The 54,421-nt window shown below is 68.6% G+C and carries 60 protein-coding genes and 4 pseudogenes (1 of these 64 cut by a window edge); 26 read left to right on the top strand and 38 right to left on the bottom strand.

The annotated features are described in order from the left end of the window. The 19 genes from VJT49_RS35575 to VJT49_RS33820 all read right to left on the bottom strand — a co-directional run. Positions 1–20, bottom strand: partial view of a DUF6893 family small protein gene (locus tag VJT49_RS35575; protein WP_414636144.1) — the 5' portion only. The gene continues 85 nt to the left of window position 1, outside the view; 20 of the gene's 105 nt are visible here — the first part of the coding sequence; it begins with the start codon at positions 18–20; the stop codon falls past the left edge of the window. A 16-nt stretch (positions 21–36) separates the two neighbouring features. Further along, positions 37–246: a hypothetical protein gene (locus VJT49_RS33905; RefSeq protein WP_324169074.1), complete on the bottom strand. Its 210-nt coding sequence runs from the start codon at positions 244–246 to the stop codon at positions 37–39. After that, positions 239–847 (bottom strand): DUF5947 family protein, encoded by a 609-nt coding sequence (locus tag VJT49_RS33900; RefSeq protein ID WP_324169073.1) that lies wholly within the window; start codon positions 845–847, stop codon positions 239–241. The genes VJT49_RS33905 and VJT49_RS33900 overlap by 8 nt, the downstream gene beginning before the upstream one ends. Next, the gene (locus VJT49_RS33895; protein ID WP_324169072.1) at positions 844–1,371 is read right to left on the bottom strand and encodes a NifU family protein; all 528 of its coding nucleotides are present in this window, start codon (positions 1,369–1,371) and stop codon (positions 844–846) included. Before VJT49_RS33895 ends, VJT49_RS33900 begins: the two co-directional genes overlap by 4 nt. Next, positions 1,364–3,157, bottom strand: a complete 1,794-nt coding sequence (locus tag VJT49_RS33890) for a nickel-dependent hydrogenase large subunit (protein ID WP_324169071.1) — start codon at positions 3,155–3,157, stop codon at positions 1,364–1,366. Before VJT49_RS33890 ends, VJT49_RS33895 begins: the two co-directional genes overlap by 8 nt. Positions 3,158–3,180: 23 nt before the next feature. Then, entirely contained in the window at positions 3,181–4,227 is a 1,047-nt protein-coding gene (locus VJT49_RS33885) for a hydrogenase expression protein HypE (protein ID WP_324169070.1), read from the bottom strand. A gap of 5 nt (positions 4,228–4,232) precedes the next feature. Then, entirely contained in the window at positions 4,233–4,790 is a 558-nt protein-coding gene (locus VJT49_RS33880; RefSeq protein ID WP_324169069.1) for a hydrogenase maturation protease, read from the bottom strand. Continuing rightward, positions 4,787–6,106, bottom strand: coding sequence for a hypothetical protein (locus VJT49_RS33875; protein ID WP_324169068.1), 1,320 nt, complete (start codon positions 6,104–6,106; stop codon positions 4,787–4,789). Before VJT49_RS33875 ends, VJT49_RS33880 begins: the two co-directional genes overlap by 4 nt. Further along, entirely contained in the window at positions 6,103–6,813 is a 711-nt protein-coding gene (gene hypB / locus VJT49_RS33870; RefSeq protein WP_324169067.1) for a hydrogenase nickel incorporation protein HypB, read from the bottom strand. Before hypB ends, VJT49_RS33875 begins: the two co-directional genes overlap by 4 nt. A 2-nt stretch (positions 6,814–6,815) precedes the next feature. Then, positions 6,816–7,145 carry a hydrogenase maturation nickel metallochaperone HypA gene (locus tag VJT49_RS33865; protein WP_324169066.1) on the bottom strand — a complete coding sequence of 110 codons (330 nt, stop codon included), beginning with the start codon at positions 7,143–7,145 and terminating at the stop codon, positions 6,816–6,818. A gap of 2 nt (positions 7,146–7,147) precedes the next feature. Continuing rightward, a complete protein-coding gene (hypE, locus tag VJT49_RS33860) occupies positions 7,148–8,242 on the bottom strand; it encodes a hydrogenase expression/formation protein HypE (RefSeq protein ID WP_324169065.1) in 1,095 nt (364 codons plus the stop codon). Between the two features lie 50 nt (positions 8,243–8,292). After that, positions 8,293–9,420, bottom strand: coding sequence for a hydrogenase formation protein HypD (gene hypD, locus VJT49_RS33855; protein ID WP_324169064.1), 1,128 nt, complete (start codon positions 9,418–9,420; stop codon positions 8,293–8,295). A 5-nt stretch (positions 9,421–9,425) separates the two neighbouring features. After that, positions 9,426–9,695, bottom strand: a complete 270-nt coding sequence (locus VJT49_RS33850; protein WP_324169122.1) for a HypC/HybG/HupF family hydrogenase formation chaperone — start codon at positions 9,693–9,695, stop codon at positions 9,426–9,428. A 66-nt stretch (positions 9,696–9,761) separates the two neighbouring features. Beyond that, on the bottom strand, positions 9,762–10,427 hold the full coding sequence (locus VJT49_RS33845; RefSeq protein ID WP_324169063.1) for an SIS domain-containing protein: 666 nt from the start codon (positions 10,425–10,427) through the stop codon (positions 9,762–9,764). Between the two features lie 5 nt (positions 10,428–10,432). Further along, positions 10,433–10,618 carry a HypC/HybG/HupF family hydrogenase formation chaperone gene (locus VJT49_RS33840; protein ID WP_324169121.1) on the bottom strand — a complete coding sequence of 62 codons (186 nt, stop codon included), beginning with the start codon at positions 10,616–10,618 and terminating at the stop codon, positions 10,433–10,435. A gap of 47 nt (positions 10,619–10,665) precedes the next feature. Then, positions 10,666–11,301 (bottom strand): SIS domain-containing protein, encoded by a 636-nt coding sequence (locus tag VJT49_RS33835; protein ID WP_324169062.1) that lies wholly within the window; start codon positions 11,299–11,301, stop codon positions 10,666–10,668. A 201-nt stretch (positions 11,302–11,502) separates the two neighbouring features. Further along, the gene (locus tag VJT49_RS33830) at positions 11,503–11,787 is read right to left on the bottom strand and encodes a hypothetical protein (protein WP_324169061.1); all 285 of its coding nucleotides are present in this window, start codon (positions 11,785–11,787) and stop codon (positions 11,503–11,505) included. A gap of 213 nt (positions 11,788–12,000) precedes the next feature. After that, entirely contained in the window at positions 12,001–12,387 is a 387-nt protein-coding gene (locus VJT49_RS33825; RefSeq protein WP_324169060.1) for a hypothetical protein, read from the bottom strand. A gap of 916 nt (positions 12,388–13,303) precedes the next feature. Further along, entirely contained in the window at positions 13,304–14,869 is a 1,566-nt protein-coding gene (locus VJT49_RS33820; protein WP_324169059.1) for a PucR family transcriptional regulator, read from the bottom strand. A gap of 376 nt (positions 14,870–15,245) precedes the next feature. Between VJT49_RS33820 and VJT49_RS33815 the strand changes: the two genes are divergently transcribed. Continuing rightward, complete coding sequence (locus VJT49_RS33815; protein WP_324169058.1) at positions 15,246–15,683, top strand: Hsp20/alpha crystallin family protein; 438 nt, start codon at positions 15,246–15,248, stop codon at positions 15,681–15,683. Between the two features lie 175 nt (positions 15,684–15,858). Here VJT49_RS33815 and VJT49_RS33810 read toward each other — a convergent pair whose 3' ends face one another. From VJT49_RS33810 to VJT49_RS33790, 5 genes are all read right to left on the bottom strand, one after another. Further along, the gene (locus VJT49_RS33810; RefSeq protein ID WP_324169057.1) at positions 15,859–16,818 is read right to left on the bottom strand and encodes a hypothetical protein; all 960 of its coding nucleotides are present in this window, start codon (positions 16,816–16,818) and stop codon (positions 15,859–15,861) included. Positions 16,819–16,891: 73 nt separating this feature from the next. Continuing rightward, entirely contained in the window at positions 16,892–17,830 is a 939-nt protein-coding gene (locus VJT49_RS33805; RefSeq protein ID WP_324169056.1) for a helix-turn-helix transcriptional regulator, read from the bottom strand. 56 nt (positions 17,831–17,886) lie between these two features. Then, complete coding sequence (locus tag VJT49_RS33800; protein ID WP_324169055.1) at positions 17,887–18,228, bottom strand: helix-turn-helix transcriptional regulator; 342 nt, start codon at positions 18,226–18,228, stop codon at positions 17,887–17,889. Between the two features lie 389 nt (positions 18,229–18,617). After that, positions 18,618–19,100: a hypothetical protein gene (locus VJT49_RS33795; protein ID WP_324169054.1), complete on the bottom strand. Its 483-nt coding sequence runs from the start codon at positions 19,098–19,100 to the stop codon at positions 18,618–18,620. A gap of 296 nt (positions 19,101–19,396) precedes the next feature. Continuing rightward, positions 19,397–19,570: a hypothetical protein gene (locus tag VJT49_RS33790; RefSeq protein WP_324169053.1), complete on the bottom strand. Its 174-nt coding sequence runs from the start codon at positions 19,568–19,570 to the stop codon at positions 19,397–19,399. Positions 19,571–19,685: 115 nt separating this feature from the next. On the opposite strand from VJT49_RS33790, the pseudogene VJT49_RS33785 reads away from it, so the two are divergent. The 3 genes and pseudogenes from VJT49_RS33785 to VJT49_RS33775 all read left to right on the top strand — a co-directional run. Further along, positions 19,686–19,877: pseudogene (locus tag VJT49_RS33785) on the top strand (helix-turn-helix domain-containing protein); the annotation flags it as partial. Positions 19,878–19,980: 103 nt separating this feature from the next. Next, positions 19,981–20,594, top strand: a pseudogene (locus VJT49_RS33780) (cation transporter). 431 nt (positions 20,595–21,025) lie between these two features. Beyond that, the gene (locus VJT49_RS33775; protein WP_324169052.1) at positions 21,026–21,655 is read left to right on the top strand and encodes a class I SAM-dependent methyltransferase; all 630 of its coding nucleotides are present in this window, start codon (positions 21,026–21,028) and stop codon (positions 21,653–21,655) included. A gap of 605 nt (positions 21,656–22,260) precedes the next feature. On the opposite strand, the pseudogene VJT49_RS33770 reads toward VJT49_RS33775, so the two are convergent. Continuing rightward, positions 22,261–22,988, bottom strand: a pseudogene (locus VJT49_RS33770) (transposase family protein); the annotation flags it as partial. Between the two features lie 482 nt (positions 22,989–23,470). Here VJT49_RS33770 and VJT49_RS33765 point away from each other — a divergent pair. Next, a complete protein-coding gene (locus tag VJT49_RS33765) occupies positions 23,471–23,755 on the top strand; it encodes a hypothetical protein (protein ID WP_324169051.1) in 285 nt (94 codons plus the stop codon). 100 nt (positions 23,756–23,855) lie between these two features. Here the strand turns inward: VJT49_RS33765 and VJT49_RS33760 are convergent, their stop codons facing one another. Beyond that, a complete protein-coding gene (locus tag VJT49_RS33760; protein ID WP_324169050.1) occupies positions 23,856–24,284 on the bottom strand; it encodes a cupin domain-containing protein in 429 nt (142 codons plus the stop codon). Positions 24,285–24,893: 609 nt separating this feature from the next. On the opposite strand from VJT49_RS33760, the gene VJT49_RS33755 reads away from it, so the two are divergent. From VJT49_RS33755 to VJT49_RS33740, 4 genes are all read left to right on the top strand, one after another. After that, a complete protein-coding gene (locus tag VJT49_RS33755) occupies positions 24,894–26,573 on the top strand; it encodes a hypothetical protein (protein ID WP_324169049.1) in 1,680 nt (559 codons plus the stop codon). Between the two features lie 294 nt (positions 26,574–26,867). Further along, the gene (locus VJT49_RS33750) at positions 26,868–27,005 is read left to right on the top strand and encodes a hypothetical protein (RefSeq protein ID WP_324169048.1); all 138 of its coding nucleotides are present in this window, start codon (positions 26,868–26,870) and stop codon (positions 27,003–27,005) included. 17 nt (positions 27,006–27,022) lie between these two features. Further along, positions 27,023–27,187 (top strand): NUDIX domain-containing protein, encoded by a 165-nt coding sequence (locus tag VJT49_RS33745; protein WP_324169047.1) that lies wholly within the window; start codon positions 27,023–27,025, stop codon positions 27,185–27,187. Positions 27,188–27,650: 463 nt separating this feature from the next. Continuing rightward, positions 27,651–28,100 carry a manganese efflux pump MntP family protein gene (locus tag VJT49_RS33740; RefSeq protein ID WP_324169046.1) on the top strand — a complete coding sequence of 150 codons (450 nt, stop codon included), beginning with the start codon at positions 27,651–27,653 and terminating at the stop codon, positions 28,098–28,100. Between the two features lie 7 nt (positions 28,101–28,107). Here the strand turns inward: VJT49_RS33740 and pqqE are convergent, their stop codons facing one another. From pqqE to VJT49_RS33705, 7 genes are all read right to left on the bottom strand, one after another. Further along, positions 28,108–29,181 (bottom strand): pyrroloquinoline quinone biosynthesis protein PqqE, encoded by a 1,074-nt coding sequence (pqqE, locus tag VJT49_RS33735; protein WP_324169045.1) that lies wholly within the window; start codon positions 29,179–29,181, stop codon positions 28,108–28,110. Continuing rightward, positions 29,174–29,485: a pyrroloquinoline quinone biosynthesis peptide chaperone PqqD gene (gene pqqD, locus VJT49_RS33730; protein WP_324169044.1), complete on the bottom strand. Its 312-nt coding sequence runs from the start codon at positions 29,483–29,485 to the stop codon at positions 29,174–29,176. The genes pqqE and pqqD overlap by 8 nt, the downstream gene beginning before the upstream one ends. Then, entirely contained in the window at positions 29,457–30,143 is a 687-nt protein-coding gene (pqqC, locus tag VJT49_RS33725; RefSeq protein WP_324169043.1) for a pyrroloquinoline-quinone synthase PqqC, read from the bottom strand. Before pqqC ends, pqqD begins: the two co-directional genes overlap by 29 nt. 6 nt (positions 30,144–30,149) lie before the next feature. Further along, complete coding sequence (gene pqqB / locus VJT49_RS33720) at positions 30,150–31,043, bottom strand: pyrroloquinoline quinone biosynthesis protein PqqB (RefSeq protein ID WP_324169042.1); 894 nt, start codon at positions 31,041–31,043, stop codon at positions 30,150–30,152. A gap of 204 nt (positions 31,044–31,247) precedes the next feature. Further along, positions 31,248–31,328: a pyrroloquinoline quinone precursor peptide PqqA gene (gene pqqA, locus VJT49_RS33715; RefSeq protein ID WP_324169120.1), complete on the bottom strand. Its 81-nt coding sequence runs from the start codon at positions 31,326–31,328 to the stop codon at positions 31,248–31,250. Positions 31,329–31,344: 16 nt separating this feature from the next. Continuing rightward, positions 31,345–33,027: a PQQ-dependent dehydrogenase, methanol/ethanol family gene (locus VJT49_RS33710; protein WP_324169041.1), complete on the bottom strand. Its 1,683-nt coding sequence runs from the start codon at positions 33,025–33,027 to the stop codon at positions 31,345–31,347. Between the two features lie 13 nt (positions 33,028–33,040). Beyond that, positions 33,041–33,505 carry an MSMEG_3727 family PQQ-associated protein gene (locus VJT49_RS33705; protein WP_324169040.1) on the bottom strand — a complete coding sequence of 155 codons (465 nt, stop codon included), beginning with the start codon at positions 33,503–33,505 and terminating at the stop codon, positions 33,041–33,043. 541 nt (positions 33,506–34,046) lie between these two features. Between VJT49_RS33705 and VJT49_RS33700 the strand changes: the two genes are divergently transcribed. Further along, positions 34,047–36,203 (top strand): alpha-galactosidase, encoded by a 2,157-nt coding sequence (locus VJT49_RS33700; RefSeq protein ID WP_324169039.1) that lies wholly within the window; start codon positions 34,047–34,049, stop codon positions 36,201–36,203. Between the two features lies 1 nt (position 36,204). On the opposite strand, the gene VJT49_RS33695 is transcribed toward VJT49_RS33700, so the two are convergent. Both VJT49_RS33695 and VJT49_RS33690 read right to left on the bottom strand, forming a co-directional pair. Further along, positions 36,205–36,582, bottom strand: coding sequence for an MmcQ/YjbR family DNA-binding protein (locus VJT49_RS33695; protein WP_324169038.1), 378 nt, complete (start codon positions 36,580–36,582; stop codon positions 36,205–36,207). A 28-nt stretch (positions 36,583–36,610) separates the two neighbouring features. Beyond that, positions 36,611–37,711, bottom strand: a complete 1,101-nt coding sequence (locus VJT49_RS33690; RefSeq protein ID WP_414636143.1) for a hypothetical protein — start codon at positions 37,709–37,711, stop codon at positions 36,611–36,613. Positions 37,712–38,166: 455 nt separating this feature from the next. On the opposite strand from VJT49_RS33690, the gene VJT49_RS33685 reads away from it, so the two are divergent. The 13 genes from VJT49_RS33685 (at position 38,167) to VJT49_RS33625 (ending at position 50,963) form a co-directional block, all read left to right on the top strand. Then, positions 38,167–38,844, top strand: coding sequence for a TcmI family type II polyketide cyclase (locus VJT49_RS33685; protein ID WP_324169037.1), 678 nt, complete (start codon positions 38,167–38,169; stop codon positions 38,842–38,844). Next, on the top strand, positions 38,844–40,553 hold the full coding sequence (locus VJT49_RS33680) for an acetyl-CoA carboxylase carboxyltransferase subunit alpha (protein WP_324169036.1): 1,710 nt from the start codon (positions 38,844–38,846) through the stop codon (positions 40,551–40,553). Before VJT49_RS33685 ends, VJT49_RS33680 begins: the two co-directional genes overlap by 1 nt. After that, the gene (gene accB / locus VJT49_RS33675) at positions 40,550–41,026 is read left to right on the top strand and encodes an acetyl-CoA carboxylase biotin carboxyl carrier protein (protein WP_324169035.1); all 477 of its coding nucleotides are present in this window, start codon (positions 40,550–40,552) and stop codon (positions 41,024–41,026) included. Before VJT49_RS33680 ends, accB begins: the two co-directional genes overlap by 4 nt. Beyond that, entirely contained in the window at positions 41,026–42,480 is a 1,455-nt protein-coding gene (locus VJT49_RS33670; RefSeq protein WP_324169034.1) for an acetyl-CoA carboxylase biotin carboxylase subunit, read from the top strand. Before accB ends, VJT49_RS33670 begins: the two co-directional genes overlap by 1 nt. 47 nt (positions 42,481–42,527) lie before the next feature. After that, entirely contained in the window at positions 42,528–42,788 is a 261-nt protein-coding gene (locus VJT49_RS33665) for an acyl carrier protein (RefSeq protein ID WP_324169033.1), read from the top strand. After that, positions 42,785–43,279: an SRPBCC family protein gene (locus VJT49_RS33660; protein ID WP_324169032.1), complete on the top strand. Its 495-nt coding sequence runs from the start codon at positions 42,785–42,787 to the stop codon at positions 43,277–43,279. The genes VJT49_RS33665 and VJT49_RS33660 overlap by 4 nt, the downstream gene beginning before the upstream one ends. Then, positions 43,276–43,695: a cupin domain-containing protein gene (locus VJT49_RS33655; protein ID WP_324169031.1), complete on the top strand. Its 420-nt coding sequence runs from the start codon at positions 43,276–43,278 to the stop codon at positions 43,693–43,695. The genes VJT49_RS33660 and VJT49_RS33655 overlap by 4 nt, the downstream gene beginning before the upstream one ends. Further along, complete coding sequence (locus tag VJT49_RS33650; RefSeq protein ID WP_324169030.1) at positions 43,692–44,966, top strand: beta-ketoacyl-[acyl-carrier-protein] synthase family protein; 1,275 nt, start codon at positions 43,692–43,694, stop codon at positions 44,964–44,966. Before VJT49_RS33655 ends, VJT49_RS33650 begins: the two co-directional genes overlap by 4 nt. Further along, a complete protein-coding gene (locus tag VJT49_RS33645) occupies positions 44,963–46,195 on the top strand; it encodes a beta-ketoacyl synthase N-terminal-like domain-containing protein (protein ID WP_324169029.1) in 1,233 nt (410 codons plus the stop codon). The genes VJT49_RS33650 and VJT49_RS33645 overlap by 4 nt, the downstream gene beginning before the upstream one ends. Further along, entirely contained in the window at positions 46,192–48,462 is a 2,271-nt protein-coding gene (locus tag VJT49_RS33640) for an FAD-dependent oxidoreductase (protein WP_324169027.1), read from the top strand. The genes VJT49_RS33645 and VJT49_RS33640 overlap by 4 nt, the downstream gene beginning before the upstream one ends. Beyond that, positions 48,459–48,773, top strand: coding sequence for an antibiotic biosynthesis monooxygenase family protein (locus tag VJT49_RS33635; RefSeq protein WP_324169026.1), 315 nt, complete (start codon positions 48,459–48,461; stop codon positions 48,771–48,773). The genes VJT49_RS33640 and VJT49_RS33635 overlap by 4 nt, the downstream gene beginning before the upstream one ends. Further along, positions 48,770–49,987 (top strand): cytochrome P450, encoded by a 1,218-nt coding sequence (locus VJT49_RS33630; protein ID WP_324169025.1) that lies wholly within the window; start codon positions 48,770–48,772, stop codon positions 49,985–49,987. The genes VJT49_RS33635 and VJT49_RS33630 overlap by 4 nt, the downstream gene beginning before the upstream one ends. Positions 49,988–50,303: 316 nt before the next feature. Beyond that, positions 50,304–50,963, top strand: a complete 660-nt coding sequence (locus tag VJT49_RS33625; protein ID WP_324169024.1) for a histone deacetylase — start codon at positions 50,304–50,306, stop codon at positions 50,961–50,963. A 347-nt stretch (positions 50,964–51,310) separates the two neighbouring features. Here the strand turns inward: VJT49_RS33625 and VJT49_RS33620 are convergent, their stop codons facing one another. After that, positions 51,311–52,135 carry a hypothetical protein gene (locus tag VJT49_RS33620; RefSeq protein ID WP_324169023.1) on the bottom strand — a complete coding sequence of 275 codons (825 nt, stop codon included), beginning with the start codon at positions 52,133–52,135 and terminating at the stop codon, positions 51,311–51,313. Positions 52,136–52,207: 72 nt separating this feature from the next. On the opposite strand from VJT49_RS33620, the gene VJT49_RS33615 reads away from it, so the two are divergent. The 3 genes from VJT49_RS33615 to VJT49_RS33605 are packed head-to-tail and all read left to right on the top strand — an operon-like array spanning position 52,208 to position 53,033. Then, entirely contained in the window at positions 52,208–52,663 is a 456-nt protein-coding gene (locus tag VJT49_RS33615) for a hypothetical protein (RefSeq protein WP_324169022.1), read from the top strand. Then, the gene (locus VJT49_RS33610) at positions 52,660–52,830 is read left to right on the top strand and encodes a hypothetical protein (protein WP_324169021.1); all 171 of its coding nucleotides are present in this window, start codon (positions 52,660–52,662) and stop codon (positions 52,828–52,830) included. Before VJT49_RS33615 ends, VJT49_RS33610 begins: the two co-directional genes overlap by 4 nt. Continuing rightward, positions 52,803–53,033 (top strand): hypothetical protein, encoded by a 231-nt coding sequence (locus VJT49_RS33605; protein ID WP_324169020.1) that lies wholly within the window; start codon positions 52,803–52,805, stop codon positions 53,031–53,033. Before VJT49_RS33610 ends, VJT49_RS33605 begins: the two co-directional genes overlap by 28 nt. A 596-nt stretch (positions 53,034–53,629) precedes the next feature. Here VJT49_RS33605 and VJT49_RS33600 read toward each other — a convergent pair. Together VJT49_RS33600 and VJT49_RS35570 are read right to left on the bottom strand one after the other, a co-directional pair. After that, positions 53,630–54,232: a TetR/AcrR family transcriptional regulator gene (locus VJT49_RS33600; protein WP_324169019.1), complete on the bottom strand. Its 603-nt coding sequence runs from the start codon at positions 54,230–54,232 to the stop codon at positions 53,630–53,632. Positions 54,233–54,332: 100 nt separating this feature from the next. After that, positions 54,333–54,421, bottom strand: a pseudogene (locus tag VJT49_RS35570) (ISAzo13-like element transposase-related protein); the annotation flags it as partial.

The following is a 54,421-nucleotide window of genomic DNA, read 5'->3' as shown; positions in this document are numbered from 1 at the left end:
AGCAGAGCGCGCGTGCGCATTTGTCGTTCTCCGATCTCAGCCGGGAGGCAGGTTGGGCATGGCCGGGAGGATGGCGTTGTGCTTCTTGGGGCTCACCCCGGTGGAGCGGCGGGCGTCGGCGGTGCCGTCCTCGTGGTGCCCGATCTGCTTTTCGTAGGCTCCGGTCTGGTTGCCTTGGCGCACACCTTTCGTGTGGGCGGTCGTGTCGGGTTTGACCTGGGGTTTACCCACGCGGATCTCAGCCATGCCGTCCTCCGTTCCTGGCTCGCCGGTTGAGGTCGGTGAAGAAGCCGTCGACGGCGGGCCAGACCCGGCTGCCGCCGGACAGGCCCCGCCACTCCCGCCGGATCAGCGCCACCAGCCGGTAGCAGTCGTCGACGGGCACGATCCAGTGCTCGTGCTTGCCCCGCGCGGTGTCGACCAGGAGCGCCTGGACCCCGGGCGCCAGGCCGGCCAGTGGTGGGCAGCGATCGAGCACCGCCCGCCACGCGGCGGGATCGACCTCCCAGCGAGTCGCACCGGCGGGACTGGGGTAGTGGGCCACGACCGACCCGTCCGGCCGCGCGACGAAGAACGCCAGGCTGACCGGAACCCCGAGGTCGGCCGGAGAGAGTTCCGGGACCCGTGACCGTTGTTCCGGCACGAGCCGGTAGTGCCCGCGGCCCGCCGCCTCACGGTGGAACAGCAGGGTGCACGCCTGGCAGGCGCACAGCAGGTCGCCGTGTTGCTCGTCGAGTACGTGCCGGTGCTGTTCCGGCAGGTCCGCACCGCACAGGTCGCAGCGCTCCGCCACGCCCGGCTCCCGGCCGGACGGCCGCCGGATGACCCGGCCCAGCGCTCCGGTCACGACCGCACCCCCGCGCTCAGCGATTCCAGCGGGACGAACGCCGTGCGGTGGCCGGCCACCATCGTGACCTCCGACAGTTCGGGTGCGACGCCGAGCACCGCCTCGCGTATCGCGTCCCGGACCCCGGCCGCGGCGCAGCCGCTGATCGACAGCCGCACCGTCGCGGCACCACCGTCGATGCCGGCCAGCTCGACCTCTCCGCCGCGGTCGGCCACGGCGGGCCGTAGTTCCTCGATCGCGCGGGCGACCCGGCGGTCGACGGGATCGGGATGGATGTCGTGCAGCACGAGCAGGTGTCCCAGCAACTCGTCGCGGACGAAATGGTCCAGCGCGGGGGTGCCCGCCACGTACCCGGTGGCGCGGGTAAGGGCCTCGCCGTAGACGTGGCTCAGCTCCGTCACCGCGGCGAGCGCCAGCTCACCCGTTGGACCGGGGGTGGCCTCCACCTGGCCGAGCAGGTCGTCGAGCCGGGCGAGCCGCTCGGCCACCTCGTCGTCGCGCAACCGGGCCGCGTGCTCAGGCATGGCCCGCTCCCCACATCGGCGAGTGCAGCTTCTCCAGCGTGCGGCCGTGGCCGAGGTACATGTGCACGCCGCACGGCAGGCACGGGTCGAAACTGCGGACGGCGCGCATGATGTCCACGCCCCGGAAGCCTTCCGGGCCGTTCTCCTCGAAGATCGGCATGTCCTGCACCGCGTCTTCGTACGGCCCCGGGGTTCCGTAGCTGTCGCGGGGGCTGCCGTTCCACGGTGTCGGCGGGTACGGGTGGTAGTTGGCGATCTTCCCGTCCTGGATGACCAGGTGGTGGGACAGCACGCCGCGCACCGCCTCGTGGAACCCGCAGCCGATCGCCTCCTCCGGGACGTCGAAGTCGGCGAACACCCGCGTGTCCCCGGCGCGGACCCGCCTCAGGCCGTCCTCGACGAAGCGCAAGGCCATCGCCGCCGAGTAGGCCACGAAGTAGACCCGGGCCCGGTTGCGCTCGATCGCGTTGGACCACGGCGGGATCGTCCACTCGAGGGTCTGTTCGGGCAGGGTGCGGCTCTTCGGCAGGAAGATCCGCACGCTGCGCCCGGTCGCGGTGACGTACGGGGTGTTGACCAGCCCGGCGAGCGCGGTGACGTAGAGCCGGGCGAACGGTCCGCCGCCGGTGTCCAGAGCCAGGTGCTCGCCGCTGTTCTTGTCGAACCACCGCGGGCTCATCACCCAGCTGTACCGGTCCTCGAAGTCACGCTTGCGTGGCTCGGGCAGGGTCGTCTGGTTCCACGGGTGGCGCATGTCGACGGGGTTGCCGAGCGGGTCCTGCGTGACGAACGGTGCCTCGCCGACCCAGTCCTGGTAGTAGGAACTGCCGAGCAGGATCCGGATCCCGAGGTTGATCTCGACGAGGTCGGTGGTGCGCAGTTCGCCGTCGACGACCACGCCGGGCGTCACGTACGCCGCCCGGCCCCAGTCGGTCATGGTCTCGTAGCGGTAGTCGATGACATCGGGGTTCTGCAGCGCACCCCAGCAGCCGAGCAGGATGCGCCGGCGCCCGACTTCCTCGTAGCCGGGCAGCGCTTCGTAGAAGAAGTCGAAGACGTCGTCGTTCAGCGCGACGGCCTTCTTCACGAAGTCGAGGATGTCCAGCAGCCGGGTGAGGTAGTCGGTGAACAGGGTGGGTTCCGGCATGGTGCCGACACCGCCGGGATACACCGTCGACGGGTGCACGTGGCGGCCCTCCATCAGGCAGAACATCTCGCGGGTGACCCGGCTGACTTTGAGCGCTTCCCGGTAGATCTCGCCTTCGAACGGGTTGAAGGCGCGCATGATGTCGGCGATCGTGCGGTAACCGTGGATGGCCGCGTGGGGTGCCGCGGTGTTCTCCGCCCTCGCCAGGACACTCGGATTGGTGTCCTTGACCATCGCCTCGCAGTAGTCGATGAAGACGAGGTTGTCCTGGAAGATCGTGTGGTCGAACAGGTACTCGGCGGCTTCGCCGAGATTGATGATCGTGTCGGCCAGCGGCGGGTTGTTGATGCCGTAGGCCATGTTCTGCGCGTACACCGAGCAGGTGGTGTGGTTGTCCCCGCAGATGCCGCAGATGCGGCTGGTGATGAACCCGGCATCGCGCGGGTCCTTGCCCTTCATGAACACCGAGTAGCCCCGGAACAGCGACGACGTGCTGTGGCACTCGGTCACCCGCTGGTTGGCGAAGTCGATTTTCGTGTAGACGCCGAGGTTGCCGATGATGCGGGTGATCGGGTCCCAGGACATTTCCCTGATCTGCGGCGGTTTTTCCGTGGTGCGCGCCTGTTCGGTCGCCGTCATGACGTCTCCTCGTTCGTTGTCGTTCAGGGCCGCCAGCGCGGGTTGTAGCCGCTGGTCAGCTTGTCGCGGTTGTGCCGCCACCGGGGTTCCCGGTTGGCAGTGCGGTTCGTGATGCCGCGCATCCGGCGGATGAACGCCCCGTACGGCTTGACCGCCACCGACGACAGGCTGGCGCCCGGCGGCATGTCCATGAAGGGCATGAACTTGTCCGGGAAGCCCGGCATCGTGCAGGCGATGCAGATGCCGCCGACGTTGGGACAGCCGCCAAGGCCGCCCATCCAGCCCCGCTTGGGGACGTTGCAGTTCACCACCGGTCCCCAGCAACCGATCTTGACCTGGCATTTGGGCGAGTTGTAGTCCTCACCGAAGTCGCCCTGCTCGTAGTAGCCGGCGCGGTCGCACCCCTCGTGCACGGTCCGGCCGAACAGCCACTGGGGGCGCAGCAACTCGTCCAGCGGAGGTGGCGGCGCGGTGCCCGCCGCGTGGTAGAGCACCCAGGTCAGGGTCTCCATGAAGTTGTCGGGCTGGACCGGGCACCCGGGCACGTTGACGATGGGCAGCTCGCCGGTGGACCGGAAGTCCCAGCCCAGGTAGTCGGCCAGGCCCATGCAGCCGGTCGGGTTGCCTGCCATCGCGTGGATGCCGCCGTAGGTGGCGCAGGTGCCGGCCGCCACGACGGCCCACGCCCGGGGGGCGAGGTTGTCGATCCACCAGTTCAGCGTGAGCGGCTCACCGGTGTCGGGGTCGTTGCCGAAGGAGGTCCAGTACCCGTCGCCGTTGATGTTCTCGTTCGGGATGGACCCTTCGATCACCAGGATGAACGGCTCCAGGTCGCCACGGGCGGCCGCGCGGAACGGCGCCAGGAACTCCTCGCCGCCCAGCGTCGGCGAGAGCACCTTGTTGTGCAGGTGGACCGTGGGCAGGCCGGGCACCAGCCCGTTGACCACGTCCTCGATGGGCGGCTGACCCGCCGCGGTCACCGCGACGGTGTCCCCGTCGCAGCTCATCCCCTCCGAGATCCAGAGGATGTGCAGCTCGTCGAACCCGGGTGCGCGTTCGGTGTCGGTCATCGTGGTCATCTCCCGTGCGTGGACGTGCTGGTGGTTCGCTTCGCGAGGTCGAGCGCCACCCGGGCCGCTTCGCCGACCGCTGCCCGCACCGGCTCGGACAGCTCCATGGTTTCGGCGACGACGGCCGGACGGCAGCCGACGACGAGAATCCGGTCGAGCCCGGCGCCCCCTCTCGAAGGGGTCCCCCAGTCCGGGGCTTCCGCGTTCTGGGGGGTTGCCCCCAGAACGCGGAAGGTCCGCAGCAGGCGGAGCACGGACGAGGGGTCCATGCCGTGCGCGTCCGGCAGGCGCGGGCCGTCGACGTCGCCGGACGGGTCGACTTCGAGCACCACGACGGTGCCGGGCGGGTCGTCGCCCGGCACGGCGTCGACCATGATCAGCGTGTCGAACCGGCCGTCGAGCAGTTCGTAGGCCAGGTGGATGCCGCGGATCCCGTAGTCCGCCACCGAGACGCCCTCCGGCACCGGGGATTCGGCCAGGCGCCGGACGACCTCGACGCCGAAGCCGTCGTCGCCGAGGAACACGTTGCCGATCCCGGCGACGAGCACCCGTCCCGGTGTCATGGCTCCGGCTCCTTGAGCGGCACCACTTCCTCCGGGGCGAAGTAGTGGTATCGGCCGTACCACTCGTGCAGGTCGGCGGCCGGGTCGTCCTCGATGGTCACGGCGACGTGCCGGCTGCCGTCGAGGTCGGTGCGGACGGCCTGGACCACGCCGACGCGGCCGGCCAGGAACATGTCGTGCGCGTCGGTGCCGTGGGCCCGCGGGCGCAGACGGACCCGGCTGCCCCTGGTGACGCGGAATCCGTCCACGACCACGGTTTCCGGGGTGGCCGGACGGCGCGGCGACCGGACGGCGCCGTGCAGCCGTGCCAGGACCTCTCGCGGGACCTGCTCGACCCGGTCGACGATCGCCGCGGCCCGCGGGTCGGTGGCTCGTGCCTCCCGCTTCTCCTCCTCGGTGAGCGTGAGGGTGCGTAAGGAGAGGATCTCGTCGATTTCGGTGGCGTCGAACAGGTCTCCGGGACTCTCGGGGCTGACGCGCGGGTGGTCGTCCATGAGGATGGGCGAGGACAGCAGCACGTCACGCCCGCCTTCGGCACCGGCCAGGACGGGGAAGGTGTGGATGTTGCGGCAATTCCGCGCGGCGGCCGCGGCCCATTCCGGCGGATCCAGCAGCGAGAGAAAACTTCCGCCGGTCACTCCCAGCAGCGAATGTGTCGCGACGAGGGAGACCCTCAGGGCTTCCGTCCTCGGCGCCCCGGCCGACGGCGAGCATGCCGTGTTCTCGATCGCCAGGCGCAGCCGCAGCAGGGGGAAGGGGCTGTCCGCGGGCCGCGCCGACAGCCGCACCCTCGCCGACACCGGCCGGCAGGTCCGGACCACCCGGCCGAGGTCGCCCAGCGGAACGATCTCCTCGCCGGCGGGCGCGATGACGTCGGCGACGTGCGGCGCTCGTCGTATGTCCGCGACGGAGGCGGTCACGTCGTACTCCCGTGGCACGGCTTCGTCGAAGGTCAGGTGGCGATCGCCGTGCACGACCAGTTCGTCGACCGGCTCGAATCCGGTACCCGGCAGGCGCGCCTGTACCGATCGGTGCTGTATTTGGAGGAACCGCAGTCGCATGTGGACGGTCGCGTCCTCGTGCGCCTCCAGCAGGCACTCCGTCCACTGGCGCCAGGCGTCGGCGGAACCGGCGACGCCGGTGTCCCGTTCGGCCGCCGGTGCCAGCCACGAACGGGGCGTGAGCACGCCGAACTGCCAGCGCACCCGGTTCTTTCCCGACGATCGGCGGTACGGGTACAGCAGATAGCCCTCGTAGAGGATCGCGTCGGCCACCGCGCGGGCCGCTTCGAACGACGGTGGCCCACCCAAGATCATCGTGCCACCCGTTCCGCGAACACCTGCTGCCGGGCGCGGAGCCAGGAGTACCACGTGGCCATCCCGTCCCCGCGGGTCGCCGAGACCGCGAGCACCTCCGCCACCGGGTTGACCTGGCTCAGCTGCCGGGAGAAGCGGCCGGGGTCGAAGTCGACGTAGGGCAGCAGGTCCACCTTGTTGAGCAGCACCACGTCCGCCGTGCGGAACATGTGCGGATATTTCAGCGGCTTGTCGGCGCCTTCGGTGACCGACATGACCACCGCGCGATGGTCCTCGCCCAGGTCGAACAGCGCCGGACAGACCAGGTTGCCCACGTTCTCCACGAAGACGACCGATCCGGGCCGCGGGTCGAGTGCCTCGAGCGCGCCGGCGAGCATGCCCGCGTCGAGGTGGCAACCGGCGCCGGTGTTGACCTGGATCGCGACGCAGCCGGTGGCGTGGATGCGGTCCGCGTCGACCGGGGTCGCCTGGTCACCTTCGATCACCGCGAGCGGCACCTCGTGCCGCAGGTCCGCGATCGCGCGTTCCAGCAACGTCGTCTTGCCCGAGCCGGGGGAGCTCATCAGGTTCACCGCGAGGATTTCCCGGCCCCGCAACCAGTTCCGGTTGTGCTCGGCCAGGTGGTCGTTCTTGGCCAGCACGCGCTGTTCCATGCTCACGGTCTCCGGATGCGCCCGCGTTTCCTCGCAGCCGCAGGTTCCACACATGATCAGGCCACCTCCACCGAGAGGATTCGCAGCTCACCGCCCGCGAGCACGTCGACGTCGGCGCTGCCGCAACGGCACAACAGGATGGGTGTGTCGAGTTCGAACTCGCCCCCGCAGTCCCGGCAGTGCGCGCGGCCGGCGGGTTCGTCGATGTCCAGCCGGGCGCCGGCCACCGTGGTGCCCTCGGTGACCAGCTCGAAGCAGAACCGGACCGCGTCCGGCACCACGCCGGAAAGCTTTCCGATCTCCATCCGGACGCCGTACACCCTGGCTCCGCCGAACCGTTCGGCGACGGCCTCGACGATGCTCTGGGTGATCGCGAGCTCGTGCATGATCAGCAGATCCTGGGCAGGGGATCGCCGACCAGGAGATCGACGATCCGCGTGCCGCCGAAGGTCGTGTTCAGCAGAACCAGGCCCGGTGGGTCGGCCTTCACCCGCCCGATCACCGCGGCCCGCTCGCCGAGCGGGTGGCGGCGCAGGGCCGCCAGCGCCGTGTCCGCCTGCGCGGGGTCGACGATCGCCACGATCCGGCCTTCGCAGGCGACGTAGAGCGGGTCGATGCCCAGCAGTTCGGAGGCACCTCGAACCTCGTCCCGGACCGGAACGGCGTCCTCGTCGATGACCACGGCCACGTCGGCGGCCCTGGCGACTTCGTTGAGCACCGTGGCCACGCCGCCCCGGGTGGCGTCGCGCAGCGCCCGCACGCCCGGGGCCGCCTCGAGTAGTCCGGCGACCAGGCCGTTGACCGGGGCGGTGTCGGAGACGAGGTCGGCGTCGATGTCCAGTTCGCCGCGTGCCAGCATGATCGTGATGCCGTGTTCGCCGATCGGGCCGGACACCAGCACGGCGTCCCCGTCCCGGGCCGTGGCGATGCCCAGCCTGCCGGGGTAGTTCTCCACGCCGATCCCGGTGGTGTTGATGTAACAGCCGTCGGCCTTGCCGCGCTGGACCACCTTCGTGTCCCCGGTGACGACCTCGACACCGGCCGCGCGTGCGGCGGCGGTCATCGACTCGACCACGCGGGTCAAATCCGCCACCGGGAAGCCTTCTTCGAGGATGAACCCGGCGGTCAGGTATTTCGGCGTGGCGCCGGACACCGCGAGGTCGTTGACGGTGCCGTTGATCGCCAGGTCGCCGATATCGCCGCCGGGGAAGAACAGTGGCGACACCACGAACGAGTCCGTGGTCAGGGCGAGCGGGGTTCCGTCGAGGCGGAACTCGGCCGCGTCTTCGAGCGGTTCCAGCAACGGGTTGCGGAACGCCTCCAAGAAGATCGCTTCCACCAGGCTGTGCGTCGCCTTGCCGCCGGACCCGTGGGCGAGGGTGATGCGTTCCTCCCGTACGCGCGCCCGCGCGCGCCGCACCCGGTCGATCCGGTCGAGCACCAACTGCTCCCGGGCATCGGTGCCTTCTGGGGGCGCAGCCACCGGACCCCGCCTGGGGGCAGGCCCCCGGACCCCCGATGTGGACACCTCGTTCACGTTCGGCTCGCCTCCCTCACCCGCTGGCGGCTGAAACGGCCGAAGTTGTAGTACGCGGCGCAGGCGCCTTCCGGCGAGACCATGCACGTGCCGATCGGCGTCTCCGGCGTGCAGGCGGTGCCGAACACCTTGCACTCCCACGGTTTCAGCACACCCTTGAGCACTTCGCCGCACTGGCAGGCCTTCGGGTCGGCCACCCGGACCCCGGGCAGGTCGAACTTCCGCTCGGCGTCGAAGGTCGCGTAGCGTTCCCGCACGCGCAGGGCGGAGTGCGAGATGAACCCGAGGCCGCGCCACTCGAAGTACGGGCGCAGCTCCATCACCTCACCGATCGCCCGCAGCGCCACCGCGTTCCCCCGCCACGGCACCACCCGCGTGTACTGGTTCTCCACCTGCGAGCGGCCTTCGTCGAGCTGGCGCATCAGGAGGTAGATCGACTGCAGGATGTCGAGGGGCTCGAACCCCGCCACCACGACCGGCTTCCCGTAGTCGCGGGCGATGAACTCGTACGGCCGGCAGCCGATCACCGTGGACACGTGTCCCGGGCCCAGGAAGCCGTCGAGCCGGAGGTCGGGGGAGTCCAGGATCGCCTTGATCGCGGGGATGATCGTGACGTGGTTGCAGAAGATCGAGAAGTTCGGCACCTCTTCGGCCGCCGCGCGCAACACGGTCATCGCGGTCGACGGCGCGGTGGTCTCGAAACCGATGGCCATGAAGACCACCTGCAGATCCGGGTTCTGCCGGGCGATCTTGAGCGAGTCCAGCGGCGAGTAGACCATGCGGATGTTGGTGCCTTCGGCGTTGGCGTCGAAGAAGTTCCCGCCGCTGCCCGGAACCCGCATCATGTCGCCGAACGAGGTCATCAGCACCCCGGGCGTGCGGGCGATGTGGATCGAGTCGTCCACCCGGCCCATCGGGATCACGCAGACCGGGCAGCCCGGGCCGTGCACCAGCGTGACCTGCTCGGGCAGGTAGTCTTCGAGACCGTGCTTGTAGATGGTGTGCGTGTGGCCCCCGCACACCTCCATGAACTTGTACGCACGGCCGGGTTCGCACAACGCCGTGATCCGGGCCGACAGTGCGCGTGCCTTGTCCGCGTCGCGGTACTCGTCGACGAAACGCATGGCTCCTACTCGATTCGCGAGTCCCTCAGCGCGGCGAGCTCGTCCTCATAGGACTTCCCGATGCCTTCCAGGAAGTCGAGGACCGCCTTGGCTTCGCCCTCGTCCACCTTGGACAGAGCGAAGCCCACATGGATCAGGACCCATTCGCCGGGCACCGGTTTTTCGCCGAGCAGCCCGATGTTGATCAACCTCTTCACGCCGCTCACCGCGACCCTGGCGATATCGGGGCGGTCGGCGCTGATCTCGACGACCTCGCCGGGAATGGCCAGGCACATCGGAGACCTCCCTTCGGTGCCTTCCTTGCCTTCCATGCCTTTCATGCCTTTCATGCCTTTTCGTGGTTACCGGGCCGGTGCTCGCAGCACCCCGACGGTCAGCTCCCACAGCGCGTGGTAAACGGTCGTCTGTGCTTCCTGGATGCGGTGGACCGACGACGACGGCACCACGAACAGGTAGTCGATGCTGTCCAGTTCGGCCATCTTGCCGCCGTCATAGCCGGCGATCCCGACGGTGAGCAGGCCACGCCGGGCCGCTTCGTCGAACGCGCGCAACAGGTTCGCCGAGTTGCCACTCGTCGACAACCCGACCGCGATGTCGTCCGGGTGGGCGAACGCGCCGATCTGGCGGGAGAACACCACCTCGAACCCGATGTCGTTGGACAGCGCGGTGACCACGGCGATGTCGTTGGTCAACCCGAACGCCGGCAGCGGCGGGCTGTCCCCGCCGGGGCTCAGGAAGAGGCTGGCCAGCTCCTGGGCGTCGGTCGAGCTGCCTCCGTTGCCGAACGACAGCAGCCGCCCGCCCGCGGCGAACCGGGCGGCCATCCTTCCCGCACACTCGGCCAGCCGCTGCCCGTCCCGCTCGAGTACAGTACGGCGCAACGCCATGATCTCGCCCGCCTTGGCCACCGTGGAGCGGCGGACCTCGGCCAGCACACTGTCCAAATCAGACTCTTCGGAATACAGGAACGGGTAGAGCGATTCGACGTCGCGATCGTGCTCGGTCATGTCCGTCACGCCCTCATCACCGCGATGGCCTCGCCGGCATGAACCAGGATGGTGTCGCCGACCCGCGCGGGCACGAGCGCGACGCTGACCTCCTCCTGGCGGCCGTGTCCCACGTCGACCAGGGCGAGCGCGTCGTCGCGTAGCTGGAGCACCGTGACCGGCACCGCGGTGTCCGAACACGTGACACACACCCCGTCGTGGCAGGTCCCCGTGGTCGGGTTCGTGGTCGGCTTCGTGTTCACCGCGCCACCATCCCGCCCTCGAGAACCCCCGGCTGCTCGAAGAACACGTGCACCAACTCCCAGAGGATGTGGTAGGTGGTGACGTGCACCTCCTTGACGACCCGCGGGTCGGGCGACGCCGCGATGAGGACATGGTCGGCCGCACCCCTGGCCGCGATCGTGCCCCCGTCGCCACCGACCAGCGCCACGGTCAGCATGCCGCGTTCGCGCGCGTACTCCAGGCCGCGGGCGACGTTGGCGCAGTTGCCGTCGGGGGACAGGCCGAGTGCGATGTCGGCCGGTTCGGCGAGAAACCGCAACTGGTGGGAGAACACCTCCACCAGCCCGCGGCGGTTCGCCACGCCGGTCAGGGTGGCGACGTCGGAAGTCAGCGACACCGCGGGAAGCGCCCGCTTGCCGACGATCACGGGGTGCACGAACTCGACGGCGACGTGCTGCGCGTCCGTGCTCGCCCCGCCGTTGCCGAACACGACGAGCTTGCCGCCGCGGTGGAACCGCACGGCCATCGCGTGGCAGGCCCTGGCGACCTCCTCGGCCCGCTCGGCCAGGTGCTCGATGGGCTCGGTTCTCCGCTCGAAGACAGCGGCCACCGCGTCCGCTTCCGGGCCGGCTGATCCGGTTCGCGACGCCATTTCCCCGTCTCCTCTCGTGCACGCTCGGGTCCCATCAGCGCGTTGACCCCGCACGCGTCATCCCTCATTAAACAACCGCGGGCGAGCAGGCGCAGTCCGAAGAAGACACTGGACGGCCCGATTTCCTTGAAGCGAAGGTGATCTTCGGGGGACGTGACCCAGCCTGCCGGTGATTGAGGAAGACCACGCCGACGCGGAGAATTATTTCCCTTTGCCCGGCAGTACCGGATCATCCAGGAATGACGTGCGCGTCCAGGGAAAAGGGCCCCAACCTGTCCGGGTGCGCCCGTCCGTCCCGCGCACGTCCACCTCGTCGGCCGGCACGGTGACCTCGGCGAGACCGGTGAGCGGGGTGATGTCGGGCTCGCCGCTGAGAGAGGCGAGCGCGACGAAGATCGCCCCGGTCGCGTCGTCGCGCACGGAACCGGACAGCTCCGGCACGAGGGCCCGGGCGCCGAACGCGGTACCCTGCGGCGCCCTGAGCACGGAGGACGACGAGAACCCGAAGAGCCCGCACAGCTGGCTGCTGAGGTCCTGGTGGCCGGGGTCTGGCGGGCGCGCCGGTCCACCCGGTCTGACGGACCCGCGCGCCGGCGGGCACGTTGACCATACGGTCCGGAGTAGGTTCGGAGGGACGCCTCGCACGGGCCGTGCCAGCCGAGTCGTTCCAGACGGCGGTCAGCTGAAGCAGGAAGACGGTCACGAACCCGGGGCCCAGCATTCGCAACGAGATCCCAACTCGCCGGCGCCGTCCATACCCGCCGTTTCCAGTACCTCGCCGGGAACATGATCGGCGCCGGAGATCCGTCCCAAGTAGACACCGAACGGATTGGGCAGCGACGGAACGAAGACCGTCCCCATGGTGTTGACCACGCCGAAGCTCGACGCGAGCAGGTAGAGCGGGAGGGTGAGGACGGCCGGCGGAACCATGACCCCGACCAGCACCAGCCCGAACAGCTTTTCCCTGTGCCGGAAATCGCACTTGTCGAAGGCATAAGCTGTGAAGAAGTGGTCACCGGAGCAGATCTCGAAGGTAATTGCCGAACTTGATCTTGCGTCGGTGTATTTTCCCTTCTCCTGTCCCACGGAAACGAATATCCTTGGTACCCGCCCGAATTGGAGCGCAACGTTGCTGCTGGCGGGTGGCCGCGCGGACCATGGTCCGGTGGTAGATGCGCCGGTGCCGCGGAAGGCAATTCTTGTGACCTCCTTGAGGTCACTGTCGTTCCCATTGGACCACAAAGCCTTCCCTCTCACTTCTCCCGTCGGGTGCCCGCGAGTCGAACGCGGTTTCTTCCGCTCCCAAGGCGGATGGGTTGCCGTCTCCCTCGCACCCGCTGTCTGTCCGGCAGCGCCCTCGCCAGGATTCGAACCCGGGACCTCCGCGCTCGTATCGCGACGCTCTGTCCAGCTGAGCTACGAAAAAAGTATTCACTCCATTATGGACCCATAACCCACCATGGTGCGAAAAGGAAAAACCGCCCGGATCGGTTTTCCCGATGGGCGGCTCCCGGCATGACGGATTTCGTCGTCACGGTGGAGAGCGCAGCGGCAAGGGTCGCCCGGCCGGCGGGCACACGAGAGCGGCACCCAACCGGTGACGCCGAGACATGTCCGTCATGGCTTCTCCTTCTAGGCCTTGTGTGGATTCATCATCACGGACGCCGCGACCGGCCGTAAATCACATTTTTCAAGCCACGTCGCGGTTCGGGGGGCCGAATTCCGGCTCCGCACCTTTGTCCCGTGAGGGCGAACTTCGCGGGGGGGGGCGCCTTGCCGCCGTCGCCGGCGCACGGTTGTTGAATGACACGTCCGCGCATACTGGTGCTGGGCACCGGTTTTCGCCGGCTTTCACTGCCTGAGTGCGCTGGAACGTTGTCTTCCCGCACACGCGGCGGAACTCGTCGCCGTCAACCCCAGCGACTACATGCTGTACGTGCCGTTGCTGCCGGAGGTCGCGGGCGGAATCCTCGATCTTGTGCCGCCTGCTCCGCTCGGATGCTCAAGGCCACTTGCGCGCCGCGGGCTGCCGGGCGTGCAGGAGTTGCCAGGCCCTGGCGGCGACCTGGAGGTTCAGGCGGGTGTCGACATCCGTCAGGTCCACCCCGGCGATGTCGCGGATGCGGGCGAGCCGGTAGCGCAGGGTGCTCCGGTGAATGACCAGCGCGGCGGCCGCGTTGTCGTAGTTGCCTCCGCATTCCAGGTATTCGAAAAGGGTCCGCACGAGCTCCGAGCGGCGCTTGGCGTCGTAGGCCAGCAGCGGGCCGAGCCATTCGCGGATGAACTGCTCCACGTCCGCGCGGCTGGCCGGGTTGCCCAGGATCCGGTACACGCCGAGGTCGGCGAAGGCGGTGGCGCCATGGGGGGAGGCCGATTCCATCCGGATGCACAAGGATTGCCGGGCCTCGGAGAAGGAGCGCGGGAAATCGCCCGGCCGTACGCACCGGCCGCCGATGCCGATCGAGCCGGTCTCGGTCCCGAGTTGCCCGGCGAGCGCCCGGTACAGTTCGTCGCCGTCGACCTGACCGTCCACCAGCACGACCACGTCGTTGCCTTGCCAGGACAGAAGCGTGTGCAGGCGCCATCCCCTCAGCACGCGCTGGGCCGCCGCGCCCACTGCTTGCGTGGTTCCCGGATGCTGCCATCGCATGACGAGCACGTAATGCGCGGCGTGCAGGTCGTGCCCGATGGCCGCCGCGCGGGCGTACGCGCCCTCGTCGTCGGTGCCGGCCACGAGGTCGTCGACGAGGTCCCGATGTACGCGGATTTCGACCTCGACGAGGCTTCGCTCGTGGGCGAATTCGAGTGAGAGCATCGTGGTGGCGTACTCGGCTACGAACATTTCGTAAGAGCCGGCCGTGTGCCCGGGGTCGATGAGGGCGAGTACGCCGAGTACATCGCTTCGGGGCCGGATGAGGCACACGACGCGCTCACGATCGCGTATCGGCCCGCCGCGTGCGATCGCCTTCTGGATGAAGGCCTGCCGTGCCTGATCGGCGGGCTTGGGACAGTGCGGTGGCCGCTCAAGACCGGCCCAGGCCCGCAGATTGCCGAACTCGTCCTCGATGACGACGCCGAGGTTCGTGAGCTGGTGAACGGCCTGCGCGATGCCTGCCTCGCCTTCGCCGGACGCGGAAACCCTCGTCAGCATCTCGTGTACGGCCGTCCGCCGCTGAAGGCGCCGCACCGTGGCGGACAGATCCTCGTTGAGCCGGCGCAGTTCCGAGTCGTGGTGCCGTTCACGGCGGCGCAGTGACGCGTTGGCCAGCGCCGCGCCGGTCTGGTGCCCGAGCACCTGGAGCAGGAATCGCACGTCGTCCGGTGGCTCGGCTTCGCCGCGGACGACGAAATAGCCGAGCACCGTGCCCCCGGCTCGCAGCGGAAACGCCCACCGCCACAACTCGTCGCCGAGCGTGATTCCGCCACCGGCGGGGCCGAGACCCGCCACGAGCTCGGTGAGTCCGGAATCGGTCTGCCCGTTCGTTGGCCTCGGCAACAGTCGGCCGTTGCTGACCAGATACACCTTTTCGAGGTGACAGGGGGCCAGCGACGGTACGCGGTCGCCCATCAGGCAGAGTATTTCGGTCTCGTCCGCCGAATCGAACATTTTTCGCGTGAGGGTGAGCAATTCGTAGCAGCGTGCGAGCCGCTCGCGGTAGAAACGGGGCGGCCGGCCAGGAGGGCCGAGTCGTATCGGAGCCTCTTCGGAGGTTGGGAACATCCGACACCTCCCGGTCGCCTGGACGCCTGTCCCACCCCGATGATTCCCGCGCGGCCCGCGTTTACACCCCGTGACGGGCCCCGATTTCGCGCTGGTAGGGCTAATTCCGCCCGGATTTCTCGCCCCACCGGGCGCAGGCGCCTGCCCGCGTCCGCTTGCAAGGCTGATCGATGAGACAACCATCCGACCAGGCCGGCAGGGAGGCGTCGTCGTCATGACCTTGATGCGTTTTGATCCTTTCCGTGAGCTGGACCGGCTCGGCGAGCAGGTGCTGGCCGGCCAGCGTCCCATGCGGACCATGCCGATCGAGGCTTACCGGCGCGGAGACGAGTTCACCGTCGCGCTCGACGTCCCCGGAGTCGACCCCGACGACGTCGAGGTGACGGTCGAACGCAACGTGGTGAACATCCGCGCGAGGCGGCGCCCGGTTCGGCAGGAGCGCGACGAGTTGATCATCGACGAACGGCCGCAAGGCGAGTTCACTCGGCAACTGCTCCTTGGCGACAACCTGGACACCGGCAGGTTGCGGGCGAGCTTCGACCGGGGCGTGCTGTTCCTCACGATTCCGGTGTCCGAGGAGAGCAAGCCGCGCCGCGTGGAGATCACCTCGACCGGGGAGCCGCAAACCGTCGAAACCACCAGAGCCCCGGAGGCGGGTTGAGTGACACCGGATGGTGACCGCGGTCGCCGATCGGGCGCCTGTGGCGTCATTCCGGACGCTTTCGACGTCATCGTCCACCTGCCGCACGTCACGGCGGCCGAACCCGACCAGACCGCCTGTTCACGCCGCTCAGCGAAGTACGGACCGTGTTTTCCGGTGGAAACTGGAGTGAAGGCTATTCGAGACTGGCGTCGCGGAATGCTGCTCCCTGGGCGGTGACCGTGTCGGTTCCGGTGACCAGCGCGAAGTTGCCGTGGTCGGTGGCGGTGTAGATCATGGCGCCGGCGAGGTTCGGGCCGAGGTTTTCCAGCCGGGTGATCGCCTTTGCCGTCCAGCCCCCGATACGCGCGGCGTGGTCGTAGAGGGGGCTGGGGTAGTTCGGGTCCACGTTCCACTCCGAAATGAAGAACGGCAGTTCGTGGCCGATCGTGGCGGTCACCCTCGACTCGACATTTGTCACATGCTTCGCCCAGTTGGCGAGATGCCCGACGCAGACGCCTTCCCAATCGTCGTGGGCCGAGCAGACGTATTCGTGCCAGGACAGGGCGTCCGGAACCGGATCGGCCCCGTCGAGAAACGTGGCGATATAAGCCGCGTGATCCCCGTCGACGCGGGACAGCACGGGTCCCACGAAACGGTAGGCGGCTGTCGGATAGCGCTTCCTCAGCTCACGGATGACCGTATTCCAGGCTGTCCGGTAGTCGGCCGGAGCGATCCCGGCGAGATCAGGCTCGTTGCCGAACTCCAGGTACGCGGTGCCGTTTCCGAACACCGAGTGCACGAGATCCATCAGGTGCTCATCCTGCGCCAGCACGGACGGCAGGGCATCGCCGGCTGGGCCGCGCAGGATCAGCATCGGAGCCGCGCCGACCTGCCGCACCGCCCTCATCGCGCCCAGCAACGTGCTGTCATCGAGGATGGCGCGCAGGGGCACTCTGATTAGCGGCACACCCCACTGCCGGAACAACCTCCGGGTGCCCGGGACCGTCAGAAGATGGTCCTGGTTGTCGTAGAGCGACATGTTGATGCCGAAGATCGGCGCCGCGCGCCGGCATGCGGCCCGCGCGGCCGGGCCGAGTGTCGTGGCCACCAGGATCAGCGCGGCAAAGAGCCCCATAGCGCGTCGCAGAGTCATGGGACCCACGGTGGTGGCGGTGCGGTGACCGGGCCAGGGCGCCGAACATCGATCAATCAACTCCGAACAGGTGTCAGCCTGTGTGGCAGTCGGTCCTGAGCGCCGACGCCGCGATCGGGTCGGTCGTCCTGCCGCGGTCGGACAGCTCGACCTCGAAATGCTCGGCGGTGAACTGGTACGCGCTCGGAATGTCCACCCATTTGCCGCGTTGGGCACGCTGGTCGACGGTGAAATCGCTGACGAGTGCCCCGTCCGGCATGGTCAGAACGCGGTAGTAGGCGGGCGACGCTCCGGCGTAGTCTCCCGTCGGTACGAAGACGCCGAACGTACAGCTGATCTCGCCCGAAAGTCCGGGAGTGAAGACCCACGCGAAGTAGTCATGGCCGGGCTTGTCGTTGCCGGTGCCCAGACTGTACCGGAAGGTCCCGTCGCATCCGCCACCCGCCCAGCCGCCCAGGGCCGCCAGCTCCCAGCCGCTCGAGCCCTGCACACCGGAGGTGCTCATGCCGATCTTGCGCGTGTCGTCCTGCTTGCAGCCTTCACCGGCGACCGCGCTGAACCGGGTAGGCGGGGTCGGCCGCAAAGCCGTGCCGAGCAGGGGCGCGACCACCCCCGCGGCAGCCACCCCGGCCGCGGCGCCGGTCAGCCAGATCCGGCGGCGGGACCATTTCCGGTCGTTCCGGCGCCCGGACTCCGGCGGGCGGGCGCCTGGTTTGTCGATCTGGGCGGCCACCGCGGACCACCGGCGTTCCCACGCGTCCCGGTCGCCCCCGCACGCCTCCGCGAACGCCTGGGTCACCGCGAGCGAGGGCAGGCTGCGCCCGCTCGCCGCGGTGGAGAGCATCGACGCGGAGTAGTGGGCGCGCTTGGCGAGCTCCCGATAGCTCGGATTGCCGGCCTGTCTGCGCAGTTCGCGAAGTTCCTGCGCGAATTCGTGCACCGGCCCCGATTCCGGGTCCAAACGGGTTTCCGGCCTCCCCACCGCGATCACCCTTCCACCGGCAAGCGACATGGTCGCGACCATCCAACGGCTTCCGCGGTGAGTAAGCAACCGCCTACCGGTCGAATTCATGCCGAAAGCGCTTTCGGCTCCTCGCGGTCCGCGGGGAGGCGGACCAGAACCGGGCGGCCGGTGCGTTCGGCTCGCAGCTGTGCGCGCAACAGCCGCCACCGGCTGCTCCATTCGGCCGGGTCACCGCCGCATGCGGACACGTAGGCCAACGTCACCGGAAGCGACGGCACCACGTTGCCACTCGCCGCCTGCGACAGTGTCGAGGGCGAGTAGTAGGCGCGCGCGGCCAGCCGCCGGTAGGTCGGGTTGCCCGCGCGTGCCCGGAGCTCGCGCAGGCCCGCGGCGAAGCGAGCCAATGCCCCGTTTGCCGGGTCGATCGGGTTCTCACGACGTCCCATCAAGATCCCCGCCTTCTGATCGAAATCTTCGAGTGCGCGGGAAACGACGTTCGCGGGGGAGGATCGGTTCGGAGCAGGTGTGTTCGGTTGTTGTCCGAAATCGCTGATCAAACGGCCTGAACACGGGTCACGGGCAGTTCGTGGGCGGCGGACCGTGGCCGAACCTGCCGTCGAACCAGGTGTTGAGGTCGCTGGTGTCTTCGGCGCGACGTCGTGCTCCGCCGGCACGTCGCCGCTCTCGGGGGAAACGATCGTGCCGCCTGGTCGAGATCAACTCCGATGGCCAATGCGTCGCGGTCCACCGCGAATTGTCCTACCAGGTTCCGGAACGGAACCGCCGGCCGCGACCGGGAGCGGCGGCCCACCGGCCGCTTGAATGCCGGTTGCCGTCAGCTCACCCTGACCTGAATATACCCGCGGTTGTCCGCGAGGCACCGATTCCGGTCGTTGATGCGCAAGTACAGGATGCCGTTCGTGGTGGCGCGGAACTTGCCGCCGGCGCCGATCGAGAATACCGGGCCGTTCACCCCGATACGCCCGAGCAGGCGCCCGTAAGGCAGGTTGAAATCGTATTTGCAGCCCCCGCGGATCCTTCTGTCGGTTGCGGCGTCGTAGCCGTTGGGGCCGATCGCCGGCCAGCGCCGGAAGTCGACCGTCCAGGTCCCGGCCCTGCCATCCGGCCCCTTCGAGGTGGTGTTCACGGTGTAGTCCTGGCCGTTGGTAAGAGTCGCGCTCGAGCGCTGCCAACCGGACCTGGAGTTGATCGATGTCAATGGCTGCGCCGCCGCCGTCCCAGGGAAGGACGCGACCGCTGCCGCCGCTATCAGGGTTACCGCCACTCCGCGATACCGGGAAATTCGACCAATGCGCATGACCAACCCTCCTCGGGTGTGCGACAAGCGAGGTGCGATTTTTGCCAAACTCTCTCCGGCCGTCATCGTCCCCCCCTCGAAGAACTCGGCGCTAGAGTCATTGGACCCGGGTTTGCCGTGAATGATTTTGTATTGGCTGCTGCGCGAGGTAACCCGTGATCTCGTCGACGAGTTGCCGGAGGCGGCGCGAGCGCGTCGAGCGGGAAGCGGGCGGCCAGCGCCGTGGGGAGGGTGCCATGGCGGCGCAGTTGACCCATCGGTGCTTCGGATCGGACAGGAAAGGTGGATGGCCACACTCAGCGTGCGCGGCCGGTCGCCCACGCGAAGATCGCCGCCCCCGTCGACACGACCACGACCCCCAGGATCAGGTACCCGTCCCGTATGCCGGCGAGGAACGCGTCACGAGCCGCCTGCGCCAACCCCTGCCCCGCCGGCCCGAGTCGCGCCGCGAGCCACGGTGCTCCCGCCACCGGATCGCCCGCGGCGAATCCGGTTCCGCCACGGCGGCGTCGGGAGAAGGGCCAGGCTCGGCAGCAGGTGGCGTCGAAGACGGCGGTAGCCGAGCGCGGAGTGCTCCAACCACCTGTCTGCCTGCGTGGCTGCGGGCTGGTGGTGGCGACCTACGAGGGTCGCCAGGTCCGCTATGCGCTGGCCGACGCGCACCTGGCCCGCGCGCTGGGCGAGCTGGTGCAGGTCGTGCTCGCCGTGGACACAGCACAACCCTGTGTCGACGATGACCAGCCGGCTGCCGCGACCGCGCTGGAGGCGGGACGATGAGCAAGGACACCGACCGCCGCCTCGACCTACCGCCATCCCAGCCGAGGAGCGAGAGGGCTGCACCGATGGGTGTTGCGCTTCCTCGGAAGCCGCGGGCGGTGCGATCTCGGCGAGTTCGGTGAACTCGGATCGCCGCGAGGTGTTGTCGCGGCGGGTGCGGCTGCTGGTCACGGCGACGATCAGCTACAACGTCATCGAGCGATCGTCGCGATCATGGCGGGGACGGTGGCGTCCTCGACGGCTCTGATCGGGTTCGGGCTGGACTCGGTGATCGAGGTCGCGTCCGCTGCGGCGGTGGCCTGGCAGTTCTCCGGCAAGGACCCCGAGGCACGCGAGCGGGCCGCGTTGAAGGTAATCGCGGTGTCGTTCTTCGCGCTCGCGGTCTACGTCACCGTCGAATCGGTGCGCTCGCTGCTGGGCGCGGAATCCGCCCAGCACTCCACGGTCGGGATCGTGCTGGCCGCCGTGTCGCTGCTCGTGATGCCGTTCCTGTCCTCCGCGCAGCGCAGCGCCGGGCGCGAGCTGGGCTCGGCCAGCGCGGTCGCGGACTCCAAACAAACCCTGCTGTGCACCTACCTCTCCGGCGTCCTGCTGGTCGGGCTCCTGCTCAACTCCCTGCTCGGCTGGTCCTGGGCCGATCCCATCGTCGCCCTCGTCATCGCCGCCGTCGCGATCAAAGAAGGCCGCGAAGCCTGGCGCGGCGAGCACTGCTGCTGATCTCTGGAAAGGATGGCGTATTCGTGGAATGGGAGTGGATGGTCGTGGCCGTGGTGATCGCGGTGCTGTCGCCACTGTTCGGCCATTTCGAGGCCAAGGCTCCGGTGTGGACCCGGATGGCGCGGTGGCTGGTGTATCTGGCGGTCCTCGGTATCGTCGCCCTGGTGGTGGGCAGGCCTTGGACGTGGGTGTGGATCGCCGGGCTTCCGCTGATCGGCGCGTCCACGTCGCCTGGTGCGTCAAGCACGGGATCAACCCGCTCACCGCCGAGCCGCGCGACCGCTATTACCGGCTTCGGGGATGGACCTGACCCGCCGATCCGAGGCGTGTGTTCCGGGCCCGGTCGGGGTTGTCCCCGATGCGACGAGCCACGTGGGCGTGTTTGGCTGGATGGTGCACGACTGAGGAGCGAGCGACGGGAAGGAGCCATGGTGAAGACCGCAGATCGGGCCACCCGCTGGCAGCACTATTGGGACCGCAAGTCGGCGACCTACGACAAGGAGATGCGATTCTGGGACCGGCGGCTCTTCGGTGACTCCCGCCAGTGGGCCTGCGCCCAGGCCGTTGGTGAGGTACTCGAAGTCGCCATCGGAACCGGGCTGAACCTGCCGTTCTATCCCAACGAGGTCACGGTGACCGGTCTTGATCTCAGCGAGCGGATGCTCGACATCGCCCGGTCCCGCGCCCAGCAACTCGGCCGCGAGGTGATGCTGCGGCAGGGCACCGCCCACACCTTGCCGTTCGCTGATGCATCCTTCGACACGATGGTATGCACGTTCGGCTTGTGCGCCATCCCGGACCTCGACGCCGCGGTCGATGAGATGGTCCGGGTGCTGCGTCCCGGCGGGCGGTTGATCCTGGTCGACCACATCGCCAGCTCGTCCCGCATCGCCCGAGGCGTGCAACGGCTGCTGGAACTGGTCACCGTCCCCCTGGGCGGTGAGCACTTCCTGCGCCGACCACTGGACCAGGTCCAAGCCCGGGGCCTGCGCATCGAGCACCAGCAACGCTTCGCGCTCGGCCTGGTGGAGCGGATCACCGCCCGCAAACCAACCAGTTAGCCCCGGCGCCGCGCGGACGACTGCCCGGCGGGACGATCTCGTCCCGCCGACGCCGCGACCGGACGCTGGGCAGAGAGCGCGGGATCCCCGAGATGGCCGGGTAGCCGTCAGCGACCGATCAACTGCCGCAGACGCACCCGGTGGCCTCAGCGTCGGCCGGAGCGCGGTCAGGGTTGACGGCGTGCTCGTCGGGGGTGCTGCCACAGCAGACATCCGGGGTGTCCCCGGATGTCTTGCCGGAGGGTGTCGGCGTCATCCTGATCGAACGCCGCGGCCCCACCGTCCACCAAAGCGGTAACCAAGGCGCTCGCCCCCCGGCGATGGGCCGATCCGGCACAGCTGGCAAAGCTCAAGCACTTGCGGCACTGAGGAGCGGCGACCGACAGCCGCAAACCCTGGACAGAAGGCCAACTTTGGCTCCGAGCATATCGGCGAAGCGGCCGCTGCCGGGCAGACCGGGCTGGAACAGCGTTGGCAGCAGCTACCAGTACTGCCGCAACGTCCTCGGCCATACCGGCCTTTCCCCTGACCCAACCTCACCCAAAGACCGTTAGAACGGCGGATCGGTGTCGGGTTGGGGGAGGGGGTTGGGGCGTGGTTCGTGGAGGGGTTGGGGTTCGCTGGTGTAGTGGTGGCCGGTGGGGGTGGTGATGGTGATCCTGCCGGTGGTTTTGTCCATGTGGTAGGTCCAGCTCGGCTTCGCCTTCGTAGCCCAGATCGCCGAGCGCGGGCCGGTTTTCGGCGATCCAGATGGCCAGCGTGGGCAGGATCTCCGGGTGGTTCCGCAGCGTGGTGGTGTCGTGTTCGCGGCCCGGGCGCACCTCGGAGGTCCACAGTGGCCAGCCGTCCGGCGCGGTGATGATCTGGATGTTGCCGCCGTGGTTGTGGTGTTTTCCCGACCATCACAGGTCCACACCTTTTGTGGGGCCCGGGGTACGGCAGCGGTCGGTCTCGATCAGCGTGCCATCGATGCTGACATGCTCGTGTCCGGCCATTTTCGCCGCCAGCAAAGCGGATTCCAGCTTCGGCGCCCGGGACGCCAGCACGTCGATGCCTTTGTGCAGGTAGTCGTACGCCGTGGACTTACCGATCCCGTTGTCGTCGGCCCACTGCGCTATCCGGATTCCGTCGAGAAACCACCGCAGCACCAGCACTGCCTGCTTCAGCGTGCTCAGCGCCCGCCGGCCAGCACGAGTCCCACGCCGTGTCCGTTCGGTGTCCAGCAGGCCGGTCAGGAACACCACAGTCCGTTCGCGCACCGCAGGGTGGCCGTGTATGTCACGCTCACCAAGCGCAGAGCCCCTATGAAGTTGATCTTTGGTCGGACCAACATCCATACCGGGGCTCTGCGTCTTTTCCTTGCTCCGCAACGTCATCGGCGTGTCACCACGAACCACTACACAACGTCACAGGCCGTTACTCGGAACGACTCACTCCCCAAGCCCAACTCGACGCCATCACCGATGAACTCAAAGACGCCCCGGCAAACCCCTCCGCTGGTGCACCAACCGAGTTCTTCAACAACCCCGCTGCTGACCCTGGCTTTTCATCGGGGTTGAGTGATGGAGCGGCGTGCCTGACGCGGAAAATGCTCCTGACCTGGGATGATGCGGGTGTCTAACGTCCGGATCTGATTCAGGTGGAGGAGCACTTTCGAGGTGAACGTTACCGGGTGGTCGCGGGGTTTGGACGTTATCGCTGATGGTGAGGGGATCGTGTCGCATGCCGGGCTGGCGTTGTTACGTGGTCTGGTCGATAAGACCGGCCTGACGGCGGGGCAGTCGAGGGCGCTGGCCGGCGCACGGCTGGTGGTGCATGACTGGCGGGGTGGCGGCGGATTTGGCGTGTGCGATCGCGGATGGGGCGCGGGCGATCAGTGATGTCCGGGTGATGGGCGACCAGTGGGAGTTGTTCGGGCCGGTGGCGTCGGTGCCGACCGTGTGGCGGGCGCTGACCGAGATCGCCGACGGTGGTGCCCGGGCAGCGAAGAAGATCACGGCGGCGGTGAACACGGCCGCCGGTATGCGTGGGGCCAGATCGTGGCACGCCACGGCACGCTTCCGGTGGTACGGATCGCGGACAAGACCTTGCACGGGGTGACCTGCATCCGGATCGAGGTCCTGGCCCGTCAAGGCTTTGCCAGAGCTGCTCCCGTCCTTTCCAGCGTCTCCCCGACCAGGCCGCTACCTGGGAATCGGGCTCAGCCCTCCGGCCTTTCCACCGGCGCCCAGAGGCTGGGCAGGTTCACCACCATGCCCTCCTGGCTGCTCCGCGCGATGATCACCACCGCGTCCTCGCCGCCGGGGTTCTCCTCGCGGTGTGGTACGTAGGGCGGCACGAAGATGTAGTCCCCGGGTTCGGTTTCGATGCGGACCTCTTTGTCGCCGTCGGCGAAAACGAAGACCGGATGTCCGGACCTGACGTAGATCGCGGTCTCCGCCTCGCCGTGGTGATGGTCGCCGGAGTTCGTCGTGGGGCCCACGTGGGTCTCGCCCATCCAGACCTTCTCGGAGCCGACGGTCTTGCCGGACACCGCTTCCAGCCGCCGCATCCCGCTCGTCTGGGTCGTGCCCGGCGACAGTTCGCCGCCTTTGACGTGCCGGAGTGGGCGGTGCCATTGGTCGGTCACGAGTGGCTCCTTTTCACCAGGGGTGGCGCGGTTTATGATCGCAGGTGCGCCGTGCTGGTCAAGCTGTCCGCGAACTCGCCGGATCCCGGAAGTTCGGTCTCGCTCGCGGCAAGGAGGCGTTCGGCCGGCGATGTCGGTCCTGCCCGCGCGGGACGAGGCAGGCGCGAATTCGCCGCCGGTCCTCGCCGTTGACGCGCCGGAAGACGAGATTGTCCGAACCAGCCGGTTCACGGGTTTGGTCAGGGTCGGCGCGAGCGGAACACGCCAGGAGAGTTCCTCACCTGTGCTACGTCCGCCCAGTTACTCTGCCCGGGACGAGCGGGTCGGCAACGGAGTTCGGGGTGCGCCGAACTACGTGTGCTCGCGACGGACCGCGCTGCACGCACGACCACGGGCGGTTACCGTTGTGTGGCGGCCATGTTTCGCGGCGCATCTCCCCGCCGAGGCCGACGTGATGGATTTCAGCGTCGTCACGCAGCTTTAACACCGCTCACGTTGACATTCGCCGCCCCGGCGACCTTTCCTAGGAAAGTAGTTCGGGTTCGGTTCCCGAAATGTTCGGCTCAACGGCGAGCACACGTGTTTTCTCCCACCTGGCGAGGTGCACCGATGTCCGAAGCAGTCGATACTCGCACGGCCGAGCCCGCCACCGGCGCCGGCCGAACCTACAACCGCTGGACCAGGAACAGCACCCTCGAGGACTACTCGCTCCGGTACGCGCCGAGGTCGTTCCGCAAGTGGACGCCGTACGTGGTGGCCACCACGGCGCTCGGCGGCATCGCCTACCTGGCCGACTTCGCGATCGGCGGGTCGATCGCGATCACCCACGGGTTCGCCAGCGCGGTGACCGCCATCCTCATCGCCGCGGTCGTCATTTTCCTGACCGGAATCCCGATCTCGTACTATTCGGCCAAGTACGCGATCGACATGGATCTGCTCACCCGCGGCGCGGGTTTCGGCTATCTCGGGTCGACGCTGACCTCGCTGATCTATGCGAGCTTCACGTTCATTTTCTTCGCGCTGGAAGGCTCGATCATGGCGCAGGCCTTCGAACTGGGCCTGCACATCCCCCTCCCGCTCGGGTATCTCATCGCCTCACTGGTGATCATCCCGCTGGTCGTCTTCGGCATGACGGCGCTGTCGAAACTGCAGGTGTGGACGCAACCGATCTGGCTGGTGCTGATGTTCGCGCCGTTCGTGTCGATCGCGTTCGTCGCACCGGAGAAGTATTCCGAATGGACCTCGTTCGCCGGGAACTCCACCACCGGCTCGTCGATCAGCCTGCTGGGCGTCGGTCTCGGCGCGGGCGTGGCGCTTTCCCTCATCGCGCAGATCGGTGAGCAGGTGGACTACCTGAGGTTCATGCCGGACAAGACGGCGGCCAACGGGAAGCGGTGGTGGGCCGCGGTGCTCACGGCCGGTCCCGGCTGGGTCGTGCTCGGCGCGTTCAAGCAACTCGGCGGGGCATTCCTGGCCTTCTACGTCGCGGACAGCGTGGGCCTGGTCAAGGCGGGGGAGCCGATCGAGCAGTATCTCGCCGGGTTCAAGACCTTCATGCCGCCCTGGCTGGCGCTGACCATCGCGACCTTCTTCGTGATCCTGTCCCAGGTGAAGATCAACGTGACCAACGCCTATTCCGGGTCGCTTTCCTGGTCGAACTTCTTCTCCCGGCTCCTGCACAAGCATCCCGGCCGGGTGGTGTGGATCTTCCTCAACGTCGGGATCTCGCTGGCGCTGATGGAGTTCGGTGTGTTCGGCTTCCTCAACACGGTGCTCGGGTTCTACTCCAATGTGGCCATCGCCTGGATCGGCGCGGTGACCGCTGACCTGGTCATCAACAAGCCGCTGAAGCTGAGCCCGTCCTTCATCGAGTTCAAGCGGGCGCATCTGTACAACTTCAACCCCGTCGGGTTCGGCTCGATGGTCGTGGCGTCGGTGGTTTCGATCCTGGCCTTCTTCGACGTCTTCGGCTCGACCGCGCAGGCTTTCTCGCCGTTCATAGCGCTGGTCCTGGCCTTCGTGCTGTCGCCGATCGTGGCCGTGGCGACCAGGGGCAAGTACTACATCGCCCGCGAGGACGAACAGGACGAACCGTTGTTCGTCGACGGCCGGCTGTCCGGCGTGACCGCGGAGTGCAGGGTGTGTGTGGACACCTTCGAGCGCCCGGACATCGTCTCCTGCCCGTTCCACAGTGGACCCGTGTGCTCGCTGTGCTGCAGCCTGGAAGCCGCGTGCCACGACGCCTGCAAGAAGGGGCCGGTGGACCTGGGCATGCCCGCCGTTTCATGACCGGGCCCGGTCCTCGCCGTCGAAAGGAGTTCCCATGCGGCGCGGCGTACCAGGTCACCGTGTTCATCCACGGCCTGACTACGGCCGATTACCGATGAGACGTCGTATAACGACCTATACGAAACGGCGTTTCACCGTCCAAACAGCCGCACCAGGGTCGGCGGCGTAGTCACGGACGCCGACACGATCGCCCGAGGACACCGACTCGGGCGATCGCCGGCGCGCGTGGCCATGCTTCCGAGGCTACGAGTTGGAGTGCGCTCCAGCGCAAGCCGGGCTTTCTAAAATGTCCCGGTGACTGAGCTGGACGACGTCGATGGGTTCCTGCGGCGCTTCACCCGGGTGCCCGTCCCTCCGGACGGCAGGCGTGCCGCGGCGGTGGCGATCGTGGTGTCCGAACGGGACGGAGAACGCGGGATCGGATCTGGCTGACCCGCCGGGTGTCCTGGATGCGGGCGCATCCGGGACAGTTCGCGTTGCCAGGGGGCCGGGTCGACGAGGGCAAGGACGCCGTGGACGCCGCGCTGCGCGAACTGCGCGAAGAACCGGGCATCGTCGCCGGGAGATTCCGGAGTCTCGGCCTTCTCGACGACTACGCGACCCGCTCGGGCTAGGTGATCACCCCGGTCGTCGTGCGGATCACCGGGACAGCGGAACCCGTGCCCAACCCGGCCGAAGTCGCCGAGGTGTATTGGATCCCGTTCCGCGAACTGGATGTGGAGCCACGCTGTCCGCGGATTCCGGAATCCGACCGGCCGGTGATCCGGTTGCCACGGGTGGGACGTCTGGTGCACGCGCCCACGGCGGCGGTCCTGTTCCAGTTCCGTGAAGTGGCGCTGCACGGCCGCCAGACTCGCGTGGGCCATCTCGAACAGCCCGTGTGGGCATGGCCGGTGGCTCTTGCCAGGCACGCCGGCGGCTTGGCCCGGATAATGGGCGGAGTAGAGGTTGCCGTCGAGTTGGACCCGGTTGCCGCGAATGATCGTCGAAATGCTGGTCCTCGGATTTGTCCTCAGCCTGGACAACTTCCGGGCGTCCATCGCGCTCGGGACACTTCCGTTCGGTATGCGCCGTGCCGTGCAGATCGCGGTGACGTTCGGGATCTGGGACGGGTTGGCTCCGCTGGTGGGCGCGTTGGTCGGGCGTTACCTTCACGTCGAAATCACCGACGGGCCGGTCGGCCAGATCACGCACTACCTGGGGCCGGCCGTGATGGGTGTCTACGGCTCGTACCTGCTTGTCCGCGTCTTCCGGACGGCGGCGCCGGAAGAGCTCGACCACCCCTGGGCCCTGTTCGGCATTCCGTTGTCGTTGAGCCTTGACAATCTGCTCGCCGGCACAAGTCTGGGGCTGCTCGGATTCTCCCCGGTTCTCTCGGCCGCGATCTTCGCCGCCGTTACCGCCGTGATGTCGCTGGCCGGCTTGTGTCTCGGGCGCTTGACCGGACGCCTGATTCCCGTCCGCTCCGATCTGCTGAGCGGCATTGCGCTCGTCGTCATGGCGGTCGTTCTCGCGCTGGAATTCTGAGCACGTCCTATCGATGCGGGCGAGGGGTGAGAACCTCCTCCCGTGCGCCTTCGTCGACGGCTCGCACCGTTTTGGCCACGATTTCGTGGTCGGGCGACAGAACGCACACCGGATCGGTACGGGCCGCGTCGCCGGTGAGGGCGAAGGCCTGGCAGCGGCACCCGCCGAAGTCGACTTCGCGGCGTGGGCAGCTCCGGCACGGCTCAGGCATCCATTCCGTGCCCCGGAAACGCTGGAACAGTGGCGATTCCGCCCAGATCCGGGCCAAGGAGTCCTCGCGCACGCTCGCGCGGGGGAGGGGAAGCTCGTGCGCGGCCGGACAGGGCAGGACATCACCGTTGGGTGTGACGGTGAGCTGACGCTTCCCCCACCCGCCCATACAGGGCTTGGGATACCGGCTGTAGTAGTCGGGGAGGACGTAGATGACCTCCATCCGGCCGGCCAGGCGTTCGCGGGCGGCGCGCACGATCGTCTCGGCATGGTCGATCTGGGCTTTGCTGGGCAGCAGCACGGCCCGGTTGCGCAAAGCCCAGCCGTAGTACTGGGTGTTGGCCAGTTCGATCCGGTCCGCGCCCAGTTCCTCGGCCAGCAGCAGTATTCCGCCGATCCGGCCGATGTTGTGCCGGTGGAGCACGAAGTTCAGGGTGAGCGGCCAGCCCAGCGACTTGACCAGGTGAGCCGCCTCGATCTTGCGTCCGAAGGAGACGGTGCCGGCGATCCGGTCCGAGACGGCCGGCTCATCGGCCTGGATGCTGATCTGTACGTGATCGAGACCGGCGGCCCTGAGCTGCCCGGCCCGGCGCCGTGACAGGCCGAGTGCGCTGGTGATGAGATTCGTGTACAGACCCAGTTCGTGGGCGGTGGACACGAGCGCGACGACATCGCGGCGCAACATCGGCTCACCGCCCGAAAAGTGAAGTTGCAGGACGCCCAGCTCCCGCGCTTCGGCCAGCACCCGTTGCCACTCGGCGGTTGTCAGTTCGTCACGGTAACTGGCGAGATTGAGCGGGTTGGAACAGTACGGGCAGGCCAGTGGACAGCTGTAGGTGAGTTCTGCCAGCAACCCGAAGGGCCTATCCATGGCTGATCTCCACGTACCGCTTGACGACCAGGCGGGCGAGGAACCGCTGAACCTCGTCGTCGACGACTCGATTGTATCGCCGGCGCAGCTCCGCCACGATCTCGGCGACCGTCCGCCGCCCGTCGCACAGGCCGAGAATGTCCGCACCCGTCCGGTTCAGGACCGCGACCGACTCGGGCCCCAGCAGCACGTGCTCCGCACGCGCCCGGTCGAACGTCAGCCGGACATGGGGCGCCAGGCCGGGGCGGCCCGACCATGGCACGGGGAACTCGCGGCTACTCCGGATAGGCTCGGTCGATGGCATCCAGGATTCCCCACAACACATCGCACTTGAAGGACAACGCCGCCACGGCGCGCGCCTGCTCTTCGGGTGACCGGCAGTGCTCGGTCACCACCCCCAGGGCATGTTCGGCGTCGCGGGGAGCCTGCGCCAGCCTGGCCCGGAAATAGGCGAGGCCGTCCCGGTCCACCCACGGGTAGAGGCGCTCGAGCGCGACAAGGCGCTCGGCCATCAGGTCCCGTGCGAACAGTTCGGTCAGTGAAGACGCCACCGCCTCGACCCATGGCCGCGTGCGGGCGAACGTCACATACGCGTCAACGGCGAACCGTACCCCGGGGACGACATGACGTTCGTCAAGCATCTCCGCACGGGTCAGTCCCACCGCCTCGCCCAAGCCCAGCCACGCTTCGATACCGCCGCCGCCGTCGGCGGTGCCGTCATGGTCGACAATGCGGCGCACCCACCGCCGGCGCACTTCGCGGTCGGGACAGTTGGCGAGGATCGCGGCATCCTTGCGGGGAATGTTCTCCTGGTAGTAGAAGCGATTGGCGACCCAGCCCCGAATCTGGTGACGGCTCAGGCGGCCCTCGTTCATCCTGACCTGGAAGGGATGCCGGCTGTGGTAGCGCCGCGACTGGGCACGCAGCGCCTCGACGAACAGGTCGGGCTTGGTCGACGTCATTGTGCTCTACACCCGGATCTCCAGCCCGTCCCGGGCCACTTCCATTCCGCGCTGCTCGATGCTACGCCGCTCCGGTGAGTCCTCCAGCAGGATCGGGTTGGTGTTGTTGATATGAAGGTAGATCTTGTGCTCGATGGGAAGCGGCGACAGGCGATCGAGGCTACCGTCGGGTCCGCTGATCGGGAGATGCCCCATCGCGCGGGCGGTCCTGGCCGCCAGTCCAAGATGGATCAACTCGTCGTCGCGCCAGCAGGTTCCGTCGACCAGCAGGCAAGCGCAGTCGTCGAGCTGCGCGCGGACCTCTGGGGTCAGCTCCTGCACCCCCGGCAGGTACACCACGGTCCGGCCGTTGCGTTCGTCGGTGACGCGGTAGCCGGTGACCCGTCCCTGCTCCATTTCGGACCCGAAGCGTGCCCGCTTGGTCGTGGGCACGTCAAAGGCCCGGTAGGACAACCAGTTTCCCAGGGGGACGTCGGTTTCCGGAATGACCGGTCGCCACTCCACGTCGCAGTAGTGTTCCAGCGTCCGCAGTAACGAAGTCCCGTCACGCAACGTCTTGTGCACCGCCGGCGTGGCGTGGATTTCCAGGGACCGGCTTTCCCGTAGCAGCAACAGACCGAGCGTGTGGTCGAGTTCGGCGTCGGTGCACAGCACCGCCCGCAGCGGCGTCGTTCTCTCGGCGTGCGGACGCAGGGCGGGGAAGGCTTCGATCTGGATGCGGATGTCGGGGGAGGCGTTGAACAGGAACCATTGCCGGTAGTCCGCGCTTACCGCGACCGAGGACTGCGTCCGGGGGCGGCAGGGCCGCGAACCCGTCCGGACCGCACGGCAGCCCGGGCAACCGCAGTTCCATTGTGGAAAGCCGCCGCCGGCCGCCGATCCCAGTATCCGCAGCCACATCCTGGCCCTCCAGCGGCTGAGTTCCAGGGGCGCGGACGCCAGGCCCGCACCCCTCGTCCCGCCACGCTCTGTCTGTCGGCGTCTGTCGGCGTCTGTCGGCGCGCGATCGGATTTTCCGTGGCCGGACCCTGACTTGCTCCTTGCCCATGCGTCAGCAGGTCAGCGGCCTGCCCCGGCAGATCCGAGCCTTCGGCCCCGCGCGGCCTAGTCTTCCAGCTGAGCGACGTACATGGTCACCTCGGCCGCGCACCCGATCTCCTCGAACTCGGGGGACTCCCAGTCCACGGTTTCACCTCCTCGACTACTCTTCCGGAAGAGCGAAGGCGAACAGGGCGTCGCCGTGCTGACCGCCGAGCATCCCGGGCGCGAACCCTTCGACCCAGGCACCCCAGCCGACCGGCACCGCGACGAACTGCCGTCCGTCGACGCTGTAGGTCGTCGGGCTGCTGTGGTGCCCGCTTCCGGTCTGGAACCGCCACAACTGCTCGCCGGTACGCGCGTGGAAGGCGTTGAACTCCCCGGCGGGTTCGCCGACGAACACCACGTCGCCGCCCGTCACCAGGGTGGACGCGGACAGCGGCCAGCTGGCTTCCCAGCGCCACGCCTCGTTGCCCTGCGCGTCGAAGGCCTTCAGGAAGCCGGCCATGTCCGCGGCGTCCACCACCACGCTCGCGCCCCAGTAGGGGATGCTCTCCTTGAACTGGCGGCGCCGCCGCGTGACCTCGGCACCGACATCCTGCACCGGCACGTAGAAGAGCTCCGTCCGTGGGCTGTAGGACGCGTGCGTCCATTCCTTGGCCCCGGCGGGACCGGGCCAGAAGTGGACCGGATCGCCCTCCTTTTCGGGGTAGATCTTCGGCGTGACCTTGCCGTCCGCCGTGATCTCACCCCAGGTGATCCGTTCGCCGAACGGGAACACCCGGACCAACTGCCCGTTCGTGCGGTCGAGGATGAAGCAGTACCCGTTCTTGTCGAAGTGGGCCAGCAGTTTCTGGTCGCCCTGGTCGAACAGGATGCACTCCATTGTGGAGTCGTAGTCCCACAGGTCGTGCGGGGTGCACTGGTAGTGCCAGCGCAGTTGGCCACTGTCCACGTCCACCGCGATCACGCTGTCGGTGTAGAGGTTGTCGCCGGGACGGATCTCTCCGTCGAAGTCGGGCCCGGGGTTCCCGGTACCGACATAGAGAAGGTTCGTCTCCGGATCGAAGCTCGAGGTGACCCAGGTGTTGCCGCCACCCCGCGCCCAGGCCTCCCCCTCGGCCGGCCACGTGTCCGCTCCCGGCTCGCCCGGCTTCGGCACCGTGTACAGGCGCCAAGCCCGCTCGCCGGTGTCCATGTCGAAGGCGTCGAGGTGGCCACGCACCCCGAACTCCCCGCCGGAACTGCCCACGATGACCAGGTTCTTCACCACCAGTGGCGCGACCGTCGCGCTCTCGCCGGCCCGGACGTCACCGTAGGTGCTGTCCCAGACGGCCTTCCCGGTCGTGGCGTCGAGCGCGAGCAGGTGGGCGTTCAGGGTGACGACGAAGACCTTCCCGTTCGCGACCGCGACGCCGCGGTTCACGTTGCCGCAGCAGAGCGAGGTGTCGAAGGGAACGGCGTGCTTGTACACCCACAGGGTCTCGCCGTTCCGGGCGTTCAGGGCCCACACCCAGCCATCCCAGCCGGAGACGTACATGACTCCGTCCACGACGATCGGCGCGGCCTCGAACGCGTACGTCGAGGGGCCGGCGTGCAGCCCGGCCGCTCCGAACTGGAACACCCAGGCCGGCACCAGTCGCCTGATGTTGTCGGCGTTGATCTGATCCAGCGGGCTGTACCGCTGCCCGTCGTAGGCACCGTAATAGGTGAGCCAGTTGTGTGGTTCCTCGCGGGCCCGCAGAATACGGTCATACGTCACGTTTTCCGCCACCGCCGGCGCGCTCCCGGCCACGGCGCTCAGTTCCGAGAAGTTGACGGGCCGTGTCTCCACGTATTCCGGCATGTCCAACTCCTTTCTATGGCCGTGGCTGTTCTGGACGGTCGAGGCGAGCTTCTTCCGGCGCGTCGCCCAGTACGACGAGCGCACCGATCAGGCCCCGGCCTTCGTCGTTGCCTATGTTGGAACTGAACCAGTAGTAGCCGGGGCCATCGAGGTTGAGTGTGACTTCTCCTCGTGAATAGACCGGCAACCACATCCATTTGTTGTCACCATTGCTCGGCAAGTGCGCGCAATGTGTGTTCGTGTCGTCGTTGATGATCTCGAGTTCGAGATCGCCGCCATGGGGCATGACGAGGATCGACGGGTCCCAGGCCAGTTCGTCGGGCGGGATCCGGACTCGGCCGCGCATGCGGCCATCGGGTCCCTCTTCGGCGTACGCGAGATTTCCGGTTGCCAGCAACCGCCCCAGCGACGCCTTGTTCTGCTTGTCCAACCCGAGTTCGCTCAGCGCAACGGAACGCTCATCTGCGGCGCTCGTCATCGGCTCCACCTCCAGCCGATATTTCCACCTCAGGAACAGTGAAGTCTATCACATCGGGACCGTGCCCTGGAGCCACAACGGACCGTCCACAAAGGTGCACGACACGTAGTCACTACTGTGTGTCGCAACTTCAGGAGACGTTCGGCGGCGGGTCAAGGTACGTGGCGTACCAGCCGCGTGCCTCGGGGAAATTCGACCTTACCCGGCAGTAATTCACGAATGCACGCACCGGGTGGGGTCAGGACATGAACGTGAATGGCTCGGCCGGCGCCGGTGTCGGCGGCGCCGCGAGCCGCATTTGTGAGCGGAAGAATGGTAATGACCAGCGCCCGAACGATTTTCCGGCCGCGCTGGTCTGGTCCGCGGAAGGGCAAGGAGGGCGAATGAAAACCCGGCCGGCGCGGTGACAAGGCAGGTCTCGGGTTCGATGCCGTCCATGGGGAACTCGCGCGTCGATCCCGGCCGCGGCGATTGGTGGAGACCAAACCCCGGCCTGGGAAGGGGCACGGGAGGCGGCCGGCCGTGGGCTACGCTGTGGCCGATGAAAAAGCCTGGTGAGCTCGCCCAGTCCCGGCCGGTGATGTACCCCGGCCCCGCCGCGCCGGGCACCACCGCCCTGGTCCTTTCACCGGACAACTCAGGCGGCCTTCCCGTGGTTTCGTGGCTGGGCGCGATTTCCGTCGCCGACGACGCGGAGTCCCTGGCGGCGGCGGGTGGCGGCCGGTGTTCGCTGCTGCCCGAGCACTCGCGCGGCTGGTACTTCCGCCCGGGCTTGCGGGGGCACCGGCTCAGCGCGGCCGGCACGACTCCGGTCGCCGGGCGTGACTGGTCGCCCGCCTTCCTCACCACGGCGATCGACGTCACCGACCGCTTGCGGGTCCACGCGGTCGACGAGACGGCCGGGCTGGCGCTGGAAACCGAAATCGAATCCCTGCCCGGCGGTTCGCTGCGCCTGCGGCATTCCCTCACCAACACCGGCGCGGACCCCTATGTGCTGGACGCGCTGGAAGTAGTGCTCCCGCTGCCGGACACCTTCGAAGAGATCCTCGACTTCACCGGGCGCTGGGGGCGTGAGCGGTCACCGCAACGGCACCGGCTGGCCGACGGGCTGTGGTTGCGCGAGAACCGGAACGGCAAGACCGGGCTGGACGCCGCGACGCTGGTCATCGCCGGCACGCCCGGCTTCGACTTCGAGCACGGCGACGTGATCGGCGTGCATGTGGCGTGGAGCGGCAACAGCGCGCACCGGGTCGAACGCACCGCGGGGTCGCCGGCCACCATCGGGGGTGGCGAGCTCCTGCTTCCCGGCGAACTGGTGCTCGGAGCCGGGGAAACCTACGCCTCGCCGTGGGTGCACGTGGCCGCCTCCGCCGAGGGACTGGACGGGCTCGCGGCCGCGTTCCACCAGTTCCAGCGATCCCTGCCCGCCCATCCCGCCACGCCGCGGCCGGTGAACCTCAACGTCTGGGAAGCCGTCTACTTCACCCACGACCTGGACCAGTTGCGGGAGCTCGCCGACATCGCGGCCGACCTCGGCGTGGAACGCTACGTACTCGACGACGGGTGGTTCCGCGGGCGGCGCGACGACCGGGCCGGGCTGGGGGACTGGTACGTCGACGAGGAAGTCTGGCCCGACGGGCTCGGCCCGCTGGTCGAGCACGTGCGGGCGCGCGGGATGCAATTCGGGTTGTGGTTCGAACCGGAGATGGTCAACCCCGACTCCGATCTCTACCGCGACCACCCGGAATGGGTGCTCTCGACGGGCGGACGCAGCCCGCTGCTCGAACGTCACCAGCTCGTCCTCGACCTGTCCCAGCCCGAGGTCGTCGACTGTCTGCTGGAACGCATCGACGCGATGCTGTCCGCCTACGACATCTCCTACGTCAAGTGGGATCACAACCGGTACCTGCACGAGGCCGGCGCGCCCACGAGGGCCGGGGTTCCCGCCGTGCACGCGCACACCCTCGGCTTCTACCGCCTGCTGGACACCCTCCGCGACCGTCATCCCCACATCGAATGGGAGTCCTGCGCCTCCGGGGGCGGCCGGATCGATCTCGAAGTCCTGCAACGGGTCCAGCGCGTGTGGACCTCCGACATGACCGACGCGCAGGCACGGCAGTCGATCCAGCGCTGGACCACGCAGCTCGTCGCCCCGGAATATCTCGGCGCGCACATTTCCGCCCCCGAATCGCACCAGACCGGACGCCGGTTCCCGCTCGACTTCCGCGCCGCGACCGCCCTTTTCGGGCACTTCGGGATCGAATGGGACCTCACCACGGCCGACGCCGGCGAGCGCGCGGCACTGGCGACCTGGATCGGCGTCTACAAGCGGTACCGTCACCTGCTCCACACGGGACGGGTGGTGCGGGTCGTCTCCCCGGACCCCGTGGTGTGGATGTACGGCGTCGTCTCGCCGGACCGGCGCCAAGCGTTGATGGCCCAGGCGCGGCTGGACGAATCCGCCGCCGAACGCCCACCGCGCCTGCGCGTACCCGGACTCGACCCCGCGACGCGCTACCGCGCCCAGTGGGCCGGCCCCGTGCCCACCGGCGTCACCGCCCCCTACGAGGAGAAGGTCGACCCGGCCGGGCCCATCGGTGAGCACACCGTGAACGGCCACACGCTTTCCGTCACCGGTCTGCCGATGCCACGCCGGACGCCGCACTCGGTGAGCCTCGTCGAGCTCGTCGCCGTGTGACTCACGCGCGTTCTTCACCCAGCGCGACCCACTTGAGTTTCTCCCGTACACGCCGGGGCAGTCCGGCGACGACGAGGTCGTAAGAGTCTTCGATCATTTGCCGGACAAGGGCGTCCGGCACCGAACCGTCGAGCACGACCGTGTTCCAGTGCCGCTTGTTGAGGTGGTAGCCGCCGGTGATGGCCGGATAGCTCGCCCGGAGCTGCGGTGCGAGTTCGGGATCGCACTTGAGGCTGACCTGCAGCGGCCTGCCGTCCAGCCGGCTGAGCGCGAACATCTTCCCCTCGACCTTGAAGACGCTGTTCGCCTCGTCGAAGGGGAAGTCCTCGCGTGCCTTGGGCAGCGCGAGGCATGCGGCCTGGAGTTCCTGCGGGGTCATGCCCCGAACCTAGTGCCCACGGGTGTCATCAGGGGTGGGGCGCCAGCAAGCCGGCCACCAGCAGTACGGAGACCAGGGCCGCGACCAGCCCGATCGCCGTCAGGAAGTGCCGCGCGGACGTCTTGCCGGGCATCCGCCGCAACGTCACCGTCACCGCGATCAACGAGGTGGCGGCGATGGGGAGGAGTGCCCGCCACGCGTGGTCGAAGGAGAACGGCAAGAAGGTGTCCGCGCCGTAGAGGGACAGGATCAGCGCCGGCACCCCGAGTCCGGCCGCGGCCGCGGCGGCCAGCGTGTTGAACCGTTGCTGACCTTCGCCTTCCTGCGCCACGGCGAACGTCGACATGCTCGACAGCAGAGCCTGGAGCCGGGCGACCTCGTCGGCCAGTTCCACATCCACGGCCTCGCAGTGCCGCAGCGCGTTGCGATGGGTGGAAGTCCACGGACGTGCGGCTTCCATACCCTCGCCGCGGTTGAGGTAGTACGTGCCGCGGTCCCAGAGATGGATCCACAGGCCGTCGCGGACCGCTTCGCGGGCACGATCACGAGCACGGCTGAAGGCGAGCGACAACTCCACGATCTCGGCCAGCAGCGCCCGCAGCAGGGTCGATCGCCGCTGTGCCAGCAGGTCCGCGACTTTCCGCTCGACCTCGTAACGCAGATCGCGGAGCTGGGCCACGGTCTCCCGTGCTCCCTCCGCGAAAGCCTTCACCGTCGTGACGGCGATCGATTCCGGCTCACCGGTCACCTGATGAGCCGGGGCCGCCAGCGACGCGATCAACGCGTGGTCAGCGTCGTCGGTACCGTCGGTGCCGTCATGGAACCCCGCCTCCTGGTGCCACCCGTCGCGTTCCGACCAGACGGCCTGCACCAGGAGCGCGACCGAGCAACGGCTTTCGGTGTCGACCGCCACCCTGGCCGTGCCGACCACGATCCGGCGCCGGCCCGGCTCCCCGGTCAATCGGACCAGCGGTGCGGCCAGCAGTGCCTCGACGCCCAGTTTCCGCCATGCCGCGATGGGGTCGAGAGCCGTCGAGGCGGGTTCACGGGTCACGGTCGCCCAGACGCCGTGGTCCTCCTTGACCGGATTGCCCGCCAGCAACAGATGCCGCCCCTCGTTGATCCGCACGCGGCGCATCCTACGGCTCGGGCTCGAACGGTCAGCCGGGTGCGCCGCGGTCTCCCGCGCGTGCTGGTGGCGGAACATCCGCACACGATGATTCGTTGGCGGCGGCGCCTCGGCCCGGGTGTGCTCTCTGTCACGTCGGGGGAGTCCTTCGCCTGGCCTGCGCCCTGACGGCGATCTCGCGCGACCGGGGGTCCGGACCACCAGGAATTCATCTGCGCCGGGTGAAAACGTATTTCCGGGTGACGGTTGTGTGATTCTACGACGGCGGGAAATCGGAAAAGTGTACTTGTTTCCGATGATGTTGTCGTATCCGCCGGGATCTGTTTCGCCGTTTATCGCCCTGCCCCGGGCCGGGCCGGGTCGTGACGTGACGGGTGGCGTGCTTTCCTTGGTTCGCGCGGTCGTGAGTAGCACGAAATTCGCAGCCGTGGCTAAGAGCCTCCTAAGGAGAAGCTATGAATTTCCGGAGTGTCATTGTCGCCCGCATGGTCCCGGGGAGCGAGGACAAGATCGCCGATGTCTTCGCCCGCAACGACGAGGCAACGCGACCGCAGGATTTCGGGGTGATCGGGCGGACCCTGCTTTCCCTGCACGACCTCTACATCCACGTGATCGAGCGCAACGCGGACCCGAAGGTGTCCGGCCAGACCCGGGGGCTTCCGGCATTCAAGCAAGTCAGCGACGCCATCGCGCCGTACGTGACGCCATATCCGAGGAACTGGAAGGTGCCGTCCGACTCCGTCGCCAAGGAGTTCTACAGCTGGGTTCCCGGCAAGAAGCGGGACGCCAAGCCGCGCGCGGCCGCGAACCAGACCGTCATCGTCGCCCGCATCAAGCCCGGCGCGGAGCCGGACGTCGCGCGCATCTTCGCCGAATCCGACGCCGGGACGCTGCCGCGTCAGATGGGCGTCACCGGCCGCTGGCTGTACTCGATCGACGACGTCTACCTGCACGTACTGGAGCAGACCGACGCCGCCTTCAACGACACCATGCGGAAAAACCATGATCTACCCGCCTTCCACAAGATCATGGAAGATCTCAAGCCGTACATCAGCGCGTACAGCCCGGAAACCTGGCGTGGCCCGGTGGACGCGGTGGCCCGGGAATTCTATCGCTGGCGGGTGGACGCGTGATGACCGCGACGAAACTCACCTTCGCCTCGGTGCGTGACGCCGGTGACTGGCAGGCGTGTCCCGGGTGCCGGGTGCTGCTCTACCGGAAGCGCCTGGCGCGTGATCTCGGGGTGTGCGCGGAATGCGGGTACCACACCCCGGTGACGGCCCGGGAACGGATCGTGCAGCTCGTCGATCCCGGGACCTTCGCCGAGCTGACCGGGGAGGCGATTCCCGGAAACCAGGCCGACTGGGACCCCATCGGATTCGGCGGCCAGCGGCACTACGGGAAGAGTCTCCTCGTGGCGGGGGAGAAGTCCGGCGAAGCGGAGGCGGTGGTGTTCGGCACCGCAGAGGTCGGCGGGTTCGGGCTGGTCATCGCCGCGATGGACTTCCGGTTCATGGGTGGCAGCATGGGCGCGGCCGTCGGCGAATGTGTGACGGTGGCCGCCGAGCGCGCGCGGCGCACCCGGACACCGCTGCTGCTCGTCACCGCCTCCGGCGGCGCCAGGATGCAGGAGGGGTGCCTTTCCCTGATGCAGCTGGCGAAGACCGCCCAGGCCATGGCCGAGCTGCGGGAGGACGGAGTGCTGTCCGTCTGCGTGCTGACCAACCCGACCTTCGGCGGGGTGAGCGCCTCGTTCGCGTCGCTGGGCCACATCGTGGTGGCGGAAGCCGGTGCCCTGATCGGTTTCGCCGGGCCGCGGGTGATCGGGCAGACGGTGCGGCAGGAGCTGCCCGACGGGTTCCAGACGGCGGAGTTCCTGCACCAGCACGGAATGGTGGACGAAGTGGTCCCGCGTGCCGGTCTCCGGCCGCTGGTGCAGCGGCTGCTCCGGGTGCACCGTCCGGACGACCGGCGGCCGGGCGCGGGCACGGGCAGGTCGCCGGTCCGGCGCGCGAAAAGGCTCGGCCGCCGCGATCCGTGGGACGTGGTGCAGCGGGCCCGGCACATCGACCGGCCGTCCACCAGGGACTACCTGAACATCGCGTTCGACGATTTCTGCGAGCTGAGTGGAGACCGGTGCTTCGGCAACGATCCCGCCGTGGTCGGCGGTCCGGCGAGGATCGCTGGCCGCCGGGTGATGGTGATCGGCACCCAGAAGGGCCACAGCACCACCGACCGGCTGGCCAACAACTTCGGCATGGCCCACCCGGAGGGCTACCGGAAGGCGCACCGCCTGATGGAGTACGCGGCGTCGCTGCGGCTGCCGGTGGTCTGCCTCGTGGACACGCCGGGTGCGTTCCCGGGAATCGAGGCCGAGCAGCGGGGCCAGTCCGCTGCCATCGCCGAGTGCATCATGCGCAGCGGCACGCTGCCGGTGCCGATCGTCTCGGTGATCACCGGCGAGGGCGGCAGTGGCGGGGCGCTCGCGCTGGCCACCGCGGACCGGGTGCTGATGCTGGAGAACGGTTTCTACTCGGTGATCAGCCCGGAAGGCTGTGCGGCGATCCTGTGGCGGTCGGCGGACGAAGCGCCCGAGGCCGCCCGTGCCCTCCGGATCACCGCGCCGGAACTGCTCGACCTCGGCATCGTCGACGGTGTCGTGCCGGAGCCCGAGGGTGGCGCGCACGTCGCCCCGGACGTGGCGGCCGAGAACCTGCGGAAGGCTGTTCTCGAGTACCTCGACGAACTCGCCGGGGTGTCCACCCGCGAGCTGCTTTCCCGTCGGCACCAACGGTTCCGCGCCTACGGGAAGTGGCAGGAGAGCGAGGTGAGGTCCGCATGAGCGAGCCCGCCGAGGATGACCACGCCGCCATCCTGCACGCCCTGACCCAGGAGGTCGCCGCCGTGGCGAAGCTGTCCGGCGCCGTGCGCCGGGTGGCGATGCAGGCGGCGGGGCACAGCGTGGAGGTGGAGTGGTCGGACACCGAGGCGCAGGCCGTTCCGGCGCGGGTTCCGGACCAGGAGCCGCGACTGGAAGAACGCGACGACGTCGTCGTGGTCCGGGCGCCCCTGGTCGGGACGTTCTACACCGCACCGCAGCCGGGCGCACCGCCGTTCGTCTCGGTGGGCGAAACCGTCGAGAAAGGACAGACGCTGGCCATCGTCGAGGCCATGAAGCTGATGAACCCGCTGCTCGCCGAATGCGACGGCACGGTCGATGAGGTGCTCGTCGGCAACGGTGAGCCGGTGGAGTTCGACCAGCCGCTGATGGTCGTGGCGAAAGGGGATTCCGGAAAAGGGGAAGGAGGCCCGTGATGATCCGCAGACTGCTCATAGCCAACCGCGGCGAGATCGCGCTGCGGGTCGCGCGGACCTGCCGGGAACTGGGTATCGAGGTGGTGGCGGTGCATTCCACGGCGGACGGTGACGCGCCGGTGCTCGCACTCGCCGACGAAGCGGTGTGCATCGGGCCGCCCGCGGCGAAGGAAAGCTACCTGAACATCCCGAACATCGTGGAGGCCGCGCGGCAGGCCGGGGCGGACGCCGTCCATCCCGGTTACGGATTCCTTTCCGAGGACCCGGATTTCGCCGAGGTCTGCACGGCCAACGGTCTCGTCTTCGTCGGGCCCGACCCCGAGGTCATGGCCAGGCTCGGGAACAAGGCCGTGGTGCGCGGGCTGATGGCGAGCGCCGGACTGCCGTTGCTGCCGGGTACCGAGGACCCGGTCGAGACGGTCGAAGACGGTGAGCGCATCGCCGCGGAGATCGGGTACCCGGTGATCATCAAGGCGGCCGCGGGTGGCGGTGGGCGCGGGATGACGGTCGTGCCGGCCGCGAGCGAGTTCCGTGCCGCCTATCACGCCACCAGGGCCTCCGCGCACGCGGTGTTCCGGGACAGCACGGTGTACCTGGAAAAGTTCCTGACCGGCGCACGGCACGTCGAGATCCAGGTGCTGTGTGACCGCCACGGCAACGGGATCCACCTCGGCGAGCGGGACTGTTCGGTCCAGCGGCGGCACCAGAAGCTCGTCGAAGAGGCACCTTCCACCCGCTTGGACGCGGCTCTGCGCGCCGAGATGGGTGCGGCCGCGGTGCGAGGAGCGTTGAGCGTCGGGTACAGCGGCGCCGGGACCATGGAGTTCCTGGTCGACGATGGCGGCCGGTTCTACTTCATGGAGTTGAACGCCCGCATCCAGGTCGAGCATCCGGTCACCGAGATGGTCACCGGCGTGGACCTGGTGGCCGAGCAGATCCGGGTCGCGGGCGGCGCACCGCTGTCGCTGAGCCAGTCCGAAGTGGAGATTTCCGGCGCGGCCATCGAATGCCGGATCAACGCGGAGGACCCCGGCCTGTCGTTCGCGCCGACGCCGGGTGTGCTGGAGCGGCTCGACCTGCCCGGCGGGCCGTGGACCAGGGTCGACGCCGGTTACCTGCCGGGGTCTCGTGTCTCGCCGTACTACGACTCGCTGCTCGCGAAGGTCGTCGTCTGGGGACCCGACCGTCCGGCGGCCCTGGCCAGGATGGACCGCGCGCTGACCGAGATCCGCGTGCACGGCCGGGGAATCAGCACCACCGCCGGGTTCCATCGCGCCGTGCTCAGGCATCCGGTGTTCGCCGCCGGCGAGCACACGATCCACTTCGTGGACGAGATGCTGGCCGGCGAGATGGGCACCGGCGGCGATCCGGCACAGCGCCATGCGGGGGCGGGGAGGCAGGCCGCCGACACGATGGAGTTACTGGTCGATGACGCGACGGCAGTCACGGCCTGACTGCCCGGACCCGTGCTTCGACCAACGCAGAAGGGAGTTGCTGCGTCATGAGCACCCAACCGTTCCGCCTCGAGGACCTGATGGACATCCTCGAGCACAAGGCCGGGCTACCGATGCCGGACCGGACCTCGGACGCGAACCTGACGTTCACCGACATCGGGCTGGATTCACTGGCGTTCCTCGCGGTGCAGGCCACGCTCGAGACCCGCTACGGGTTCGAACTGCCCGACGAGGGCCTGCAGCACCGGCCGTTCACGGACATCATCGCCGCCGTCAACGCGCGGCTTCAGGAGGTGGACGTCGCATGACGACCGTGCGGCCGGGCCAAGGAACCGGCATGAAACCCGGGCACACCGACAACAGTGTCCACATCGCCGCGCCGATCGATCTGGTCTGGACCATGACGAACGACGTGGCGTCCTGGCCGGCCTTGTTCACCGAATACGCCAAGGCGGAGATCCTGTCCAGGGACGGAAACACCGTGACCTTCCGGCTTTCCATGCATCCCGACGAGAACGGCACGGTCTGGACCTGGGTGTCCGAGCGAACCATGTATCCCGAGGAACGGAAGGTGCTGGCGCACCGGGTGGAGAAAGGCCCCTTCGAGTACATGAACATCAAGTGGACCTATGAGGAAGACGGCGAAGGGACTCGGATGCGGTGGGTGCAAGACTTCGCGATGCGGCCGGACGCCCCGGTCGACGACGCCACGATGACCGAGCGGATCAACACCAACTCCAAGATTCAGATGGACATCATCGCCCACAAGGTCGAGCTGGCCGCGGGACGGGCGAAATGACTGCCACGGCGAGCGAGGCCGGCGCCATCCGCATCGTGGCCCGCGACGAGGTCCCGGCCAACCGGCGGCGCGGGGGCGACATCCGGACCGTGCTGTCCCCGGCCACGACCGGTGCCACTTCGGGCTTTTTCGGCACCCTGACGCTGGCCCCCGGAGAGGTGGTGACCGAGCACTGGCACCCGTACTCCGAGGAGTTCCTGTTCTGCGTGCGCGGCACGATCACGGTACGGCTCGACGGAGAGCCGCGCACGATGCACGCGGACGAAGGTGTGCTCATCCCGATCGGCGTCCGGCACCGGCTGATGAACGAGGGCGGCGAGACCGCGTTCCTGGTGTTCACCCTGAGCCCCCTGGCACCCCGTCCCAACCTCGGTCACGTCGACACCGAGCCGCAGCCAGGTGAGGTCACGAGATGAGCGGGCGGTCGTCGGTGGTCACCGGGGTCGGTGTGGTGGCCCCGGGCGGCATCGGCCGCAAGGAGTTCTGGCAGCTGATCACCAGCGGCCGGACCGCGACGCGGCGGATCTCGTTCTTCGATCCGGACCAGTTCCGGTCGCAGGTGGCGGCCGAGTGCGACTTCGATCCGCTCGCCGGTGGCCTCACCCGGCAGGAGATCGGCCGCAGCGACCGGTTCACGCAGTTCGCGCTGGTCGCCGCGAGTGAGGCGGTCGCCGACAGCGGGCTCGAACTCGACAAGGAATCGGTGGACCACGACCGGCTGGCCGTCGCCATGGGCAGCGCGGTCGGGGCCACCACCCGGCTCGAGGACGAGTACAAGGTGCTCTCCGACGGCGGTCGCGACTGGCTGGTGGATCCCCGGTATGCCAGCAGGTTCCTGTACGAGGCGCTGGTGCCGAGCAGCATGGCGGCCGAGGTCGCCGCCCGGTTCGGCGCGCACGGCCCGGCCGCGGTGATCTCCACGGGGTGCACCTCGGGCATCGACGCGGTCGGCTACGCCCACCAGCTGATCGAGGACGGCGACGCCGACGTGGTGATCGCGGGGGCGACCGACGCACCCATCTCGCCGATCACCATGGCCTGCTTCGACGCGATCAAGGCCACCTCGGCGCGCAACAGCGATCCGGAACACGCGTCGCGTCCCTTCGACGCCAGCAGGGACGGGTTCGTGATGGGTGAGGGTGGCGCGGTGCTCGTCGTCGAGGAGGCCGGGCACGCCCGGCGCCGGGGTGCCCATGTGTACTGCGAGATCGCCGGGTTCGCCAACCGCTGCAACGCCTTCCACATGACCGGGCTCCGGCCCGACGGAGTCGAGATGGCCGAGGCGATCAAGGACACGTTGCGCCAGGCGAAGATGTCCCCCGAGGAAGTCAGCTACGTCAACGCGCACGGCTCGGGCACCAAGCAGAACGACGTGCACGAGACGGCCGCGTTCAAGCGCAGCCTCGGCGAGCACGCCTACCGGGTTCCGGTGAGCTCGATCAAGTCCATGGTCGGGCACTCGCTCGGCGCGATCGGCTCGATCGAACTGGCCGCGTGCGCGCTCGCGATCGAGTTCGGGGTGGTCCCGCCCACCGCCAACTACGAGCAACCGGATCCGTTGTGCGACCTGGACTACGTGCCCAAGACGGCACGAGAGGCGCCGCTGGACGTGGTGCTCTCGGTGGGCAGCGGCTTCGGTGGCTTCCAGTCGGCGATCCTGCTCGCGAAGCCGGGCAGGGCGGCATGAGCGCGATCGTGGTGACCGGGGTCGGCGTCGTCGCGCCCAGCGGCGTCGGCGCCGACGCGTACTGGAAGTCCACTTTGGATGGTGAGCTGCACGTCCGGCCGATCGAGGCGTTCGACGCGAGCGGCTACGACACCACCATCGCCGGTCAGGTCCCCGATTTCCGTTCCGAGGACTACCTCGACGACCGGCTCGCCGTCCAGACCGACCGGTGGACCTGGATGGCGCTGGCCGCCACGGAGTTCGCCCTCGCCGACGCCGGGTACGACGTCACCGCGCGGGACCGCTACCACACGGGCGTGGCCTTCGGCAGCGGCTCCGGCGGTGTCGAGTTCGGCCAGCGGGAGATCCAGGCGTTGTGGGCGCAGGGCAGGCGCGCGGTCAGCGCCTACCAGTCGATCGCCTGGTTCTACGCGGCGAACACCGGCCAGGTGTCGATCAAGCACGGCACCAAGGGCCCGTCCAGCGTCGTCGTCACCGACGGCGCGGGCGGACTCGACAGTGTCGGCTACGCGCGCCGCGTGATCCGGCGGGGCACGCCGGCCGTGCTGGCCGGCGGCACCGAGGCACCGCTGTGTCCGTACTCGCTCGCCTGCCAGTCGGCGAACGGGCGGATGACCACCAGCCCCGACCCCCGGCACGGCTACAAGCCGTTCGACGTCGATGCCAACGGATACGCGCCCGGTGAGGGCGGTGCCGTCATGGTGCTGGAGGACGCCGGAGAAGCGAAACGCCGGGGCGTGAACCGGGTGTACGCCGAGATCGCCGGTTACGCCGCCACGCACGACGCGTACCACCATCACCGCCCATCCGGGGACTGCACCCAGCTGACCAGGTGCATGCGGAAGGCCATTGCGGACGCCGGGCTGTCGCCGGAGGACATCGACCTGGTGCTCGCCGACGGGGCGGGCACCAGCGACCTCGACGCGCTCGAGGTGAGCGCGATCAAGGAGACCTTCGGATCCCGTGCGGGAAAGGTTCCGGTGACGGCGCCGCAGGGTTTCATCGGGCGGCTCTGCGCCGGCGGGTCCGCGCTGAACCTGGTCGTCGGGATGCTCGCGATGCGGGACGGTGTGGTCCCGGCCGTCGGGAACCTCGCCGAACCGGTGCCCGGCTACGGCCTCGACTTCGTTCGCCAGCCCCGCCGGATGCCGGTGAACGTGGTCCTGGTCAACGCGCGCGGCTACGGCGGATTCAACAGCTCCATCGTGCTGCGCAAGGAGATCTCATGATCAGGACGATGTCGCGGATTCGCGCGTGGCCGGGGTGTGAAAACGCGGTGGAATCGTTGTGGCGGTCGTTCGCCGGGCAGATCGGAGGGCTGCCCGGCAACCTCCTTCGGGATCTGCTCGTCGACACCGCCGACCGGCGGTCGTTCGTCGTCGTCACCGAGTGGGCCGACGATGCCGCACTGCGCGGCTACGAAAACGGGCCGGTCGCCAGGCGGTTCGCCGACGCCGTCCGCCCACTCTGCGAAACAGCGGGTGCGGACAGCTACCGGGTCATGCACAGCGAGCACGGCGCCGGGTCGAAGATCTACGTGGACGTCGAGGTGACCGTCCCGGCCGACCGGTTCGCGGAATTCGAACGGGGGTACCCCGAGGTCGCCGCGCGGGTGGCCCGGGTGCCCGGGTACCTGCGCGAGGAACTGCTGCGCGAGCCTGGTTCGGACATTTTCCACATCTTCGCCGAATGGCGCAGCGAAGCGGATTTCTACCGCTGGATCGGCAATCCGGCACACAAGCACGAGGAGGCCGGGCCGATCGCGCCGTTCCTCCTGGAGTTCCGGCGCCGCATCTTCCACCTCGCGCCCCATCCCGAAAAACCGAGTACGGGCAAGGAGATCGACGTGGACACGACAACGGACGTACTCATCGTCGGAGCGGGCCCCACCGGGCTCACCGTCGCCGTCGAACTGGCCCGGCGCGGTATCGACTGCCGGCTGATCGAGAAGCGGGCCACCCCGCCCGGGCAGGCCGACAAGGCGATCGGCGTGCACTGCCGCACCATGGAGATCTGGGAGGACCAGGGCATCGCCCGGGACGCGATGGACGCCGGGATCTGGCTGACCGGGCAGGCGGTGTTCGTCAACGGCGAAGAGACCTGCCGGCTGAGCTGGGAACTGCCGGAGCTGCCGTACGCGCATCTTGGCCTCCCGCAGTACGAGACCGAGCGCCTGCTCACCGAACGGCTGGCCACGCTCGGCGTGCGCCCGCGGCGAGGTGCCGAGCTGATCTCGTTCACCCAGGACGGCGACGGCGTGACGGCCACCCTCGCGCTGGCCGGTGGCGGCAAGGAGAAGGTCCGCGCGAAATACCTGGTGGGCTGCGACGGCGCGCACAGCAAGGTCCGCGAACTCCTCGGGTTGACGTTCACGGGCGGGCTGGGCCAGTTCCCGCAGCTGTTCATGCTCGGGGACGTGGACGTCGACTGGGACATGCCGAAGGGCCACCTGCTCCGGCTCATGCACGAGACCGACGGCCAGATGGACAACATGCTGGTGTGCGTCCCGCTGCGCGGCGAGACCCGGTACCGGATCGCGACGCTGGCGCCACCCCGGTTCTTCGCGCAGACCGGCGGGAAGGACGCGCCTCCGGGGTTCAGCGAGGAACTGGCCGAACCGACCCTCGCCGACGTACAGACCGCGCTGGGCCAGCTGGCGCCGCCCGGCACGCGCGCGTCGAACCTGCGCTGGTCGTCGGTGTTCCGGATCAGTCACGGCATCGTGGACCGTTACCGGGAGGGACGGGTGTTCGTCGCCGGCGACGCGGCGCACCTGCACCCGCCCGCGGGCGGCCAGGGCATGAACACCGGCATCCAGGACGCCTGGAACCTGGCGTGGAAGCTGGCCCTGGCGGTGCGGGGAATCGCCACGCCCGGGCTGCTGGACAGCTACGAGACCGAACGGCGCCCGGAGGGCGAGGAGATCGTCGGGCGAGCGGTGCGGCTGGCCTTCACCGACGAGCTGGACCGCAACGACCTGAAACGGCAGTTCCTGCAAGAGATGTCCCTGCTGCTCAGTTACTCGGACAGCCCGGTCGTCGGGGAGTCGGTGTCCCCTCGCCGTGCGCTGCGGGACGGACCGAAGCCCGGTGATCGCGCACCCGACGCCGGCGGCCTGCACCGGCGCGGTGTCGGGCACCGGCTGCGGCTGCGCGACCTGACCCGGGGTACGAGGCACACGTTGCTCGTGTACGCGGACGCCTCGGCCGACGAAGCGGCGGTGACCGCCGTGGAGAAACTGTCCGCCGACGTCCGCGAGCAGGCGTCCGGGGAGATCGACGTGTACCTGCTGCTCAGCCCCGAGGCCCGCACCCCGTGGATGCTCGATCCGCCGACGGTGCGGGACGCCGAAGATTCCTTCCGCGCGGCCTACGGCGTCAAGGGCACCGCCCTGTACCTGATCCGCCCGGACGGGCACGTGGGGTTCCGGAGCCGGCCGATCGACGCCGACGCGCTCAAAAACCACCTGAACCTGGTGTTCGGAGGTGCGAAATGACGAAGGTGCGCACGGTGCTCGCGATGCGGACCAGGGAAGGCTGCGAGCAACGGTTCGAAGCGGAGTGGCTCTCGGCGGCGGAAGAGATCAGCACGCTGGACGGCTGCCTGCACCAGGATCTGGTGCGCGACGCCGACGACCCGCGCAGCTACCTGATCATCAGCGACTGGGCGGACCGCGAACGGCTGGACGCCTTCGGCCGCAGCGAGCACCGCGACCGGCTGCTGCGCATGATCCGTGAGCTTCGCGAATCCGCGCATCGGTACACCTACCAAGTCCTGCACAGTGTGCGCAGCGAGGAGCCGAGATGACCGAGCGTTTCGTACCCGCGTCCGAGCTCTATACGGACGAATTCGCCGCCAACCCGTATCCCGCCTTCGCGAAAATGCGCGAAGGCACCCCCGTCTGCCCGGTCAGCTCGCCGCGCTTCGACTCCTACCTCATCACCCGGTTCGACGACGCCAAGGCGGCCCTGACCGACCCCCGGCTGTCGAAGGATCTGTACGGCCCCGAGCAGCACTACCTCCGGATCTTCGGGCCGAACTCCGAGGGGCTGAACAAGAACATGCTCAACTCGGACCCGCCGGAGCACACCAGGTTGCGGAAGCTGGTGTCGCAGGCGTTCGCGCCGCGCCGGATCGAGGCGCTGCGGCCGCGCGTGGCCCGGATCGTGGACACCCTGCTCGACAAGATCGTCCCGCAGGGCCAGGCCGAGCTGATGCGCGACTTCGCGATCCCGCTGCCCATGATGGTCATCTGCGACCTGCTCGGGATTCCGGAAAGCGAGCACGAGCAGGTCCTCGACTGGACGCAGGTGATCAGGACCTCCGGGTCCAGCCGCGATCCGGCGAAGGACCGGGCGGCCGTGCAGGAGGCCCAGTCGCGGCTGCACGACTACCTCGTCGGCTTCGTGCAGGCCAAACGCGCGAACCCGGCGGACGACATGGTCAGCGCCCTGATCGAGGCCTGCGACCAGGAAGGGAAGCTGTCCGAACGGGAGCTCGTCACCACCACGTTCCTGCTGCTGTTCGCCGGGCACCAGACCACCGCGGACTTCATCGGCAACGCGACGGTGGCCCTGCTCACCAACCGCGACCAGCTCGAGCTGCTGCGGGCCGAACCGGAGATGCTGCCCACGGCGATCGAGGAGCTGCTCCGCTTCGACGGCCCGTTGCCGGTGGCCAGCCCCAGGATCGCCACCGAGGACGTGGAGTACCAGGGCACGCGTATCCCGCGCGGGTCGATCGTCGGCGTGGTGATCAATGCGGCGAACCACGACCCGGAGCACTTCGCCGACCCGGACCGGCTGGACCTGTGCCGCGAGCGTGGCCCCCACATCGGCTTCGGTCACGGCGTCCATTACTGCCTCGGCGTGTCGCTGGCCAGGATGGAGGCGCGGATCGGCCTCGGGGAGCTCCTGCGCCGGATGCCGAAGCTGCGGCTCGCCGTGCCGGCCGACGAGCTGCCCCGGCTGCCCGCGGCGTCACCGTTCCGCGGTCTGCTCGAGCTTCCGGTGCTGTTCTGAGATTACGTCCGCCCCGGGTCCGGCGACCCGGGGCGGACGTTCGTCACAGGCCGCCGGGTCGACAGCGCGGTCACCATCCCTCGAGGACGGTGCCGGTCAAGTGGTGCTCGGGGACCAGCGGCTGAGGCTGCCTCCGGCACCAACACCGACCTGCTGGCGACTGTCGATGGTCCTGCGCTCCTGGTGTTCTTCGCCGCCCGGCGCTTCTTCGTCCAAGGCCCGCTCGCCGGCTCGGTGGGGGTTCGCCGATGCGGTCGCCGGCTCGGTTGGGGTTCGCTGATGCGGTCGCCGGCTCGGATCGGGCAGAATCGCGGTCGTGCCCTGTGACATCGACGCTCCGCTGGTGTGGTACGTCAGCTACGGCTCGAACATGAACGCGGCCCGGTTCGGCTGTTACCTGGCGGGCGGGACGCCGGACGGCGGGAAGCGCGCGTTTCCGGGCTGCCGGGACCCGCAGGCCGCGATCGCCACACGCGGCCATGAACTCCCTGGCGGGATCTACTTCGCCACCGAGTCGCTTGTCTGGGGCGGTGGCCGTGCCTTCTACGACCCCGCGCTCCCCGGGACCGCGCCGGCGCGCGCCTATCTGATCACCGCGGGCCAGTTCTCCGACGTCGCCGCCCAGGAGATGTACCGGGAACCGGACGGCGATCTCGACCTTTCCGCGGTGCTGGCCGCCGGCCGCGCCGAACTCGGGCCCGGCCGTTACGAGACCTTGCTGTGCGCCGGGGAACTCGACGGGTACCCGGTGCTCACCTTCACCGCGCCCTGGTCCTCGACCGACGTCGACCTCCTCGCCCCGTCGGCGGCCTATCTTCGCATGCTGGCCACCGGCCTGTGCGAGGCGCACGGCTGGGACATCCCTCGCGTTGCCGACTACCTCGCCACCTGCCCCGGCGCGGCCGGAACCTGGACAGCCGAGAGCATCGCCACCACCCTAGCCACCCTCGACGGCCCGGAAACCAGCCCGGCCTAGCCGCCACCCGCCCGTCGGCGAGTCCCCCTCCCACGACCCGCGAGTCGGGCTTTCGTGACCCGCGAGTCGGGCTTTCGTGACCTGTGAGTCCCCTTCTCACGACGCTGAGTTCGGCTTTGGCGACAATCGGCCGCCCGGGCCGACCGCAGCCGGACGCGGCTGACCCTGATCCGGACCGGCGAAGACTCGCGGCCGGCCGAAATCGCCCCGCGATGACCGGTCCCGTGCATCTCCTGCTGTGGGACGTCCGGAGACGCGTCCGCACCGGCCGCCCCTTGGTCTGAACGCCCGGAAGGCATCGACGTGTTCATGCTCGCGACCTTGACCGTCTTCTATGGACAATCCGGTCACTTGAACAGGCTGACCGCGCGGGAGATGACCACCGCCAGCGTGATCAGGGAGACCGCCGACTGGCACAGCATCAGCATCTTCGCCCAGCGGGACATGGGCATCACGTCGGTAGGGCTGAACGCGGTGGCGTTGGTGAACGAAAGGTAGAAATAGTCCAGAAAGTACGGTTCCCAATCGGGATGCTCGGCAGGCTCCTCCATCTGCGGGAACCGGAAATCGGGGCTTGTTCGCTTCGCCAGTGCCCGCGCCACGGGGCCACCGCGGTCGTATTCCCAGTACCACAGCGCGAAGGCGATCACGTTGGTCAGCCAGATCGCGCCGCCCGAGCCGAACAGGGGGCCCGGATCGTCGCCGGCGCGCGCGGTGAGCAGGTCGAGTACGAGCAGCGCCGCCGACCAGCCGTTGGCCAGGCTGATCAGCGCGATCAGCGAGATCGACAGGGGCCGCAGCCAGGGGTGCTCCCGGGTGATCCGCACCGGGTTGATCCCGATCAGCACCGCCACCAGCGCGACCTCGAGCGCGGGGAGCAGCCAGTGCGGCCGGAATGCCAGCCTGCCCGGCAGGACCACCTGCAGGACGACGGCCACCGCGATCGCGGCAGTGACCACCCACCGCTGCTCACCCTTGGTCGCCCGCAACCAGGCCGGCATACCTGAGGCCGTGGCGGCGATCGCCGTCGACACCGGGTGTTTCCCACGACACAGCAACTCCTCGAGCCGGACCAACTCGGCGCGCGCCGCTTGCAGGGCGGCCAGATGTTCCGGCGGCTGGTGTTGGTCATGTCCGGCCGCGTAGCCGCTTTCGCCCGGTTGTTCCGCCATCGCTTCCTCCCTTTGCGCCACGGCGCCGACCTTAGACCGGCTTGACCTCGACCGAGCTGGAAGACTTGGTTCATGACGATCTGGATCTGCGGAACCTGCGGGGTCGAGCATCCCGACACCGAGCAGCCTCCCGCCGATGTCTGCCGGATTTGTGCCGACGAGCGCCAGTGGGTCCCCGAAACGGGTCAGATGTGGACGACGCTGGACAAGCTGGCGGCGGACGGTCATGAACTGGTGCACGAAGAACTCGAGCCGGGCATCCACCGGCTCAACCGCGAACCCGGTTTCGCCATCGGTCAATGGACCCACCTGGCGCAGACTCCGGGTGGCAACCTGCTGTGGGACCCGCCCAACCATCTCGACCGGCCGCTGGCCGGCAAGATCGCCGAACTCGGCGGGGCCGCGGTGATCGTCGCCAGCCATCCGCACCTGTACGGCTCGCAGGTCAGCTGGAGCCACGAACTCGGCAACGTTCCGGTGCTCGTGCATTCGCGGACCGGGAGTGGGTGCGGCGGGAGGACCCGGTGATCCGGGAGTGGCGCGGTACGGAAGAGATCCTGCCCGGGGTGACCCTGGTCGAGGCGGGCGGGCACTTTCCCGGTGCCGCGGTGGCCCACATCGCCACCGGGGCAGGCGGAAAGGGCACCCTGCTGCCGGGGACACGATCGTGTCCGTGGCCGCCGCGGGCTGGGTGACGTTCATGCGCAGCTATCCGAACCGGATCCCGCTCTCCGCGGGCCTGGTCCAGCGGATCGTGGACCGGCTGGAGCCGTACGGGTTCGAACGTCTCTACGGCTTGCTGGGTGGCATGGTCCTGGCGGACGCCAAAGGGGCGGTAAAACGATCCGCCGAACGCTACATCGCCTGGGTCAGCGGGGCGAACGACCACCTCGGCTGAGCCGGGAAAGTCTCACGGCCGAAGCCGTGGTGCTCCCCTCCGTGGTCCACGGTGCCATACAACGCCGGAATCACTTCGAAACACAACCCGGCTGTCGTTCTGGACGGCCGCCATCGTAGCGGAACTTGCGCTGAAGTGATGCGGAATCCGTTCCGCGCGGATCGCGACGCCGGTCGGAACCCTTGCTTCGGTCGCATCGGATGATGACAGCGGCGCATGGGGGTGAAAGCACTTGCCCGGCCGGGGTTTACGCGCTGAAAGGCCTCCGCCGAAGCGTGCGGGAGAGTGGGCTGAACAGGACATATCCCGGCCTGCCGGAGCGATGTCGCCGCCCCCGGCAACACCTGTTCCAGGCGGAGAAGCTCCACGCCGAGGTTCCCGGCGACCGCGCGGCGGTGACCTCGGCCAACACCCTGGCCGCCACCACACAGCAGGTCGCCGCCGGGGCGCTCGCGCTTCGCGTCGGCACCGCGGCCCGCCGACGGCACCGGGGCCTACCGCGTGGCCGTTCTTCATCCTCGCGGCCTGCCTGCTGGCCTGCGTGGCCGAGGCGCTGCTGCTCGCCCCGGACGCGGGCGACCACGTAAGCCGCCCGGTCACCGCCTCGGGAGCAGGCCGGTGAGCAGCTGTCCGACCAGGTCCGCGGCGAGCCCGTCGCGGAGCGGAGCGTGCCCGAAGAGCAGGCGGTGGTAGATCGGCGCCCACAGCTGGTCGGCCACCACCTCCAGGTCGATCTCCGCCCGCAGTTCGCCGCGCTCGGCGGCCTCCCGCAACAGGCGCACCGTGACCGCGCGGCGAGGCCGCAGCCAGCGCTTTTCCAGCGCGTCCCGGACATCGGCGTCGCCTTGCGCGACAGCGGCCAGCTCGCGCATCAGCCGTCCCAAGGGAGTGTCGCGGAACAGTGCGGACAGGGCGTCCAGCTGCGCGGTCAGCGAATCGGCGAGCGAGGCGTCCGGGTCGACGGCGATGGTGTCCCGTGTCCGGGTGAAGAAGCTGTCGAGCACTACGTGCCCGCGGGTCGGCCACCACTTGTAGATGGTGGCCTTGCTGACCCCGGCACGTGCCGCGATCCTTTCGATGGTCGCGGCCGGCAGCCCGCCCTCCGTCAGCAGGTCGGCGGTGGCGTCCAGTACGGCCAGCCGCACCCGCTCGCTGCGCGGCCGGCCCCGGGGAGCCCTGGCCGGGCCGGGCTGCGTCATCACGTCCCCTCGGGTCCCCCCCCATATGCTAGTCGCAGCGTTCAGTAATAAGGGCCCGTAGTGAATCAAGTCAGTGCGGGTCGGGCGTGTCGCGTGTTGGGTGGAGCGTGTAGTTCCAGTCGGGATGCCAGGTGTCGCGGGTGATCGGGAGGTCTTTCATCTGCTGATCGCTGATCTTGACCCCGGTGG

It is taken from the genome of Amycolatopsis sp. (assembly GCF_035276945.1).
Lineage (GTDB): Bacteria > Actinomycetota > Actinomycetes > Mycobacteriales > Pseudonocardiaceae > Amycolatopsis_E.
Note: the sequence above shows the minus strand (reverse complement) of the source record. Positions and strands in the feature narration are given on the sequence as shown.

Excerpts from the sequence above, each read along its gene's own strand:
- VJT49_RS33905 (WP_324169074.1), bottom strand. The coding sequence starts at position 246 with ATGGCTGAGATCCGCGTGGGTAAACCCCAGGTCAAACCCGACACGACC.
- VJT49_RS33895 (WP_324169072.1), bottom strand. The coding sequence starts at position 1,371 with ATGCCTGAGCACGCGGCCCGGTTGCGCGACGACGAGGTGGCCGAGCGG.
- VJT49_RS33890 (WP_324169071.1), bottom strand. The coding sequence starts at position 3,157 with ATGACGGCGACCGAACAGGCGCGCACCACGGAAAAACCGCCGCAGATC.
- VJT49_RS33885 (WP_324169070.1), bottom strand. The coding sequence starts at position 4,227 with ATGACCGACACCGAACGCGCACCCGGGTTCGACGAGCTGCACATCCTC.
- VJT49_RS33880 (WP_324169069.1), bottom strand. The coding sequence starts at position 4,790 with ATGACACCGGGACGGGTGCTCGTCGCCGGGATCGGCAACGTGTTCCTC.
- VJT49_RS33875 (WP_324169068.1), bottom strand. The coding sequence starts at position 6,106 with ATGATCTTGGGTGGGCCACCGTCGTTCGAAGCGGCCCGCGCGGTGGCC.
- hypB (WP_324169067.1), bottom strand. The coding sequence starts at position 6,813 with ATGTGTGGAACCTGCGGCTGCGAGGAAACGCGGGCGCATCCGGAGACC.
- VJT49_RS33865 (WP_324169066.1), bottom strand. The coding sequence starts at position 7,145 with ATGCACGAGCTCGCGATCACCCAGAGCATCGTCGAGGCCGTCGCCGAA.
- hypD (WP_324169064.1), bottom strand. The coding sequence starts at position 9,420 with ATGCGTTTCGTCGACGAGTACCGCGACGCGGACAAGGCACGCGCACTG.
- VJT49_RS33850 (WP_324169122.1), bottom strand. The coding sequence starts at position 9,695 with ATGTGCCTGGCCATTCCCGGCGAGGTCGTCGAGATCAGCGCCGACCGC.
- VJT49_RS33845 (WP_324169063.1), bottom strand. The coding sequence starts at position 10,427 with ATGACCGAGCACGATCGCGACGTCGAATCGCTCTACCCGTTCCTGTAT.
- VJT49_RS33835 (WP_324169062.1), bottom strand. The coding sequence starts at position 11,301 with ATGGCGTCGCGAACCGGATCAGCCGGCCCGGAAGCGGACGCGGTGGCC.
- VJT49_RS33820 (WP_324169059.1), bottom strand. The coding sequence starts at position 14,869 with ATGGGCGACCGCGTACCGTCGCTGGCCCCCTGTCACCTCGAAAAGGTG.
- VJT49_RS33815 (WP_324169058.1), top strand. The coding sequence starts at position 15,246 with ATGCGTTTTGATCCTTTCCGTGAGCTGGACCGGCTCGGCGAGCAGGTG.
- VJT49_RS33810 (WP_324169057.1), bottom strand. The coding sequence starts at position 16,818 with ATGACTCTGCGACGCGCTATGGGGCTCTTTGCCGCGCTGATCCTGGTG.
- VJT49_RS33805 (WP_324169056.1), bottom strand. The coding sequence starts at position 17,830 with ATGTCGCTTGCCGGTGGAAGGGTGATCGCGGTGGGGAGGCCGGAAACC.
- VJT49_RS33800 (WP_324169055.1), bottom strand. The coding sequence starts at position 18,228 with ATGGGACGTCGTGAGAACCCGATCGACCCGGCAAACGGGGCATTGGCT.
- VJT49_RS33795 (WP_324169054.1), bottom strand. The coding sequence starts at position 19,100 with ATGCGCATTGGTCGAATTTCCCGGTATCGCGGAGTGGCGGTAACCCTG.
- VJT49_RS33765 (WP_324169051.1), top strand. The coding sequence starts at position 23,471 with ATGACTGGCGGGGTGGCGGCGGATTTGGCGTGTGCGATCGCGGATGGG.
- VJT49_RS33755 (WP_324169049.1), top strand. The coding sequence starts at position 24,894 with ATGTCCGAAGCAGTCGATACTCGCACGGCCGAGCCCGCCACCGGCGCC.
- VJT49_RS33745 (WP_324169047.1), top strand. The coding sequence starts at position 27,023 with ATGCGGGCGCATCCGGGACAGTTCGCGTTGCCAGGGGGCCGGGTCGAC.
- pqqE (WP_324169045.1), bottom strand. The coding sequence starts at position 29,181 with ATGGATAGGCCCTTCGGGTTGCTGGCAGAACTCACCTACAGCTGTCCA.
- pqqD (WP_324169044.1), bottom strand. The coding sequence starts at position 29,485 with ATGCCATCGACCGAGCCTATCCGGAGTAGCCGCGAGTTCCCCGTGCCA.
- pqqC (WP_324169043.1), bottom strand. The coding sequence starts at position 30,143 with ATGACGTCGACCAAGCCCGACCTGTTCGTCGAGGCGCTGCGTGCCCAG.
- pqqB (WP_324169042.1), bottom strand. The coding sequence starts at position 31,043 with ATGTGGCTGCGGATACTGGGATCGGCGGCCGGCGGCGGCTTTCCACAA.
- VJT49_RS33710 (WP_324169041.1), bottom strand. The coding sequence starts at position 33,027 with ATGCCGGAATACGTGGAGACACGGCCCGTCAACTTCTCGGAACTGAGC.
- VJT49_RS33705 (WP_324169040.1), bottom strand. The coding sequence starts at position 33,505 with ATGACGAGCGCCGCAGATGAGCGTTCCGTTGCGCTGAGCGAACTCGGG.
- VJT49_RS33700 (WP_324169039.1), top strand. The coding sequence starts at position 34,047 with ATGAAAAAGCCTGGTGAGCTCGCCCAGTCCCGGCCGGTGATGTACCCC.
- VJT49_RS33695 (WP_324169038.1), bottom strand. The coding sequence starts at position 36,582 with ATGACCCCGCAGGAACTCCAGGCCGCATGCCTCGCGCTGCCCAAGGCA.
- VJT49_RS33685 (WP_324169037.1), top strand. The coding sequence starts at position 38,167 with ATGAATTTCCGGAGTGTCATTGTCGCCCGCATGGTCCCGGGGAGCGAG.
- VJT49_RS33680 (WP_324169036.1), top strand. The coding sequence starts at position 38,844 with ATGACCGCGACGAAACTCACCTTCGCCTCGGTGCGTGACGCCGGTGAC.
- accB (WP_324169035.1), top strand. The coding sequence starts at position 40,550 with ATGAGCGAGCCCGCCGAGGATGACCACGCCGCCATCCTGCACGCCCTG.
- VJT49_RS33670 (WP_324169034.1), top strand. The coding sequence starts at position 41,026 with ATGATCCGCAGACTGCTCATAGCCAACCGCGGCGAGATCGCGCTGCGG.
- VJT49_RS33665 (WP_324169033.1), top strand. The coding sequence starts at position 42,528 with ATGAGCACCCAACCGTTCCGCCTCGAGGACCTGATGGACATCCTCGAG.
- VJT49_RS33660 (WP_324169032.1), top strand. The coding sequence starts at position 42,785 with ATGACGACCGTGCGGCCGGGCCAAGGAACCGGCATGAAACCCGGGCAC.
- VJT49_RS33655 (WP_324169031.1), top strand. The coding sequence starts at position 43,276 with ATGACTGCCACGGCGAGCGAGGCCGGCGCCATCCGCATCGTGGCCCGC.
- VJT49_RS33650 (WP_324169030.1), top strand. The coding sequence starts at position 43,692 with ATGAGCGGGCGGTCGTCGGTGGTCACCGGGGTCGGTGTGGTGGCCCCG.
- VJT49_RS33645 (WP_324169029.1), top strand. The coding sequence starts at position 44,963 with ATGAGCGCGATCGTGGTGACCGGGGTCGGCGTCGTCGCGCCCAGCGGC.
- VJT49_RS33640 (WP_324169027.1), top strand. The coding sequence starts at position 46,192 with ATGATCAGGACGATGTCGCGGATTCGCGCGTGGCCGGGGTGTGAAAAC.
- VJT49_RS33635 (WP_324169026.1), top strand. The coding sequence starts at position 48,459 with ATGACGAAGGTGCGCACGGTGCTCGCGATGCGGACCAGGGAAGGCTGC.
- VJT49_RS33630 (WP_324169025.1), top strand. The coding sequence starts at position 48,770 with ATGACCGAGCGTTTCGTACCCGCGTCCGAGCTCTATACGGACGAATTC.
- VJT49_RS33620 (WP_324169023.1), bottom strand. The coding sequence starts at position 52,135 with ATGGCGGAACAACCGGGCGAAAGCGGCTACGCGGCCGGACATGACCAA.
- VJT49_RS33615 (WP_324169022.1), top strand. The coding sequence starts at position 52,208 with ATGACGATCTGGATCTGCGGAACCTGCGGGGTCGAGCATCCCGACACC.
- VJT49_RS33600 (WP_324169019.1), bottom strand. The coding sequence starts at position 54,232 with ATGACGCAGCCCGGCCCGGCCAGGGCTCCCCGGGGCCGGCCGCGCAGC.